Source organism: Paenarthrobacter sp. C1 (assembly GCF_049315185.1).
In the GTDB taxonomy this organism is placed as follows: Bacteria; Actinomycetota; Actinomycetes; order Actinomycetales; family Micrococcaceae; genus Arthrobacter; species Arthrobacter nicotinovorans.
The window spans coordinates 56449-112151 of record NZ_CP186052.1 but is presented as its reverse complement, the minus strand read 5'-3'; the positions used below and the strand labels follow the sequence as shown (position 1 = coordinate 112151).

Genomic DNA, 55703 nt, shown 5'->3' with positions numbered 1-55703 from the left:
ACTTCGTGAACAAGCAAGCAAACCGACGGGTCCTGGACCTGGGGTGCGGGACGGGGAGAATCACCTTGGCGTTGGCCGCCCAGGGGCATGACATGGTGGGCGTCGACCCGAACCCCGACTCCCTCGCGGCCGCCCGCGGCAAGCCTGGCGCTGATGGTGTCAGGTGGATCGCAGGCACATCGGCCCAGATCCCGGAGGGGGAAGTTTTCGACGTCGCAATCATGACGGCGCACGTCGCCCAGGCCATCCACGACGACGGCGAATGGTCCCGTACGCTTGCCGACGTTCACCGCGCGTTGATACCCGGGGGGCGGTTGGCCTTCGATTCCCGGAACCCTGATGCCAGGGCGTGGGAAGGCTGGACGCCGACGGCGACGCGGCGCCGGCACACGCTTCCCGACGGCACCGCGGTGGAAACGTGGATGGAGAGTGATCAGCTCCGCGAAGGACTCGTAACCCTCACCGAATACCGAGTCCTCGACGAAAGCAGCAGTGAGACAGGGACCTCGATGCTTGCGTTCCGCCCAGAGGAACAACTGCGCCGGGATCTGGGCACAGCGGGATTCACCGTGGAACGGATCCTCGGCGGCTGGGCCGGCGAGAGCGTGGGCAGCGGCCAGGGCGAGTTGATCGTCCTGGCGCGCAAGCCCAGCTGACTAAAGAACCGGAAGGACCTCAAGGCCACCAAGGTACTTCTGCAGCGCCTTGGGAACATTGACCGAACCATCAGGGTTCTGGTGGTGCTCAAGGATGGCCACGATCCAGCGCGTAGTGGCCAGGGTGCCGTTCAGCGTTGCAACGGCACGTGTTCCCTTGGCTACGCCTTCGTCGTTGACCACGCGTTCGCGGATGTTCAGGCGGCGGGCCTGGAACGTGGTGCAGTTGGACGTGGACGTGAGCTCACGGTAGGCGTTCTGCGTGGGGACCCAGGCTTCACAGTCGAACTTCCGGGCCGCGGACATGCCGAGATCACCGGCAGCGGTGTCGATGACGCGGTAGGGAAGCTCGCACTTGGCCAGCATCTCCTCTTCCCAGGCCAGCAGGCGCTCGTGCTCGGCGGCTGCTTCTTCGACCGTGGTGTAGATGAACATCTCCACCTTGTTGAACTGGTGCACACGAATGATGCCGCGGGTGTCCTTGCCGTGCGAACCGGCCTCGCGGCGGTAGCAGGAGCTCTGGCCGGCGTAGCGGATGGGGCCTGCTGAGAGGTCCAGGATTTCGTCTGCGTGGTAGCCGGCGAGGGCCACTTCCGAGGTTCCCACCAGGTAAAGGTCGTCTTCAGCGAGACGGTAGATCTCGGCGTCGTGCTTTACGTCGAAACCGGTGCCCTGCATGGTCTCCGGACGCACCAAAGTGGGGGTGATCATGGGGACGAAGCCGGCGTCGATGGCCTGCTCCATGGCCATCTGCAGCAGTGCCATTTCCAGCCGGGCGCCCACGCCGCGGAGGAAGTAGAAGCGTGAGCCGGAAACCTTGGCGCCACGCTCCATGTCGATCGCGCCGATCAGTTCACCGATTTCCAAGTGGTCCTTCGGCTCAAAGTCGGTGAACTCACGCGGTGTGCCGACGGTCTTGACCACAACGTAGTCGTCCTCGCCGCCCTCGGGAACGCCGTCCACTACCAGGTTGGGGATGACGCGCAGCAGCTCATCCTGCTTGGCCTGGGCAGCGGCTGCCTCTGCGGACGCGGCCTTCACCGAGTTGGCAAGTTCCTTGACCTCGGCCAGCAGGGCCTGCTTCTCCTCGCCCTTGGCCTGGGCCACCTTTTTGCCGAAGGCGTTCTGCTCGGCGCGGAGGGTCTCGTGGCGGATCAGCGCAGCACGGCGGTCGGAGTCAGCGGAGATGATCGCGTCCACAACGGACTCGTCGGCGCCACGGGCGCGCTGGCTGGCACGGAACTTGTCCGGATTTTCGCTGAGGTCTTTTACGTCGATCACCACACAAGACTATCGAATCAGCCACGGATTTCCGGTCCGCAGGGCCAAAAGCGGGCAGCTCTGCGGACGCGGCAAAGTCAGGGGTGCCCATGAGGATAGTGTTGGAGCACGATGAACGACTGGATCCTGTACGTGATTCTCGCTGGGGGCGTGGCTTTTGCCGTCTCGAGCTGGTGGGGCGTGCGCAGGCTGAAAGCCAGGCACATCAGGAGCGCGGTACGGGAGGAAGCACACAAGCCCGGCCCGGGAGACCAAAAGGTCGCCGTGATCCTCAACCCCGTGAAGAACAACGCCGCAGTGGCCCGCCAGGCGATCATTGATGCTTGCGACCTCGCCGGTTGGGACGCTCCGAAATTCTTCGAAACCACGGTGGAGGATCCCGGTTACGGCCAGTCGCGCCAGGCCTTGGCGGACGGGGCTGACGTCGTTCTGGCGTGCGGCGGCGACGGTACCGTACGCGTTGTGGCCGAGTCGCTGGCGCATAAGGACGTTGCCATGGGCCTGGTCCCGTTGGGCACGGGAAATCTGCTGGCACGAAACGTGGACCTGGACGTCACGAACCTCGCAGAGTGCATCCAGACGGCCTTGTTCGGCCACCAGCGCTACATCGATACCGCAACCATGGGGATCGAGAACGACATCACGGGGACCAAAGGGGAACACACTTTCCTGGTCATCGCGGGCATGGGCCTGGACGCTGAGGTCGTCGGAGACACGAAGGAAGACCTCAAGAAAAGCGTCGGCTGGCTCGCCTACACGGAGGCGGGTGTCCGGCACCTGCCCGGCCGCCGAAAACGCGTCACCATCACCATGGATGACGAGCCCGAGCAGGCACGCAAAATCCGTAGTGTCCTGTTTGCCAACTGTGGTTTGATCCCCGGCGGCATCGACTTCATCCCGCAGGCCATGATCGACGACGGCATGCTGGACATCGTGGTGATGAGCCCCCGCAGCGCCTTTGGGTGGCTGGCCATGTACACAAAGGTCCTGTTCAAGCACAACCGGAACCTGCCCATGATGAGCTTCTACCGGTCCGGCAAAGTGGTGATCCGCAGCCAGGAACCCATGGCCACACAGCTCGACGGCGACCCGTCGGGTGAAGCGACGACCGTCACCGTTCAGGTGGCCCCGGGTTCCCTGCTGGTGCGGGTGCCGAAGGCAAAGTCCGTCTAGACCGAACCGGCGTCCGGCTGGGCGGCCTTCTCTTCAGCTTCCTCAGTGGCGGCTTTTGCGGCCGCGCGGGCCTCGGCCTGCTCCTTGATCATTGCTTGTTCTTCTTCAAAGCGGAGCCGGTCTGCCCGATCGGCTTCATCGCCATTCCAGTCGTCCTGGTTTTCGCCTGTGGGCTTCGGATTGACGATCATGCCCTGGCCGTCTTTGTCATCCCGGTGTACAGACATGACCGCTCCTTTCGTTGATGCATTCATCCATCGTTTGTGGATCAAGCAAGCATACGCACAGTTCTGCCAAGGGGAAAGGGCGTTGGCCGTGCCCTGTGGAGAAGGCTTACTGGCCCTTCAGGATCGAGTCGACCCAGGCGTGCGCGGACGCGAAGGCAGCGTCTGAAGTGTGTGGGGCAACCACAGCAGGCTGCTTGTCGGCCCGCGCGTAGGAGCCAAGGAAGCGCGTTGCCGGGCTGATCCGGTGAAGGCCGGCCAAGGCATCAGCCACCCGGGAATCGGAGGCGTGGCCGTCGGCGTCGATGCTGAAGAAATAGTGGCCAAGGTACTGACCCGTGGGCCGGGATTCGATGCGGCTGAGGTTCACGCCCCGGGAGGCGAACTGGTCCAGGATTTCCATGAGGGCGCCGGGGTGGTCTTCGGGCAGCGGAACAACGACGGTGGTCTTGTCGGCACCGGTCCGTTCCGGCAAAGCCCCCGGCCGGCTCACCAGGATGAACCGGGTCACGGCGTCCGGGTTGTCTCCGATGTCCCGTGCCAGGACGTTGAGGCCGGGTTGCTCGTCGGCAATCAGCGGGCCGCAGATGGCGGCTTCGTAGGGCGCATCCTCGTCCAGCAACCCCATGGCCGCTGCTGCCGTGGACGAACCCGGTACGTAATCGGCTTCCGGCAAATGCGTATCCACCCAGAGCCGGCATTGCGCCCAGGCGTGCCCGTGCGTGGAGATCCGCTTGATGTCGGAAAGCCCGACGCCGGGCCTCGCCACGAGCACGAAGGTGATGGGAACAAGGGCCTCGCGGATGATCCGCAGCTCCTGTCCCGTGGCAATCGCGTCCAGGGTGGCAGTAACCCCGCCCTCCACCGAGTTTTCGATGGGAACCATGGCCGCGTCCGCTTCGCCCTGGCGCACCCGTTCGAGTGCCGTATTGACGTTGGTGCAGGGAATCCGTGTGGCGTCAGCAGCACCCGGAACCTGCAGGAGGGCCGCTTCAGTGAACGTGCCTTCAGGTCCCAGGAAGGTGTACGTAGCTGCTGGCATTGAGTATTCCTTGCTGGTTATATACGAGGTTGGTGACGGCCGGACGGGGGCTACAGCACCACTGGCTTGAGGCCGTTGTCAGAGACCATCGGCTTGCCGGCTTCGAACCACATGTCCATTCCGCCGGCGACGTTCACGGCCGAGTAGCCCTGGCCCACCAGCCACTGGACCGCGCGGAAGGACCGCCCACCGGTCCTGCAGATGACGAAGAAGTCCTCGTCCGGATCAAGTTCGTCCAAGCGCGCGGGCAACTGGTCCATGGGGATATGGCGTGCACCTTCGGCGTGCCCGGCCACCCATTCGTAGTCTTCGCGGACGTCCAGGATGCTGGCACCGGCCGGAATATCGCCCACAGGCACGGTATCGAAGTCGCTCATGGTGGATCCTTCCCATCGATTAAGGTCAGCATCCAGCCTAGTCCCCGGAGCCTGACCCCGTAACGCGGCGGACGGCTTCGCTTGCGCGCAGTGGCCTGGGCGTTAAGACTGGTGACCAAGCACTCCCCCACAACCGGCTACTAGGAGCAACCCATGACTGCTGGGCAACCCACGATTCTGGCCACCTCCGGCGGGTACAAGCCGGGTGAGCGGACCAGGATCGAGTTCAACCACCTGATGCACTACGCCGTGGAACTGTCCGGCGTGACGGGCCGGGCGCCCCGGGTGACGCACATCGGCACGGCATCCGGTGATCAACGATGGTGGGCCGCTGAGATGGACCAGGCTGCGCGCATCGCCGGGTTCGACTTCAGCCACCTCAATCTCTTCACCATGCCCAACATCGACGATCCGGAAGCCCATCTGCTGGAGCAGGACGTGGTGTGGGTCAATGGCGGCTCCGTTGTAAACCTGCTGGCCGTTTGGCGTGCACACGGACTGGACCGGATCCTCCGCAAGGCGTGGGAGGGCGGGGTTGTCCTTGCCGGGGTTTCAGCGGGATCCATTTGTTGGTATCAGGGCGGTGTGACGGACTCCTTCGGGCCGGAGTTGCGCCCGGTCACCGACGCCCTGGGCTTCCTCCCTTACGGCAACGGTGTCCACTACGATTCCGAGCTGCGCCGGGCGCCCGCAATCCACAAGCTCGTGGCCGACGGCACGCTGGGCGAGACGCACTGCACGGACGACGGCGTGGGGCTGGTTTACCGGGGCACGGACCTTGTGGAGGTGGTGTCCGAAATCAAGAACAAGGCCGCGTTCCGCGTGACTGCGGGCGCCGGCGAGAGCGTGGATGCCGTGGCTGTGGAGGAACGGTTGGAGTCGCGTTTCCTTGGCTGATCCGTCGACGCAGGATCTTTCCGGACTAACCGCGGTCCAGCTCCGCGACGCCCTCGCCGCCGGGAAGCTCTCCGCCCGCGAGGCAACAGCGCACTTCGTGTCCATCATCGGGCAGCGCAACCCGCACCTTGGCGCCTTTGTCACTGTTACGGCCGAGCAGGCACTCCTCGATGCCAAGACGGCCGACACCCTCCATGCGCGGTTGGTCCGGGATGGCCGCCTGGAAGAGCTGCCGCTGCTGCACGGCATGCCGACGGCTTTCAAGGACCTCACCGATGTTGCCGGCGTCCCCACTACTCACGGCAGCGCCGCGCTGGACCACAAACCGGCGCCGGAGGATGGAGCCCTGGCGTCAACGCTGAAAGCCCAGTGTGTGGTTTCCCTGGGCAAGACCCAGGTGCCGGAATTCGGTTTGACGGCCTACAGCGAAAACCGCGTCGCACCGCCGTCGCGCAATCCGCATGCTCCGGGGCGAAGCTCCGGCGGCTCGTCGGGAGGCAGCGCTGCCGCGGTGGCCGCGGGACTTGTCCCGTTCGCACCAGGAACCGACGGCGGCGGCTCCATCCGGATTCCCGCCGCCGCCTGCGGGCTCGTGGGACTGAAACCGGGGCGGGGCCTGGTTCCTGCCGGGGCGGGCGCCGGGGATGCCGCCAAGTTGGTGGTTGCCGGGCCACTCGCACGGAATGCAGCGGACGCGGCGCTGCTCATGGACGCACTGGTTCCCCCGGAACAAGCGCCCGACGGCGGCTTCCTCGCCAATGTCGGCCGGGCGCCGGAATCCCTGAGAATCGGCGTCAGCCTGGACAGCCCGTGGGCCGGTGTGTACCCCTTCGAGATCGGGCAGGAAGCGCGGGATGCCCTGGAACTGGGCGTGAAGCTGCTGGAAGAAGCCGGACACAGCGTAGGCGAAGCGGAAATCCGATACGACAACCGCTACCCGGAGTCGTTCACCACCGCCTGGACTGCCGGCGTCGGGAGTGCCCGGATAGCACCCCCGCGCGAGCCACTACTGACCCCGCTGACCAGGACCTTCCGTCGTCGGGCACAACAGCGCAGCGCTTCCAAAGTCAGCGAGGCCTTGGCCTTTCTGCGGCAATTCGAACACGACACCATCGCGCAGTACGCAGAATGGGATCTCATTCTGATGCCTGCCTTGGCGCAAACGCCGCGCCCCATCGGGTGGTTCACGGGCGGTGGGCACAGCGGCGAGCCCTGGCCGAGCGAGTGGGCGGGCGACGCGGATGAGGATTACAAACGGCAGTGCCAGTATGCACCGTGGTCGTCAATGGTGAACGTGTGCGGACTGCCCGCTGTCAGCATTCCTGTTCACACCACGGCGGCCGGATTGCCCATGGGAATCCAGCTCATTGGCCCGGCAGGTTCAGAACTGAAACTCCTGCAGCTTGCGTGTTCCCTGGAGGCCGCAAAAATGCCTGTCTAGCATATGGAAGGTGGTTGCCTGGGGCATTCATCGATGTGACAATGCCCGCAGTCAGTGCCAGCATTAAGAAAATGAGCACACCCCAAACCACGGCTGAGTCCGCAAAGCCAGCGGGCGATACGTCGTTCTTCGGCCACCCAAAGATGTTGGCCAGCCTCTTCTCCGTGGAAATGTGGGAGCGTTTCTCCTTCTACGGCATGCAGGGAATCCTGCTCTACTACATGTACTTCACCGCCGAGCAGGGCGGTCTCTCCATCGACCAGGGCCTCGCCGCTGGTTTGGTGGGCGCGTACGGTGGCGGCGTTTACCTGTCGACGATCCTCGGCGCCTGGCTCGCCGACCGTCTCTTCGGTTCCGAGAAAGTCCTTTTCGGTTCGGCCATCATGATCATGGCCGGCCACATCGCACTGGCCCTCCTGCCCGGCATTCCGGGCCTCATCGCCGGCCTGGTGCTGGTAGGCATCGGTTCCGGCGGCCTGAAAGCCAACGCAACGGCGCTGGTAGGTACCCTTTACGGTGAGAAGGATGAGCGCCGCGACGCCGGCTTCTCCATCTTCTACATGGGCATCAACCTGGGCGGTCTTATTGGCCCGCTGGTCACAGGTTGGCTGCAGACGAGTTACGGCTTCCACATCGGCTTCGGCGCTGCAGCGGTGGGTATGGCGATCGGCCTGGTCATCTACTCCTTGGGCCGCAAGCGCCTCCCGGACGAAGCACACCGCGTTCCCAACCCGCTCCCGGCGAAGGACCGCACCAAGTACGGCCTGATCTTCCTGGGCATCCTGATTGTGGTGGCCGTCCTGCTCGGCACTGGATTGGTCAACGCCAACAACCTGGCCAGCAGCATGGCTTACGCCGCGATCGGCGCCGCAGTGATCTACCTCTTCCTGATCTTCCGTAGCCCGTTGGTGACCGGCCTGGAGCGCAAGCGCGTAGTGGCCTTCATCCCCTTGTTCATTGCATCGGCCGGGTTCTGGGCACTGTTCCAGCAGCAGTTCACGTTCATCGCCGTGTACTCGCAGGAGAAGCTGGACCGTAACCTGTTCGGCTGGGAAATGCCCGCCGCATGGGTCCAGTCCATCAACCCCGTCTTCATCATCATCTTCGCCGGTGTGATGGCTGCCCTGTGGACGAAGCTTGGCTCCAAGCAACCGAGTTCACCGTTGAAGTTCTCCGCGGGCCTGCTCATCATGGGCCTGGCGTTCCTGGCGTTCATCCCGCTGGCCGGAGAAGGCAAGACCCCGCTGCTGGCTCTGGTGGGGATCCTGTTCCTGTTCACCCTTGCCGAGTTGTTCCTGTCCCCCATCGGCCTGTCCGTGAGCACCAAGCTCGCACCGCAGGCATTCCACACCCAGATGGTGGCGCTGTTCTTCCTGTCGGTCTCGCTCGGAACCACCTTGGCAGGCATCCTCGCGGGGCTGTACAACCCCGACGACGAGCTCCCCTACTTCCTGGGCATCGGCGGCGTGGCAGTGGTCCTGGCCGTTGGACTTGCCGCGGCATCGCCGGCAATCAAGAAGTTGATGGGCGGCGTTCGCTAGGACTTTTGCCCAGCGACACGCAAACGGACCAGCGCCGCCCACATCCGGGCAGCGCTGGTCCGTTTCTCTGTCCCCGGCGAATTTGGGTGGCGTAGCCTGCGTTAACCAACGACGGCGCCCCTTGCGTCAGGCGGGATTCCCACCTGACGCAAGGGACGCCGTCGAACGTTTTTGTTTAGTAGTTGTACCTGTTGGTGGAGGCGCCGATGGCGGCGAAGAAGATGATGCCGAACACCACCGTCAGCGCGATTCCGAGGTAACCCATCACCAAACCGGCGATCGCCATGCCCTTGCCTGCAGGTTCACGCTTAAGTGCGAGGTGGCCCAGGATCACGGCAGCGATCTGCGGGAGGATGAAGAATCCGAAGCCGATGTAGACGGCGATACCGCACACCATGCTGGCGATGCTCAGGCCCTTGGGCTGGGTGGGCGTTGCGTAGTAGGCGGGCTGGCCATACGGAGACTGCGGCTGGCCGTAGGGCTGCTGGCCGAAAGCCTGCTGCTGGTACGGGCTCGGCGGCTGGCCGTACGGCGAGGCAGGCTGCTGGCTGTAGTCGCCCGGGGTGTAGGCGTCCTGGTTGCCCGGCTGGCCGTAGGTGTTCTGCTGGCCGTAAGCGTTCTGCTGGCCGTAAGCGTTCTGCTCATACGGCGGCAGCGGCTGGGTGGCGTTGCCCTGGTCGAACGACTGGGCCGGCGGCTCGAACGCCGGCGGGACGGGAGCGCCCGGGGCCGGCGGGTTCTGCTCGGGAGCGCTGAACTGCGCCGGAGGAACGTACTGCGGCGGCTCGTAGCCGGCCGGCTTATCCTCGTTACCCTTGGATGGCTGATCTGACATAGGAATCCCCCTGAATGTGGTCTTTGATCCCAACACTACCGCCGTCCGGGGCCGCATATAAGGTAGCGCGCATTGTGGCGGCCGGCTGTCTTGGCGGAAGGCCGGCACTAAGGTCACTTATGGTAAACGCGGAGTGAACCTTTGGGCGATACCGGGAGATATCGTCCGAAGAAGTCCGCCATTCGGCGTCACAGGGGCCGGATCACGGACATTTCGTGTCAGCGGGGCCTTCGGTCTGGCATGCTGGACCCCATGGCTAGCCGAGCGGGCACAGTTGCCCTTCCCCAGGACCTTGTTGACATCACAGCCCTGCTGGACGCGTATTTCGACGTAGCTCCGGACTTGGGCGATCCCGCGCAGCGCGTGGCGTTTGGAACGTCGGGGCACCGCGGTTCCAGCTTGAAGGCGTCGTTCAATGAGCCGCACATCCTTGCCATCACACAGGCAATCGTTGAGTACCGTGGCCGTCAGGGCATCACCGGGCCGCTGTTCATTGGCCGCGACACGCATGCCTTGAGCGAGCCGGCGCAGAACTCCGCGTTGGAGGTGCTGGCCGCCAATGGTGTGACCGTTCTGGTGGATGCCCGCCACGGATACACACCCACTCCGGCCCTGAGCCACGCGATTCTCAAGTACAACCGTGAAGCTGCGCCGGGCACACCCCAGGCCGATGGCATCGTGGTTACCCCCAGCCACAACCCGCCGGGCGACGGTGGCTTCAAGTACAACCCCCCGCACGGTGGCCCGGCCGACACCGACGCCACTGGCTGGATCGCCGACCGCGCCAACCAGTTGCTCGAGAACGGGCTCCGCGGCGTCAAGCGCATGCCGCTCAACGATGCCCTGGCTGCTGACACCACCGGCAAGTTCGACTTCCTCAGCAGCTACGTCGATGACCTCCCGTCGGTGCTGAACCTCGACGCCATCCGCGAGGCCGGCGTCCGCATCGGCGCCGACCCCATGGGTGGAGCTTCCGTGGACTACTGGGGCGAGATCGGCGAGCGCCACCAGCTCAACCTGACCGTGGTGAACCCCACCGTGGACCCGCAGTGGGCCTTCATGACCCTCGACTGGGACGAGAAGATCCGCATGGACTGCTCATCGCCGTCGGCCATGGCGTCGCTGATCAAGCGGATGTCCGACTCCACTGGCTCCTCGGGCGCGGGCTCAGCGTTCGACATTGCCACGGGTAACGACGCCGACGCCGACCGCCACGGGATCGTGACGCCCGACGGTGGGCTGATGAACCCGAACCACTACCTCGCCGTCGCCATCGACTACCTGTACCGCAACCGCAGCGGCTGGAACCCGGACTCAGTAGTCGGCAAGACGCTGGTGTCTTCCTCGATCATCGACCGCGTTGCCGCCGGACTCGGCCGCAAGCTGGTCGAAGTTCCGGTCGGCTTCAAGTGGTTCGTCCCGGGCCTCCTGTCCGGCGAAGGGGCTTTCGGCGGCGAGGAATCTGCCGGCGCCTCCTTCAACAAGCTTGATGGCAGCGTGTGGACCACGGACAAGGACGGAATCCTGCTGGCCTTGCTGGCGTCGGAGATCACCGCTGTGACGGGCAAGTCGCCGTCGCAGTTGTACAAGGGCCTCACCGACCAGTTCGGCGCGCCTGTCTACGCCCGCATAGACGCTGCCGCCACGCGTGAGCAGAAGGCCAAGCTGGGCAAGCTCTCCGCTGCCGACGTCACTGCCACCTCCCTTGCCGGCGAAGAGATCACTGCCAAGCTCACCGAGGCTCCCGGCAACGGCGCTTCGATCGGTGGTCTGAAGGTCGTCACCGAGAACGCCTGGTTCGCGGCCCGCCCCTCCGGCACCGAGGACGTCTACAAGATCTATGCCGAGTCGTTCAAGGGCGCAGACCACCTGAAGCAAGTCCAGGAAGAGGCCAAGGCGCTGGTGGACGGGGTCATCGCGTAGTGTCGGGGCCGCTGATCGAGGAGATGTCCCCAGCGGAGGAGGAGTGGATCCAGGATCTTCTCCGTTCATTCCAGCAAGTGGGGTCGGCGGTGGACGGCCCTGACAGGGATCAGCCCCGCACTGATGTCGAGTACATCGACGCGCTGTGGCAGATGACTGTCAACCATGTCGAGGATGAGCCCGATTTCGATCCCAACGCGATGATCAACATCATGGGCGCAGCTCTTGGAGATCACCTCATCAGGGAGGTCCCCGGGCTTCGGTGGGTGCTGGGCACCTACCCGGACGGCGTAACGGAAGCCACAGTGCACCACCAGATCGGCAACATTGTGGTGCATCCGATGAACTTCATCGGCAAACGCTGGCCCACCCGCTCGGAGGAACCGGGCACCTGGATATCGCAACAGGCAGCTGGCCTGGTCCAAGGGATTCAGGGGGCGCTTGCGGCGGCATCTGGTGGTACCAACGCCGCGCAAAACAGCTAGCGACACCCAAACGGATTGAGGACACCTGAATTTGGGTGTCCTCAATCCGTTTCTGCGTCATCAGGCGTTATGGGTGTCCTGGACGACGACCCGGGATGACTAGACGGTGCGGACGACGTCGTCGTAAGCGAACTTCGGCTTGGCTTCGCCCCAGGCGTCCGGGCCGGGCTGTCCGATGTTGACCACGAGGAAGCTCTTCTGGTCGCCGGCCGGGAAGAACTCGGCGTCGATGGCGGCGAAGTCAGCGCCGGTCATCGGGCCCGCGGCGAAACCGAGGGAGCGCACGGCCAGGATGAAGTAGCCGGCCTGGAGGTGGGCGTTGTTGTTGCCGGTGGAGGCAGCGAAGGCGGGATCGGCGTCGTACATTGCCTTGGGGGCGCCGTACTCGGGGAGGAACTTGTCCCACTGTCCCTGCCAGTCGGTGTCGTAAGACAGGATGGCGACCAGCGGAGCTGAGGCGGTCTTGGCCTGGTTGCCGCGGGACAGGTGGTCTACCAGCTTGGCCCGGGCTTCGTCGGAGCGGACGTACGTCACGCGGAGCGGCTGGGAGTTGAAGGCGGTGGGGCCGAACTTGGTGAGCTCGTAGATGGCGCGGGCCTGCTCCTCGGTGACCTCACCGGAGAAGCTGTTGGCGGTACGGGCTTCGGCAAAAATGGCGTCGACTGCTGCGGCGTCAATGACTGCTTCTTCGTGGGCAATCGTCATTTGTGAACCTTTCGCTGGGCCCTGACCCTGGGCTGGCCGGGCACTTCTGCTTTCCATGGTTGCAACTTCAACTTCCGCTGTCCTCTTCCCATGACGGCCCGTGACGTTGGGCACAGCGGGAAAATGGGTAGCATCGTTTTTACGAGCCGGCGCCCGTGTGGGTTGGCGTCTCAACTGTGGGAATGACGACACCAGAAGGGGCCTGATGCCTACCTTTCCCCTGGCGGCCCCTCGACGGGCCCTGGCAGTACTTGTCCTGCTGCTTCTGGCGTTCCTGCTCCCCTCCACGCAAGCTTGGGCCTTGGACCGGCAACCGGCCGACGGCGACGATCCCGGCCAGCGCTACTTCGGAACCTTGCTCGACTGGGACAAGGACTCAGCTGCGGACTACGCCCAGCGCCTCGGCGAGCCAGCTGCCCTGTACGGACAGAACGTATCCATGCCCATGGACGAAGGCGGCCTGGATTACCTCAAGGGTTACTTCTCCCAGGTAGCCGGCCAAGGCTCCCACGCGCTGCTCACCGTACGTCCCGGAATTTCCCTCCAGGATGTCAGCGACGACGCCGCGGCCACTTTTGCGCGTCAAATCACGACGGCGGCTGCCGGCTTCAGGGGCAAGGTCTTCGTCCGCTTCGCACCGGAAATGAACGCCCCATGGGTGGCTTGGGGCCAGGAACCCGAAGCATACCGGGCAGCATTTGGCCGGGTTGCTGCCGCGCTCAAGAGCAGCCTGCCAGACCCCGTGATGGTGTGGTCGCCGACAGCGGAGAAGGACTACCCGTTCCAGACGGCCACGTCCACGCCACCCAAAGGCGTCCCCTTGGCCTCGCTGGACACCAACGCTAACGGCGTCTGGGACCTCGACGACTCCGCGTTTGACCCCTATTACCCGGGCGATGACGTTGTGGACTGGATAGGCCTGTCCATTTATCACGACACCACCGGTGCAGGCTCCGCCCAGAACACCCTCCCTGCGGCCGACGAGTTCAACGACTCCCTGCACGCGTCCAGTGGTGGCACCGGAACGGACAATTTTTATGGCACCTATGTACAAGCCCGGAACAAGCCGCTGCTGATCGAAACCGGGGCTTTCTACTCACCAGGAGCCGGCGGCGCCGCAGAGATTGACGTCAAGCAGACGTGGTGGCACCAGGTCTTCGCGTCGGTGGCCCAGCCCGAGAATGGGTCCGTCCGGGCAGTGGTCTGGAACGAAACCACCGATGCTCGCGATCAGAGCAAGGTGTCCATTGACTGGCGCACCACCGCCCAACCGTTGCTGGCCGCTCCATTCCGAACCTCTTTGGACACCTCCGGCCTAAGGGTCGGTCCTGTCACCGAGAAGGGGCTGGAGGACGTTCCGGGTCTTGAGATCCCGCAAGCGAAGTCCGGCACTGTGATCCGTGGATGGGCTGCATGGGCCACCGCCGGAACGGTCCTCGTGGCCGTCGCGGCACTCTGGCTTCTGTCATCGCGGGCGGCCCCCAACAAGTGGTCGTACACGGGTTCCGGCAGGCGGGATGCCAGGATCGACATGCTCCGCGGACTGGCGATCGTCTTCGTGGTGGTCAACCACGTGGGCATCAACTCGGTTTTCCAACTGCTGAGCCAGGAGACCATCGGAGTGGTCTCCGGGGCGGAACTCTTTGTCATGCTCTCCGGGGTTGTGCTGGGCATGGTCTACGGGCCGCGCATCTCCACGGAGCTGGGGGACGTGGTGGACGGGACAACCAAGCGGGCGTGGAAGCTCTACTTCACCGCCCTGGCCGTGGTCCTGATTGTCTACGGTCTGAGCCTGCTCCCCTTCATTAACGCCGCTGCCGTCACCACCTTCACCGATCAAGGCACAGGCGCAGCCGGGCATTCAGCCGCCGGAACGACCTATGACCTCTACGCCGGGATGGAAGGTTTGCTGCAGTTTCCGGTGCCGCAAGGCCTGATTCCGGCCCTGCTGTTGTTGCAGGTCGGTCCGTGGCAGTTCAACATCATGGGCCTCTACGTCATCCTGTTGTTGATCAGCCCTTTGATCCTGGTGGCACTGTCCCGCGGACTCACCTGGCTGGTGCTTACGGTCAGTCTGGCGCTCTACATTGGTGGATCCGTGATCCGGTTCCGGTTGCTTCCCTCGCAGTTCGAGGACTCCTTTCCCCTGCTTGTGTGGCAGTTGCTGTTCGTCCTCGGCATGACTGCGGGGTTCCACCGCCAACGAATCATCGACTGGTTCGCCCATCCCCGTCAGCGGATTCTTCTGGGCGTGTGCGTTTTCCTGGCCGCAGCCTGCGCGCTTTTCTCGTGGAGCGGACCCTATCTGACAAACCAGTTGGATGTGCGCCTTGCCCTCATCCCGGAGACCACGTTCAGGTACCTCTACGACACCTTCTTCGGCCGCACTTATCTGGGCCCGGGCCGTGTTGTGAATGTCCTCGTCATAACCATCGCCCTTTATGCCCTCCTGAGTGCGTTCTGGAAGCCGCTCTCACGCGCTGTTGGCTGGTTCTTCATACCTCTTGGCCAAGCCACCCTGTACGTGTTCATCATGCACGTGTTCTTCATCGTGGCTATCGCCAACATCCCGGCGCTGCGGGACGGTAACCTCTGGCTGAACTCGGCCGTGTACGCAGCTTTACTCGCCATTCTGTGGGTCAAGGTGAAAACGAAGTTCCTCTTCAAGCTGGTTCCACGGTAAGCAGCTTTAGCGGGGCGGGGCGGGTACTTTGGCGGTAATGTTGCACCGAATCCCAATACTCTTCTGAGGAAGGCTCCGCCATGAGCATGCTCGGCACCAAATGGAAGCTCCACGGTAATGGCAAGTCCATCCGCCCCGGTCACGTGGTGGCACCCGATGAGCGGCTCGCCTGGCCCCTGACCATCGGCATCGGCATGCAGCATGTAGTTGCGATGTTCGGGGCGACTTTCCTGGTCCCGATCATCACGGGCATGCCACCGGCCACCACGCTGTTCTTCTCCGGTATCGGCACACTGCTGTTCCTCGTCATCACCAAGGGCCGAGTGCCCAGCTACCTGGGATCGAGCTTCGCGTTCATCGCCCCGATCATGGCGTCCCAGCAGCAGTACGGCGTTGGCGGCGCCTTGGGCGGCGTGGTGCTTGCCGGCGTCGTACTGGCGCTTATTGGTGCGGTGGTCCAGAAGTTCGGCGCCGAATGGATCAACCGGCTCATGCCGCCGATCGTCACCGGCGCCATTGTCGCGCTGATCGGCCTGAACCTGGCTCCGGCGGCGAAGGCGAACTTCGACCTCGCGCCCGTCACCGCGCTAATCACGCTGGTGACGATCATCCTGGTTTCTGTACTGTTCCGAGGCATCCTTGGGCGCCTGAGCATTCTGGTGGGCGTCGTTGTCGGTTACCTCGTGGCGATGATGCGCGGCGAGGTCAGCTACGAAAAGATGGATGCCGCAGCATGGGTTGGCTTGCCGTTTTTCCAGACGCCCGAATTCCACATCGGCGTGGTGGGTTTGTTTGTGCCGGTGGTGCTGGTGCTGGTGGCTGAGAACGTGGGGCACGTGAAGTCGGTGGCAGCGATGACGGGCCAGAACCTCGACGGCGTCTCCGGTCGCGCGCTGATGGCCGACGGCGCCGCGACGGTACTTGCCGGGTTCGGCGGCGGTTCCGGTACCACGACGTACGCGGAGAACATCGGTGTCATGGCGGCCACCAAGGTCTATTCGACGGCGGCCTACTGGGTGGCCGGCGTCTTCGCCATCCTGCTGAGCTTCTCCCCGAAATTCGGCGAACTGATCGCGACCGTCCCGCCGGGTGTCCTGGGCGGTGCTGCGACCATGCTCTACGGCATGATCGGCGTGCTTGGCGTGAAGATCTGGGTTCAGAACAAGGTCAACTTCTCCAACCCGATCAACCTCACCACCGCTGCTGTGGCCTTGATCATCGGCATCGCGGACTACACCTGGACCATCGGTGAGCTGAAGTTCACGGGCATTGCCCTTGGCTCCGCTGCTGCGCTGGTGATCTACCACGGCATGAAGGGACTGGCTCGCTGGCGCGGGACCGTCGCTGAGCCGGAAACCGAGACGGCGGGGCTGCCGCCAGCGGTGAAGTCGGCGATGAACGCTGCGGCCAAGCGGGGCGGGAAGAAAGGGAAGTAGGCGGTAGCAAGCGACGCGCCCGGGATTCGCCCCTGAACAAAATCGCCTCTGAACAAGGGAACGGCACCCGCTGGCAGAGTCGATGACTAGAGCCTTCATGCCGGCGCAGGACCGGGACAACGCCTGCTCGTAGGCCTTGTCCCGGCGCTTTCAGTACCCTGCCCGCGTAGCCCCGCCTAAGAGGCGACACCCGCTGGATAGCCGTACACAGTGACCGGCATAAACATCGACGCACCGTCATCAATTCATCAGCTCGCGTCGTTGTGCGAGCAGCTGGGGTACTGATACCGCCGATCCGCATCGGCTTACAGAGGACCACTCAGGGCTCTTGCTACCGTCGACGTGCTGACCCCCAAGGTATCCGCAATTTCACTGAGGGTCAGCTTCTTGCTTCTAAGGTTGCGCGCCGTCTCAAGCTTGTGTGGGGTCATCGCCGGAGGTCGGCCGCCAAGGCGCCCACGCGCACGTGCGGCTGCGAGCCCCACAGTTGTTCGCTCCGACAACCTGCTGCGTTCATAGTTCGCGATGGACTCGAATAGCTTGAGAATGACAGGGCCGTACTGGCCATCGGTATCCAACCAAGGTTCTCCCACTACACGGAAGCTCACGCTCCGCTGGGCCAGCAGCGCCATGATGCCCGCCAAGTCTGAGGTACTCCGCCCCAGCCTGGTCAGGTCACTCACAAGCAGCGAGTCCCCCGGCTGGAGCACCTTGAAACAGGCCCCCCATTGCTCCCTCAGCTCGGTAGCTCCGGTTGCACGCTCCTCATAGACATCCACAGCTCCGGCTGCCTTGAGCATTCGAACCTGATCCGCCAGCGACGGACCAAGCGTGCTTTCCCTGGCGTAACCAATAGAAATATTGCGCCTATCCAATTTCCCAAAAACCCCCATTTTTGAGTTGAAACTATTTGAATATCGAATTGAGTTTTGACAGATAGAGGCCGGCGAATGGGCCCGGCAGGCTTACTGCGTTCACAAGTGATCGATAATGACTTTCGGGAAGCGCGCCAGCGATCCTGACCTGGCCTGAAGAACAGCATCCGCATCGCCAGTATGGCATAAGGAAATTAGAAACTAAAACAACTTTAAGAAACCCCTTGATGGCTCTTGTCACGTTCTCAACCAGAAGTGATACTCGAGTTACAACCGGCAAAGTAGCCGTGTAATTATCACCTAGGGAGGAGGGATGATGATGAAAAGCAACTATTCTGCTCCGCGTGTAGCGCGGGTGGGTTCGTTCCGTGAAGTGACAAACGGTGTTTGGTTCGGACGCTGGCGCGACATCTTCGGCGGTCGGGCATTCGTTAAGGTCGACGTCGGCTGATAGCAGTACAGAGGTACGAGCGGGAGCCTCGTCATCGCGACGAGGCTCCCGTTCTGCATCAGGCTTTCCATTCGCTCCATTACACGTCAGGTGCCAGGACACAATGCCGCAACTCTTCTTAGCCAACAGGGGCAGCGCCTCGGGATTGATCGACGAATCCTCGGCGTCGCTGTCCAGCGCCGCTGTCACGATCCTCGATTCCAGGCTCAGTGAGCGGCAAGTGCGGGATTCTGTCGTCTCCCACCAACATTTACGTGCCGCCCCAGGCGCAATGCCGGGCTACGCTCGCGACATCACCGGATCAATCTCAACCGCGGAGACACTGTACTGGACCGACATCGACGGAACACCGGTTGCCTCGATGTCGCAGGGAGCACTGCGACGCATTGCCCACAGCAAGCTCGATGACAGCAGGGTCCGGCTTGCCCTGTGCACAAATTTGCCTGGCTTCCTACGCCATCTTCCGTTCTGGGAAGGAATCAATGCAGTTAAACCAGGTTCCACGCTCACCTACCACGATGGGCGTCCCAAGGTGCTGGATCAGGCGATTGCGACGGAGCACCCCAAGCTGGATCTTTCCGAGGCGGCTGAACTGCTGCTGGCTGAACTGACACGGTCCATGGAACGCCGCATCCTGTCCTACGGGAAATTGAGCGCTGATGTGTCCGGCGGCATGGATTCAACCAGCCTGGCCTACATTCTGGATTCACTTCAGGAAGAGAGCATTTACTACCATGCGGGTACGGACGATCCCCATAACCGGGATAGCCAGTACGCGCGTCGAGCAGCATCGGAACTACGCGGGCAATTCACTGAGCTGGAGTCACTGACCGCCACATCAGGCGCGTTCAGCGAATTCGACCAGAACATCCGGAGCCTCGATGACGGTCCGCTGGCATGGGCCGGGAATTCCAAGCACCTCGGTTTTTTGCTCACAGATGCCTCCCGGCGTGGCGTCAAGGCTCACCTGACGGGCGTTGGTGGCGACGAATTGTTTGATCCACTTCCCGCAACCGCCCTGGATCTCCTCACGACTTCATCGTGGAGGGCCGGTCTGCGGATCATTCGGCGGTTAGGCAAAATGCAGCGGTGGTCCACGCTGGCAGTAGCCCGCGCGGTGGGATCCAACGTCAGCTTTGAAACTGAGATGCTACGGCGTATTGAAGCCCGGGCGGGGAACATCGTGGGGCCGGCCGAGGCCTTCTCATGGGCGCCCGGCTTCGGCATTTCTAAATTCGCCACAGCAGAAACCCGGGAAGTAGTGGCGCAAAAAGTGAAGGATGCGCTCACACAGGGAGCCCGCCCGCACCATAAGGATCGCTTCAGGCATCAGATGACCGAGGCAGTCATGTTCCAAGGCGAAGTTGTGCGGCAAGTGGGCCATGCCTACGAACACCTCGGCGTCGCTTGGGAGGCGCCCTTCTTGGACGATGCGGTAGTCCGTCTCATTCTGAGCCTGCCTACTGACATCCTCGTTGGAACCCGCGATAGCAAACCGCTCCTGGCGCGGGCGACGGAGCCTGTTGCCCCCCGTTGGCTGTTCACCCGCGAAGACAAGGGTGAATACAGCTCCGACCTGTTCACCGAGTACAAGAAGCGCCGGCACGATCTGTCCCGCCTTTTCGACGAAAGCTATCTGGTGGACATGGGCCATATCAACGCTGACGCTGTACGCGATGCCTTGAGCATGCCGGTCGTCAGCACGGACGAGCTCTTTGAAATCGAACAACTCGCCGGCGTCGAGAGATGGGTTAGGGCCATTCAATGAGGAAGAAGACAACCCGCACCGTCGAGGCTGGAGACGTATTCCGGCCTTCACCGAAAATTACCTTCAACGTAGATGATGACGGGGTAACGGTGTTCGACGCCCGAGGCGGCACCTACTGGCGTGGAAATGCCACAGCAGCGGACGTCATGGCCGGAATCGAGCAAAATCTCAACGTCGGTGCCGTCGTTGACAGAATCTCTGAATCCTACGGAGTTGACCACCATCGCGTGCGTCAAGACGTACACGCTTTGATTGACGAGCTCCAGCAGTCAGGAATCATTCGGAGGGCCAGCTCATGAGTCTCCCCATCAGCCCGCAGCCGACCGTCATGCCACAGGGGCTGTTCCGGTTGCGGACTCACGCGGTAGTCGGCGTCGCCTGGGTCATGACCTTGCTGCCACCGGCGCTGCTCCAGTCAGTTCTCCATGGCCTTTCACATTCACACCGTTCCACCAACGCCCACCAAGCGCGCCTCATGCGGGCAGCTGTATGTGCCGTCAGCGCCCGCTGCGCCGGCGAGGGGTGCCTGCAGCGGTCGATCGCAGCCTTCATGCTGTGCCGGATGGAAGGTCACTCTCCGGGATGGAAAACGGGGTACCAACTTGAGCCCTTCGCCGCCCATGCATGGATTGAAGTGGATGGGTTGCCGATCGATGAGCCCCACCGCATCCGCAGCTACGTCCCCGTCCTCACCGTGGCCCAGCCCGGAGAAGCGAGTAACAAATGAAGACCGCAGCCAATGCTTCCCGACGCGCCGGGCTGACCGAACTGTTCCGCCACGTAGCCGTTCAACGCCGGCTCGTTGCCCTCATCGTGCTCCTCAGCCTTCTGGGATCCGCGCTTTCCTTGGCGCAACCTTTGCTGGTCCGTGAAGTGATCGACCGAGTCAGTGCTTCCAAGCCGTTGGACCTCTTGCCGTGGCTTGTGGGTGGGCTCATCCTTGTGGGAGGAGTTCTTGGTGGCATCCGGCAGTACCTGATCCAGCGCACTGCTGAGACGGCCATCAGGAGGTCGCGCCACAATCTCATCGACCACATCCTTCACCTGCCGGTACCAACATTGGACCAGCGCCGTGTAGGCGATCTCGTCGCCCGTGTCACCACCGACACCACAGTGATCCGGAACATGCTCAGCCAAGGCTTTGTGGAGTCCTTCGCTGGCGTTTTCACCATCATCGGCGCGCTCGTGGCAATGCTCTTTCTGGACCCGGTTCTGGTGATCATTGCCCTGGGAGCCGCCCTGGTCTCGGTCGCAGCGGTCGTTTGGGTCACCTCCTACATCGAACGCGCCAGCCTCGGGGTTCAAACTGCCCTGGGGAAACTCTCGTCCTCCATGGACCGCGCCATCCGGGCGACACGAACTGTGCGCGCAGCCAACGCAAGTACACGTGAATCCCAACGCGTTAAGGAAGACGCGAACGGCGTCTGGACCATTGGACTGCGTGTTGCGGCCACCACAGCCTTGGTATCCCCGATTTCCTCCATCGCCATGCAAGTGACTTTCCTCGCCGTTATCGGGGTTGGCGGGCTCAGAGTGGCATCGGGCGAATTGACGGTGGCGGACCTCGTTTCCTTCATACTCTTCCTGTTCCTCCTCATCATGCCCCTCGGCCAGCTCTTCGGAACCGTGAGTGCCATCGGGGAGGCCCTTGGAGGCGTGGCGCGCATTAACGAGATCCTGCAGCTCCCCACCGAACAGGACGCGCCCGTCGTTGTGGGCAACGTGGTCCCCACCATCAGGGATTCCAGCTTGGTTTTCCGTGGGGTGAGCTTTGAGTACGACCATCCTTGCGGGGAGACGGAAGGGCCGAGCCGGCGTTCAACGTTGAACGATGTCTCATTCCAGATCGAATCCCGTCAGCGGGTTGCAATCGTCGGCCCATCCGGGGCCGGCAAGAGCACCATCCTGAACCTTATAGCCCGCTTCTACGATGCTTCCGATGGGCAAATCCTGTTCGGCGGAACCGACGTTGACCAAGTAGCAAGGTCGGCGGTCCGGGCCAACATTGCCTATGTGGAGCAGGACGCTCCCGCTGTTGCCGGAACCCTCCGGGACAACCTGAACATAGGGAATCCGGATGCCTCCGACGAGGACATGATGGCCATTCTGGAACGGCTGAATCTCACGGCTGTCCTTCAGAGGTCAGAACTTGGCCTCGACGCGGAAGTCGGCGAGGGAGCCGTGCTCCTCTCCGGGGGAGAACGGCAGCGAATTGCTGTGGCCCGAGCCTTGCTCGCAAACCCTTCAATGCTTCTTCTGGACGAATCAACTTCCAACCTGGACGGGGTGAGCGAGGAAAAGGTGCGGGAGCTCATCGCCGACGTAACTTCGGGCTGCACCTTGGTCATCGTTGCCCACCGCCTCGCCACCGTGCAAAGCTCTGACTTGATCCTGGTGCTCGATGAAGGCAAGGTCGTGGCAAGCGGTACCCACACCGAATTGATGCAGACGTCGCCTCTTTATCGGGAACTCGCTCAGAACCAATTCCTGACAAATGAGATGGCCTATGAACCAACGACACCCGAGCACGACGCAAAGCGCTGATCCAGAAAACGTTCACGTCTCCGTAGTCCGGGAAACGATCATTCCCGTTCTACTGAACGGTTTGGTCGGCATCATCATGGTGGCAGGGCTTTGGATCACCGTGGTTCCGCCGGAATCACCGGGCAGGCTGGTCCAACTGGCTTTGGGGGGCCTTGTTGTCCTGGGACTCTGCCTTCGGTCAAGGTTTCCTTGGCTAGCTGCCGCTTGGACCGGCGTTGTGACGGCCGTTGGCTGGAGCTTGGGAATGACCGAGGATCCTTTCCTGGTGACAGGGCTCTGCCTGTACGTTGCCGCGGAACGATTCGGGACACGCCTCTTTCCTGCATGGCTGATCGTGCTGGAAATTCTTCTGTTTGCGTCCTTGCTTCTGGTCTCTGCGGAGGGCGCCGAAGCGAGCATCCGGGGCATCATCCTGGGCGCCGTCATCATCGGGGCCGCATGGGTTTTGGGAATCCGTACCCAACGCATGCGTTGCGAAACCGAGCGCAATGCCCGGGCGCAGGAGCGGCTTCGCCTCGCACGGGATATCCACGACGTACTGTCCCACACCCTGGGAGGGATCGGGGTGCGGGCGGGCGTCGTGGCCCATGTAAAGTCGTCCACCCCCGACGATCTGCGATCTGCACTGCAGGGCATCGAGTCCGACGCCCGTGATGCGTTGGGCCAACTTCAGGTGTTGATGCGACAGGAACGTAGCGAAACGGCTGATGACGCTCCGCCGGGAAGCCTTCCGGAACTGGTGCGGGAGCTGTCGCAGCCGGCCATACGGGCCGGTATATCTGTCGTGATCGACGCCGACGAAAGTGCCCACGATCTTCCGGCCGCGCAGCGAACGACCGCGTATCGAATCATTCAGGAAGCCCTGACGAACGTGATCCGGCATTCCGGAGCAGGAACCTGCCGGATCACCATCAGGACTGAAGGCGACGACCTGCGGATCAGCGTCCTCGACGACGGCCCGGGGGCGGCTTTGGCTTCCAAGAACGGTCACGGACTCACAGGCATGCGTGAACGGGCTCAGTTATTGGGCGGGACCTTCGAAGCAGGACGGGAGACCAAAGGATACCGTGTGGCTGTTTCACTGCCGGGAACTGCAGGGAGGGTGCACACCCGATGAATGAAATCAGTGTCCTCATCGCAGACGACGATGCTCACATCAGGACGTCACTGCGCCTCTTGATCGACGACGAGCCGGACATGACGGTGTCCGCAGTGGCTGTGGACGGCGCGGAGGCCGTGGAGTCCATCTTGGAGCATCAACCGGATGTGGCGCTCATGGATGTTCGAATGCCACGGATGACAGGCCTTGAAGCTGCAGGCATTCTGGCCTCCCGGAAATCCAGCACCCGGTTGGTCATGCTGACCACCTTCGATATGGACGATTACGTGTACCAAGCTCTCCGACAGGGCGCCTCCGGCTTTCTCCTCAAGAATGCGCCGCTGCCGGACATCCTCAAGGCAATCCGGACCGCGCATGAAGGTAACGCCCTCCTCGCCCCGGAGATCACCCGCCGCCTCATAGACCGCTTCACCCAGAGCCCGGCCGCACACGACCGGATCAGCGAACTGACAGTCCGCGAACGCGAAACCTTGACCCTCATCGGACAAGGCGCCTCCAACAACGAAATAGCGGCTGCCCTGTTTCTCACGCGAACCACGGTGCGGACCTATGTGAGTAGAATCCTGACAAAACTGGACGCGCGGGACAGAGCCCAACTTGTTGTCATCGCCTACGAAGGCGGCCTGGTGCGTCCTACGCCCATCTAAAGTCTTCCCCCCGCGCAAGAACGTGCCACGACTGTCAACACCTGCAGACAGACAAGCGATGCCGGTCCGGATTGACTTGAGTCATGCCAGCATCTTCCACAGCGACCCTCGACGTGCGGCCGGGGCCACGAACAACCATGGCCCGCGCCGTCAGGGCCGAGACCACCAAACTCCTGACTCTGCGTCTTTGCTTCAACACCATGGCAGGAACGGTGCTGCTCACGGTGTTTCTTTCCTGGATACTGACAAACCTGATCGACGCTGCCCATAAGGCAGGGAGGCCGGAGGAGGCAGCTGGCCTTGAGGGAGGTACGGCCTTTCTGGTCATCCTTCACTATGGACAAATAGGGGTCATCCTTCTTGCGGCGTGGTCGATGCACCAGGAATCGGACAGCGGCTCTCTTCGGAGCACCTTGATCAGCCTCCCGCAGCGCAGTGCCGTGTTGGCGGCCAAAGCGATCGTGATTGTCGCTGCCGTATTCCTCACGGCCGTCCTGAGCGTGTTCGGGTCGGCAGGGATTCGTTGCGTGGTCATCGACTGCACCACCGAAACAAGCCAGATAGCAGCAACTCCACAAGCGGCATCAGGAATCCTATGGGGCGTGGTCCTTTACTGGATACTCATCGCCCTGTTCACCTACGCCTTGTCGGTGGTCCTTCGCAGCGGATTGGCGGCCATGGGCACGGTCTTGGCGATGGCCCTCATTGTCTCCACCTACATGGTGAACATCACCCCCCTGGCCAAGTTCCTGCCGGATCAGGCGGGCGCCCAGCTCTACCAACTGCCACCTTCCGCGCCGGGCGATTTGGGACCTGCGACGGGCGGATTGGTCCTCGTGGTGTGGGTGGTCGCAGCGTTGGTCGCTGCTCTTGTTCTGTTCCGCCGCCAACCAGTTCGCCGCTAAGTGACATCGACTACCGAGGAGATCAGACAGTGATCGAGATTAAGAATTTGAGCAAGAAATACGGGCAGTCGGACGGAATTATCGACGTCTCACTGACGGCCGAGCCCGGGAAAGTCACCGCTTTTCTCGGCCCGAACGGGGCCGGAAAGTCGACCACTTTCCGTCTGCTTCTCGGCCTCGACCGGGCGGACAGCGGGTCCGCGCTCATCGAAGGAAAGCCTTACCGGGACCTCATCGCCCCCCTCTGGACCGTTGGAGCTCAGTTCGATGGCTCAGGAGCCCACAAGGGTCGCACAGCCAAGGCCCATCTCACTTGGCTGGCTCAGTCCAATGGCATCCCGCATTCGAGGATCGGTGAAGTCCTCGAGGTCGTCGGACTTTCGGACGCCGCCCGGAAACGCGTGGGAGCGTACTCACTGGGGATGGGTCAACGGCTGGGGATCGCCGCGGCCCTCCTCGGCGATCCACGCATTATTGTTCTCGATGAGCCGACCAACGGCTTGGATCCCGAAGGTATCCGCTGGATCCGGGGGCTTCTGAGAACCCTCGCGGCCAACGGCAAGACTGTCCTTATCTCCAGCCATCTCATTAACGAGGTCCAGCACGTAGCTGACCATATCGTCGTCATTTCCGGTGGCCGCATCGTCCAGTCCGGAAACGTCGTTGATCTGGTAGCCGGTCACCATGACCTGGAAGCTGCCTACTTTGACTGGACCGGCAACGCAGCTAAGGGAAGCGCCGCATGACTACACTCGTCGACACTGCCCGAACGCCCAGTCTGTTCCGCGCCGAACTCACCAAGCTCGTCACGTTAAGGTCCGTGTGGATCACTGCCGCCCTGACGTGGCTCATCGTCGTCCTCGTCGGGTGGTCCCAGGCGGGTCCGGTGGGGGAAGCGCTCCGAACGAATGACCCCGGCCTGGCCCCAGGGGCGAGTCCGGAGACGGTGGGCTTTGACTGGGTTGCGCTGGGACTGATTGGAATCATCGTTATCGGCGTCATTTCCGCATCGAGTGAGTACGTGTCGGGCCAACTGCGGACAAGCCTGGTGGCCGCGCCGAACCGCGAGCGCCTGTACTTGGCGAAATGCACTGCGTTGACAGCGTTCGTCACGCTGCTGGGCCTGGTGACCATCCCGCTGCTGAGCCTGCTGTCCCAATCCGGTCTCGGCGAACTTTCCGTCGTCAACGGAACCGTTCCGGCAAGCCTTATTCTCCGCTGGGTTGGTGCCATCGCTTTCTGGGATGCCATAGCCCTCATTGGGTTCGCGCTGGGCATCTTGCTCAAGCAGACGCTAATACCGCTGTTTGCGCTGATTGTAGTGTCGCAACTGTCATTGATGTTGCTCTTGCTGACTCCGGCTTTTGCCTACCTACCCACAGTGGCCGGGGTCCTGCTGTTTGATCCCGGCTTGGTGACGGGGTCATACCCGGCCGCGGACCTGGGTGCTCTCACCGCTGCGATAGTAACCTTCACCTGGACAGCCGGCCTCGTGGGTTTTGCAGGGTTCAAGTTCAGCACGCGGGACGCCCGCGGATAGCTGAACCACGACGGCGGTCCTCACCTCAGACTGAGGCGGGGACCGCCGTCGGGCTTGGCTTAGCGACGTACGAGTCCGGTTTTCGCTGCGACTGAATATGTCCGGTTAGGCGTATGTTCACCAACCCCATCGAAATAGTCAGCTTGCTTACTAAAGCATCCTTCCCTAGGCTGGTTCAGGTCAGACAAACAACTCTCGCAGCACCGGCACATGCCCAAAAAGCAGCCGAACAAGAGGAGGAACAATGTCAGAACACAACATCGCAGGCAAGAAGGTCGCATTCCTTTTGACGGACGGCGTGGAGCAGGTGGAACTCACCAGCCCGTGGCAGGCCATCAAGGACGCCGGAGGCGAGCCCACCCTGGTAGCCCTCGACAAAGGCAAGCTCCAGGGTTTCAACGGAGTGGACAAGGGCGACACGTTCGACGTCGATCTCGCAGTTGCGGACGCCAACGCCTCGGACTTCGACGCCCTGGTTCTCCCGGGCGGCGTCGTCAACGCGGACAACCTCCGCGTGGACAAGGACGCCCAGAACTTCACGCGCTCCTTCTTCGAGCAGCACAAGCCCGTGGCTTCGATCTGCCACGGACCGTGGATCCTCATCGAAGCCGGAGTGATCAAGGGCCGCAACGTCACCTCGTACCACACGCTCCAGACGGACCTGAAGAACGCTGGCGCCAACTGGAGCGATGAAGAAGTGGTGTGCGACCAGGGACTGGTCACCAGCCGCAACCCGGACGACCTCCCCGCCTTCAACGCCAAGGTTGTTGAAGAGATCTCGGAAGGCCAGCACGCCGGCCAGACGGCTTAGCGGCCACCAGCGTCCTTAAGGCGCGTGCCGCCGTCGTACTTTCACAAGAAGTACGACGGCGGCACTTGCCTTTAACTGCCAGGCAGGCTCGTTCGCCCGGGCACTTGAGTGATTTGCAAAATATATAGACTGGTCTATTATTTCTTCATGCCATCCAAAGGAACCCTGACAAGAGAACGGCTCTCAGAGCCCCTGCTCCAGCCCGTCCAGACCAGCGGTGTTGACGCCGAAGACGCGCGGCCGCCGGTGGCCGTTATTGTGCCGTCGGCGGAGACTGCGACCATAGCCTCTCGCACCAGGCAGAGCACCCAACCCCTTGCTGCGGCTGCTGGTGCGGTAGCGGAGCTTGCCAACCAGCGTTGCCAGACCGCCGGGAGGACGCGATGACACCCCGCGCAGACTCCCGCAACGCCCTGGTCTTCGGGGCCTCGGGAATGGTCGGCCGGCACCTCGTCCTGACCCTTGCAAAGGCTGGCGCGAACGTGACGGCGGCAGTCCGGACCGCCGAGTCCGGAGCGCGTGTGGAGCGATGGGTCAGGGAGCATGGCCTGGAACGCAGCATCAGGACGACGATCGTCGACTTCGATGCTCCCGGGATCGTCGCGGGTGGACCATCGACATTGCCGTTCATCACCGAGATCCACAACTGCGCCGGGACCTACCGATTCGGGATGACCGCCCAGGAGGCACGCAGCGCAAATGTTGGCATCGTCGAGAAACTGATCGACTTCGCAAAGGACCTCCCCAATCTGCAGCGCGTCGTCCACGTGTCGGGCTACCGGGTGGGCGGACAGGACCCCGCCACTGTCCCATGGTCAGATGACCACCGCATCGCGGTTTACAAGGAACTTGGCGCCTACGAGGCGTCGAAAGTGGAATCCGACGCCATCTTCCAAGCACGTGCCTTGGAGCACGGAGTCCCCTGGACGATCGTCAATCCGTCCAGCCTGATCGGCGACAGCGTGACCGGGGAGTCCGACCAGCTCATCGGCCTGGCTACCACCATCGCGCAAATCTGGGAGGGAGCCGTAGCCGCACTGCCCGGAAACGGATCGACGTTCCTCCCGGTCGTCACGGTCGACTACTTGGCTGCCTTCATGACCGCAGCAGCGGTCGATCCCACTGCTGCGGGCAAGGCTTATTGGGTTCTCGACGACGCTACCCCGCCGCTGGCTGACCTGCTCACCCACGTCGGGCGGCACCTCGGAGTCAAGGTTCCGCGGGTACGGATGCCGGTCGGCGTCATCAAGCGACTCCCGCAGCGGATCACCAGGGCGGATCCCGAGACACTTTCCTTCATGTCCGCCGACCGCTATCCGACAGAGTCAGCCATCGAGTTCGCAGACAGACACGGGATACAGATGCCGGACGTACTGGTGTCCCTGGAACGGTGGGCCGACTACTTGGCCGCACACCGGTTTGGCGACGCCTTGGCTGACGGCCGCCGATTCGTCGATGCCGGCGGTGTAAGGACATTCGAACTCGGAGTAGCCGGATCCACCCGGATGGTCCTTCCCGGCTTGCCGGTCAACGCAGACACATGGGCCGGCGTCGCTTCGGGTGTCGGCGCGCGCGTCGTCGACCTTCCCGGACTCGGCCTCAGCGGAGGAACAGGCATTCAGGACTGGGAGCAGTGGCTTCCCGATGTGCTGGGCGGTGAACCTGCTGACCTCATCGGCCATTCCATCGGCGCGGCTGCGGCAGTGGTCGCGGCGGACCGGTTCCCGGAGCGGGTCAAGTCCCTGACACTGGTCGCACCGTTCTTCCTCCAAACCCCAACGGGCGTCCCAGCAGGGCTTCGGCCGCTCGTATCCGCCTACCTGCGACACACCAATCCGGCGCGGCTGTCACGCCAACTGACCGGATCAGAAGCGAACGCAGCTGCTCTCCAGTCCAGCCTCAGTGACATCAAACGAAGCAGCGCCAAGAAGGTGGCCAGGCAACTCGCCCTTGCAGGATCGAAACAGTGGCGTAGCGAACTCCAGGAGGCCCTGGGGCGATTCACCGGCCCGGTCCGCATCATTACGGGAAGCGAGGACCCAATCGCCCCGGGCATGGTTGGGCAGCTCGAATCACTTCCAAACGTTGAGCTCGTCTCGATGCCGGGCGCAGGGCACCATCCGCAGCTGACCCATATAGATCCACTCGTCACACTCATCAAGCAATCCGTCGGGTGAACAGGGCGCCCGGGTCCAGCTGTTGAGAAATACACATGCCGATTGAGATCCACCAACGAGCTCTGACCTGGAAGGTAGCCAGAGGTTCAAACTGGCTACATATTTCAAAGCCAGTTCAGGGGATGCTGGAGTGATGTTGTCTTGCGTGAACTGGCCATCAACGGACGAGTGTGGGCCTCCGGACTGGACCCGCAACCGAACAGCCACTAACTCTCAAACGGGCGAGTAAACGAACACCGCAACCCAAACGCCGGATGTCAACCGCCAAAGCCACAACAAAATGGAGCACCGTCGGTCCACAGGCTGGTGGCACTTAGGAACCTAAGGACGCTGTCCCACTTCCTTGGAAGTGGAACAGCCAAGAGTGGGACGCTGCCCAGCAGCTGATGGGGTCAGTTAGTGCAGAGAAGTTTGGAGCCGATCTTCGCATCCTTGGCCCAGGACGGGACCAGGCCGCACTTTGCGATCAACAGCCGCCGGTAAAGGGCTCCCTCGTCCAGTCGTTCGGCCACGATTGGCACAATCTGGGTCGGGGCGACGTTCCAGCTCGGCCCAGGAGGGTTGCCTTCAACCTCCTTGGCCTCGAAATGGCTCAGAAGATCGCTCGTTGCTTTGGACATCACGTATCTGCCGCAAATGAGCCCATTCTGCCCACAAAACCTTCAAAGCGTGGCCAGCCGCGGGCCGGCGCCCGGGTACTTCTTGAGGACCTCGCGCAGCTCCCCCTCCCATGACGGAGCTCGCGGTCGCTGTCCTGAGGTGTGGTGTCCCGCGTTGGTACCCATACTCAATCATTACCTCGCTGATTCTTCTCTTGCCGTGGCGCTCATTCGAGCGGCTTTTCCCAATCCGCGAGGTCACGCAGGGATCCAATCACTTGGTAGAGCGCTAGTCTGGCAGCCTCCGTTTTCAGGAATGGGGTCAAGGGAGGTGGCCAATTGAGAGGCTTGTTGTCCGCTGGCCAGATCAGCTTTGCGGGAGTGGCATCGACTCCTCGTTGTGCGTCAAGCCAGATATAGCGGTTATCGGCATTCCAGGGAAGATCTGGTTTGAAGTACTGCTGGATGAAATAGATGCCCTCTATTCCAAGGAAAGAACTCGCTGTGTTGTTTGGTTGGGCCAGTGCCGCTTGGGGGTCCGTGCCTGCGTCCAAGACCAAACGATGGGGTTGGTGCCAGATTGAAACGGTGGACCATGGGGAGTTTGTAATCCCCATATAGATGCGTGCGGACGAAGGTGGCCGGCGGGTCTTCATGAAGGAAGTGAAATCTTCGTCCACGAAGACCCTGTCCTCGACAGGAAGGTACTGGTCATACATAAGAAGGCACTTATATACCCACGCCGCCAGATAAAGCTTTCCTTCAGGGGACACCAAGTGCGGCATGGGAGGTGTCTTCTTGGCCATCTTTCTTAGGATCGGTTTGACTGAAGTCTCCAGTCTCGACATCCAGCCGTTGTTGCAAGCAGCGCAGACGCTCTTTACTTTTACCTCGTGGACGTTCGGCGTCCTCGTACCCCGAGCTTCATCGACCTTGACATAGGTTCCTTGAGAGTTCTTCCTCACGACCGTCTGACGGAAAGGAGCCTGGTAGGAGCCCTTGCGTTGGATGAAGGCCTGAGGAGCGGCAAATTGCCGTAACCACTGGGGAAAGACGTGTTCCACCGTCAAAGGAAACCCACCGCAGAAGACACATGTTCTCATGAGCGCAAAGGCTATCCCGTTTTGTCTGGCTTGGGAGCCACCCTCGTTGAGCGGCACTCATTGATGCGTGCAAAGGACGCTTGTGCGCACTTTGGGACGTTCGTCGGCAACGACCTCACCGTTACTAAGTTGGCAAGCATCGGTCCGGCGGTTCCATCGGCGTTCAGGTGCCATGGTTTTATTTGCACATGAGCAATTCGGACCTGATCGCACTAGTCGCTGGTGTCGTGACACTCGTTGGGGCAGTAATTACGGCACTGCAGTACAGGCGCAGCAACCCCAAATCACGGATATCCGCAGACGTCAGGGCCGCCCCAATAGTAAACAAGCTCGGGCAAGGCAGCGGTTGGGACAAGCTCGTGGTCCAACACTCCGGCAACGTTGTGCAGAACCCCTACGTGCTGATTGTCACTCTTGAATCAACTGGACGAGCGGATATCCAGAGCAGCAGATTTGATGCCGGAAAACCACTCATCCTCGAATGTGGCGCGCCTATTATCGCTCTGCTGAGTGACGATCCTGAAGCCGATCTGGGTAGAGTAAACCCGGCTGGGTTGTTCCGGGCCGAAGGCGATAACGTCCTTTTCGGTCCTGCTCTGTTAAAGAAAGGCCGCCCCGCCCAAACAACGGTGCTGCTCGACGGACGACCTAAGTGGGCGTGGAATGACCGGAACCTCATTGACGTCAAGATCCAGCCTGGCCGAGGTCGAGACGCCGTGGGCTTTCTCCGAGGACATTTCTCATTAGGCACCATTGCAGCAATAGCCACCGTAGGTGCCCTACTTGTGGCTGTGGCGACATTTGCCCTGCAGTTCTTCGGACCTCAGCTTGGGATCGGGAGTCGTTCGGTTCCCCCACCCGTACAAACCCGTTTGGACGGCACCTACCCACAAGCTGGTTGCTCCGTAGATGCCATAACGCTGAAGAGTATCCCCATTGCCAGGGCCTCAGAGCCTTCCCCGTTCGCGTTAGTGACCGTACTGCACTCTCCTGGATGCGAAACGAGCTGGGTCCACGTCAGCAACCAACTCAGCGGAACAACGGTCACGAAGTACATCGAACGAGGCCCTGCTGAGGGCCTCCCTTCAGTTAGCTTCACATCGCCGGATATCACTGGAGATGTGCAAGCAACACCCGAGGCAAAGAACTCCTTCACACGCCAGGTGTACGCACCCGGCTGCGTCCTTGTACGAGTGGAGTTCACGGACGCAACCGGTATTCGTCTGGGTGAGGTGCCTCTGCAGCCTGTGTGTTGATGCTGGAGTAGGCGACAAGAGCAACGTGTCCCACTTCCTTGGATACGGAACGCGGCAGCTGGGACTCCGTTGACGTAAAAGAGAGACGCTGTCGGGTTCACCGACCTGGTAGGCCGCTTAGGCGGGAGCTGGAGCCACTCGGTCGTCCTGCATGGGATCAGGAGGAAGCGGAGCTGGCAGCACCGGGGCGTTGATGAGGGAACGGTCGTAAACGACCAAGGCGTTGTTCTCGATGATCTGTTGCTTCGAGGTCACAAGACCTGTCCGTTTGTCCCGGGTCAGCCTCATCACCCGGTTATGGCGGTAAACCTTATTCCCGGACTCGTAGAAGTAGGCGTCCTCTTCACGGATGTGGAATTTCACATCCGGGACGTGCTCGGCGCGAAGTTCACCACACAGGTATTCGTCGTTGGTACTTACCAGGAATTGGAAAGCCTGGTCCGTGTCATTGCGAACCCGGTAGTCCAAGTAGTTGTAGATGATCGAAGTGCCCGAACCAAACGGGATCTGACGATTGAAGTCCGGAAACAAGTCCAGGTCCCCGTGGTGGTGATGCTCCACCACAGTCAGCTCGCTGTGCAAGACCATCCAATGCAGAAGGTTCGTGAATTGACACAGGCCGCCACCAATTCCGGAATCGGCTCGGCCATGGTTGATGACCAGGCCCTCGCGGTATCCCTTGGCTTCAGTGCAACTCCCTACCAGCTTCCAGAACGAAAAGGTCTCGCCGGGACGAATGACGACAGAGTTCACCAGAGGCGCGGCGATCCCCAGACTTACCGCCTTATTTTCCTGGAGGTGCAAGTCCACGTTGCCCAGCTTGCGGCGGATCAGTGAGTTGTGACGGTAGACAACCGCAGGAAGGACCTCTTCCGGCTGGCGCCGCGCAAAGACTGTGGGAGAGAACAGGTCGCGCAATTTGCGGTTCAGGATCATGCGCTGCACAGAAATGCGGTATGTGATCGGCGAAAGTTCGCAGAAGAGTTTTCGTGCCATGGTTCCCCCGGTAAAAACGCCCACCCAGGGCAAGCCAAACCGGAACGCCCGGCGTCAAGGCTATCTTTCCAGACGCTTGAAGAAATCGAGTAATCGGTGAAACGGTCCGTCCTGAGCCAGTGGAACATGGGCCATCCAACCAACGCCTGAGGTTCATGCGATACCAGATGCCGGCGCAGGTGCCTTAGGTGCCGACCGGGATCGTCCCAGTTCCTTAGAAGTGGGACACCAGCAATGGAACACTCCCCCACCCATCCGAATCTGTCGTTTTCAGAAGCCGACTGCACAAAATCCCGCTGAATTTTGGGGTTTGTGCAGACGGGTTGCGATCAGTGACTGGCCGGTACTCCTGTGCACAAGTGCCCGTTTGTTCAGCACTCCTGTTCACAATCCGCGCCATTGATTTGTCTCGGAACGTTAGGGATTCGAGGCACCTCGGTTATAAGACATGGAGGGGGTTCAGAGAAGGAGCCGGCGCCCGCGGGCGGGATCGCTTATCGGATCAGCTGGTCACTTGTAGGACTAGAACACGATCGAGTCGAAGACGGCGCGTGCCTCTCTCATCAGCTCCGGATTGATTGATTCGTCGATACGGCCCACCGCGACGACAGCCCGCTTGCCGTTCAGGTCGACCACCCGGTAGGTTTCGCGTTCGCCCCGGGTGGAGTACCAGCGTGAGCAGGCTTGTGTATGTCTTGAGTAAATGCATAATTCACCGCCGTCGCAGGCGTTCATGTCCACGTTGGCCTCGACGAAGTGGTCGAACTCGAAGCTTGAGTAGTTGCCCACCGTGACCTTGACGGGAGGGGTGCTTGCCGTTGACGACTGCGCCGCCATCGCGTCAACGAAGGCCTCGGCCGACGAACCGTCATCGGAAAGGGCGCCCCTCCACTTGCATGCGTCCATCGCCACATAGTTGACAGGCAAAAGAGTTATGTGGACGGCCCATTCAGCTGGGTGATCCGGGTCGTCCTTGCCCACACTTCCGCCGTCGAGAGCAAACCAGCCGTCTGGGACGGTGATCTCGAAAGGTTCAGTATGGCCGGCGACGGGGACGAGGTATGTGCCGGCGTCAATGTCTCCACTCTCCGGCAGCGGCGGGAACGGGCGGGGGTCGTTTCCGTCCGGCAGTGGCGGGGCCGTGCGGGCCTCCAAAGTTGGAGAATTGGTGGACGGGAGGGCGACGTTATCGGGCTCATACTCGCACCCGCAAAGACATCCAATCAGGGCGACAATCACCAAGGCCAAGAGATGGCGCAACCGCTGACCGGCCTTTTCGAGGGGTGTCATGGAGCTCATTGATCCACCAGCCACTACAGGGTGCTGTGAGGCCCCGCAGCCGGGTGGCCCCGCGGGCGGCCCGAGATGGAAGGCCGTCGCCTCAAGTCTCCTCCGGCAGAGAACCCGTGACAAGGAAGAACTGCCCGGAGATCAGTTTCGACTCATGCAATCCCCCGAAATGACGAAAGCGCGTCGCTGAAGCAGCGGCGAGGAAACGCCAAATGATTGTGTCAACTTAGATTGGCCCCGGTAGGACGTATATTTTTGGCCCCAGCAGTCTGATGGCGTCGGTTCGCTGCTGCCGGACGTGCAATTGAATCAGTTCTGTTGGGGAACACCTCCACTGTGAGGAGCCCTCTTTAGGTTTGGGTTCCTTCCATGGCGCTGGCTCTACCGGCCATGTGGCCCTACGCATTAGTGGTCGTGGCGTAAACCCTCGTGGAGCTGATCGGGGAACCGGGGGGCGCCTGCCGCAGCCAGCGCGAACCGGGATCTGGCTCCGTCAACTTCCGCGTCGGACGTCGTCAAGAATGACTTTAATGGGGACCGCAAGGCTGACATTCTGGCCCGTGATGGCGCCGGCGACCTGTGGCTTTACCCCGGAAATGGCTCGGCGGGATGGATGCCACGTGTGCAGGTATCCGCCGGCTGGAATAACCAGACTAATAGCCTAGGGATCGGCGACTTCCAAGGCGACGGATTCGTTGACGTAGCCGTCTCCAACCGTGGCGGGATGTGGATAGAGCGCGGTGATGGAAAGGGCGGTTGGCTGAACTCAGCGTGGGCGGGATATGGCTGGTTCTTCGGGTCGGAGGCCATCGGTGTCGGTGATTTCAATAGTGATGGCACAGCTGATGTCGTGGGCCGCGACAGTTCCGGTGTCCTGTGGCTCTACCCCGGCAACGGAACCGGCGGCTGGTTGCCACAGAGCGTGACCGGCGCCGGCTGGAACGCCATGAACTCCCTTGTTGGACCCGGCGACTTCAATGGGGACGGAAAAAACGACATCATAGCCCGGGACTCCATCGGCGACTTGTACCTTTACGAGGGCAGCGGTGGATCCGCATGGCCCACATCGAGGAAAGTGGGCAGCGGCTGGAACATCATGACGGAGATCCTATAACTGTCCTAGCCGGACGTGGTGCCCATTTCCGGATCCGAGGCCATGGGATGTAGACGTCCGGTGGAGGATCCATCACCGTACATGTTCTGGCTAACTCGTTGTATGTCGCTGCGTCCAGGCATCGATCCAGTCCGCGATCAAAGTGTTGCCCATGCGACGCGCGTAGTCAGATGCGGTCATGTAAGACTCGCCCGCAAAAATGCCCGGTGAAGCTGCCGAAACGCTACACAGTTTCCTGTCCCATTTTCTTGGAAGTGGGACACACTCGGTGGGACACTTCCGAGCCGCGGATTCAGTCGGGGCAGCATGCCGGATGTCGCGTGATGCCGCGCCGACCCCTTGGAGGCATCCTCTAACGTGCATGTTGTGCAGACGGCTTTGGGCACTCATTCAGACACAGTCCAGCAATGATGAAATCCCAGTCCAGCGTCCCCGACACACTGTCGTCCCGCATGTTGTCCCAAAACATCCCCTTCCAACAGCTGTCCCAAAGACAACTTCCGGGACAGCTGGGTCGCCGACTCACGAGCGAACCCGCACCCATTCCGGGTACGCAGGGACCCGGCCAAGCGGCTTGGCTGGGGATCAAACCCGTGCCAGCTCCCGCCGTCGTAATGTTGCGCAGGTCACACCTGGCACATACGCTGGGGTGCGCTGCAGCGTGGCAGCAAGGATGAAAGGCAGAAAATTGGCCAGCGACAAGCTCTCCGTAGTTGTTCGCGTCGACGTAGACGGCGAACAGATCCAGATCGCAGCAACGGGCCGCGTCACCACCTCGAGCCTTCAGGGGCTTTACCCCGTGGTTCAGCGGACAAAGGGCCTGGGCGGCGGGCTCGGCGTGGAAATGGACCTTTCGGAAGCGACCATCGACGCAGATGCGCTGGACCAACTGAGGATCTACGCTGAACTCCATGAGGTGCCTGTCCGCCTCAACACTGCGCCCGGCAACGTCGGCAATGTGACCGCCCTGCCCTCCCGGAAACTCCAGACAGCAAGCCGGGCAGCCTAAAAGGAGAACGCATGCGAAAAGTAACCGCCGGACTGTTCCATTCCGTGGATGGCGTGGTCCAGGATCCGTTCAAGTTCCAGTTCGACAGCTTCGACGAGGACCTCGGCAAGGGCCTGACCAAGATGATCAACACCGTGGATACCGTGGTGCTGGGCCGGGTCAGCTACCAGGAGTGGGCCGGATACTGGCCAAACGCCACCCAGGACGATGATTTCGCCGCCTTCATCAATCCCGTCGAAAAATTCGTGGCGTCCCGGACCCTGACCGAACCGCTGGAGTGGCAGAACTCGCACCTCATCAACGGTCCGTTGGAGGACTTCATCACCGATCTCAAGAACCGCGACGGCGGAGAGATCGCCGTATGCGGCAGCATCTCGGTGGTCCGCCAACTCCTGTTTGCGGGCCTGCTGGACGAGCTGACCCTGATGACGCACCCGGTGGTGGCGGGCAGCGGCCGCCGCCTCTTCGAGGACGGCGATCCCCAAAACCGGCTCGTCCTGGAGGACCAGTACGGCACCAGTAAAGGCAACGTTGTGAGCACCTACAGCCTGCGCAAGGACTAGAGAACGCTCGACGGCGGCAGCCGGCTGCCGTCGTCGACCCGCCTCAGCGCTCACCCCAGCAGCAACGCCGCGCCCAGCTCGCTCCGGAAGTAGAGCACACTGTGGCCGTAGCGCGTGGAAGTCACGAGCCCGGCATTCCGGAGCGCCCTGAGATGCTGATTGACTGCGGACGTGGTCACGCCAAAGCGCACTCCAAGCTCGGTGGATGAGGCAGGCGCAGCGAGCGCCGTCAACAGGCTGGTTCGGGCCTCGCCGAGCACCGCCACCACAGCGGCAGGGCTTCTCACTTGCTCCGCTTCCCACATGGCTCCTTGACCGCGGGCCGGGTACATCAGCATCGGCGGGTCACCGTGGTTCACGGGAGCAGAGGCCCTGCGGGTGAACATGGTGGGTACGAGAGTCAGCCCCAGGCCATCAGTCTTCTCGGTCCGTGACGCAGGGTTCTTCAACCGCACGGAGATGACCCGGCCGTCGAATTCCACGGCACCGGACAAGTCGTTGAGCATTGTGAACAGCCCGCCCTGGGCGAGTTGCCTGCCGCGGTAGACGATGTCTGCTTCCAGGATGGTGCGCATGCGCAGCCAGTGCGGTGCGAAGCACGTTTCCCAAAAGTCCTTGAGGATTTGCACGAGGCGCCGGATCGCCGGGCCAACGGGTCCGGCAAAGACTGCGGGCACTTCGCCATGCACCCGGATCAGGTCGCCGTGGAACTGCTCGGCTGAAATTCCCTCCAATGCCGCGAACTCGTCGTCGATCCTGGTCAGAGGGGAATCAGGCCTGGGATTCAGGAAGTCCGGCGTCCAGAGCCGGTGGTCAACCAGCGCCAGCAGACCATCCAGATCCAGGCGGGAACGGGCTTCCTCCGTGCGGCGCAACCACGGCAGCTGAAGAGGGTACTGGCTGGGATCACGGATGGCCCTCAGAGAGAGCCCCAGTTCACACATGGGCGAGATGCCGAAGCGCACCCCGCCCAGGTCGGCGCCGGACAGTACGTACTTCAACATGAAGCATAACGCTACATCACTACCGGCCATCCTCGGCGGGTGACAGAACTAGGGGGTGACCAAAACTCCGGCAGACACCATTACCCCTCCCCGGCACGGCCTCCGCGCCGCCCTTTCCGAACCCAGCCTTAAGATCCTCGCTTCGGCCATTCTGGTCTCCACGGTGGGTCGCGGCATCTTCCTTACCCTGACGGTTCTGTACTTCAGCCGCTTCGTCGGACTCAGCGCCGTGGAAATCGCCGTCATCCTCTCTGTTTCCAGCGGGGTAGGCGTCGCGACGTCGTACATTGGCGGCCGCCTTGCGGACCACTTATCCGCGCGCCGGCTGCTGGTGGTGATGGTCGCCGTCGAAGGTCTCGCTATCGCAAGCTACACGTTCGCCGGGAACTTCGGCACCGCCGTCGTGATTGCCTGCATTACGGTGGGCGTGGACCGCGCCGCGAACGCCACGCGCTCAGCGATCATCGCGCGTGCCTTCGATGGCCCGAACCGCGTCAACGCCCGCGCTGTCCTCCGCACCATCACAAACCTGGGCATCGCGACGGGTGGCATGATCGCCGGATTGGCGTTGCTGGCCGGGACGGCCGACGCGTTCCGGGTGATGATGATCAGTGCCGGCGTCGCCTATGTCCTCAGCGCGCTGCACCTCCGCCGCCTTCCCAGCCGCGTCGACGCGCCGCGACACGACCCCGCCAACCCTGCGCCGAAGCGTGGCATCTCCCCCTTCAAGGATCGCCGCTACGTTCTGTTGACGGTGCTGTCCGGTATTTTCGGCATGCAGTTCGGACTCGCCGAGATGGGTGTTCCGCTGTGGATTTCCCAGGACACCAGCGCGCCGGATGTGCTGATATCGGTGGTCCTGGTCATCAACACTGTTTGCGTCGTCCTGCTGCAGGTGCCGCTCTCCCGCGGCACGGACCATCCTGCCCGTGCCGGGAAGATCGTGCTGACCGGCGGGGTGCTCATGGCCGCGGCTTGCGCGCTCTACGCACTGGCGGGCGGAGTGCCGGTGGTCGCCGCCATCACTCTCCTGTGCGGTGCCGCACTCCTGCACTCGTTGGCGGAAATCCTTTCGCAAGCGGGGGCGTGGGGACTCAGCTTCGAGCTCGCCAATCCACTCCAGGCCGGCGCTTACCAGGGAATGTTCGGCATGGGATCCTCCCTGGGGGCCATGCTCGCACCTCTCGTGGTGACCGCTACCGTCGTCGAACACGGCACGCTGGGTTGGGCCATCCTGGGAGCGGTCTTTGTTGCCTCGGCGGCGGGCGTAGCGCTGATAGCGCGGAAAGCCACGACGACGGCGGTACTCGCCTAACGGGGCGGGCGCAGGGTCCGCCGCCGCCCACCGGCGGGCTGCGCACTGGGTTCCGGCGGGGTTTCCTCGTCCGAGCATTCCGGACACTGCCCATCAGGAAACTCGCCCACTTGCGGCCAGATCCACCCCTCCAAGCACAGGTCATTCCTGCACGACTTTTGCGCCATTGACTGTCCCCCTAAGCCACGTTCCTTTCTACTAAGGTGCACAAAAGCACTGATTCGTTACGCGAAAATCTGCCCCCAGGGCGAGACCGCCGCGAGCAACATCACCACGGAGACGGAGGGATTGAGCCGCCCACCCTGAAACCATGGAAGGAACGAGTGAAGGGGAATCATGGGGGAATGGGTCTGGCCGGCGTACGTGGGCGTGTTGGGAGGAGTGGCCCTCTTTGCGGTGTTCATGGTGCCGATCGTGGCCGTCCAGTACAGGATGTACGGCCGGTTCACGTGGCGCCGGTTTCTGGGTGCCGCGGGGCTCAGCATCTACGGCGTTGCTCTGGTGGCTTACACGCTGCTACCCCTGCCGGACCCCACCCTGTTGAAATGCGGCCCGGGCGGCAGCACCTTCCAGGCGGTCCCCTTCCAATTCCTGGACGATATCCATCGTGAGACCTCGGGCTTGGGGATCACGGGGACACTGACCAGCCGTGCCATGTTGCAGGTTGTGTTCAACGTGGTGCTTTTCGTTCCTTGGGGTGTGATCGCGCGCCGCTACTTGTCGTGGAACATTGCCGTCTCTACGCTGACGGGCGCCCTCGCCTCGGGCCTCATCGAAGCGACTCAATTCACTGGTTTGTGGGGCATTTACGACTGTGCCTACCGCCTTGCCGATGTCGACGATCTCATCACCAACACCCTGGGTGCCCTGATCGGTGCCATGATTGCGCCTTTGGTCCTCTGGTTCATGCCGCAACGACGCGACCTCCGCGCAGCCCGTGGCCAGAGCCGCCCCGTCACTGTCCGGCGGCGCTGGCTCGGGATGATCATCGACTACGTGGCGCTAACGTTCCTTGGCTTCGGCTTCGTTGTGATTTACAGGGTGGGGTTGCTCGCGATCGGTGCGGACCTTCCCGGAGCCGACGACGCCGTCTCCCTCGTCCTCATGCATCTCGTTCCCGGGTTCCTGGTGTTCTACCTGCCGGCGCTTGTGGGTTCCGGCGCATCACTCGGCCAGCGCGCCGTGTGGCTGCAACCGCATTGGCCGGCCACCCGCCGTCGGGCGTTGCTCCGGGCCAGCACCACCGGCGGACTCTATGTTGTGTTGTCGTTCCTGACTGCCCTGATACCGGCAACGGCGTTCGGTCCGCTCTCCGGCCTGCTGCTCCTGGCCGCCTTCGTGGCGGTTCCCCTGACAAAATCGCGGGGACTTTCGGGCGTCCTGACGGGTGCGGAGATGGTTGACTCGCGTGAAATCGAACGACGCCGGGTGGCTGGCCCAGCTCCTCGACCCGCCTAGGGGCCGCACGCCACCTCGGCAGCCGGCTGGTGCGCGAGGTGCGTGTGGCCGGCTCGAGGGGGGGTCTGCTTTCGGGCCGGCCACACTGTCCACTTGGGCAAGCGGACGAGCGCACCTCCAGCTCGCCGACAAAAAGGCGGCATGGATCGTTGCGCCGTGACCGGCCGAGGAGGGGGTCTCAACACCTCATAGGCCGTGGCTGCTGTTCTACATCCGGAATGCGCTCTGCAACCTGTCACTACTTAGTAGTGGCGCCACCTGATGGAACGTGTCATGGTCCAGGTCACTTTCTTTTTATCTTTTTTCGGGAGCGTCTTTCGGGACCGTCCGGCTACTTTTTCCCGGCCTTCAGATCGGAGACAACTTTGGCGATACGTCGCGCGCGGGTCTCAGCAGTCCTGGCGTCTCCGATCGGTTCCACATAACGCCGCTGGGCACTGTAGTTGAGCGTCCCGTAGAAGGCTTTGGCTTCGGGTTCAGCATCCAGGGCTGCAGCGAGATCGTCCGGGACTTCCATTACACGCGGCTGGGTGTCGACTTCCAGGCCGACCTCCACCGTGTCACCGGCAGCAGCGCCGGTAAGCGCGCGGTTCGCCGCGCTCACGCCCACCATGTACTTTCCACCCATCACCGCGATGCTGCTGCGATAGCTTTGGCCGTTGATGGTCACCACCACGGGCGGCTTCTTTCCAGCCCCCAGCGCATCAACGACATCGGCGGGAACCTCTATGCCGGCCTTGTTTCCATCGCCCACGATGGTGGTTGTGAATTGCATGACCCAAGTATGCCGTCAGACGCCAGTAGACGCACCCGGTCAGTAGTACTAGGTTTCACATAACGCCCGGAACAGCCAACCCAAGGAGCAGGACCATGGACGAGCAGGATCTTCTGGAACGAATCCAGGCATTGGTGGAAGAAGAGCATCATCTGCGCGACTCGGCGGGATCGGAGACCGACGGTGACGACAGCCGCGCGCGTCTCTCCCAGCTGGAAGCCCAGCTGGACCAGTGCTGGGACTTGCTGCGGCAGCGCCGGGCCAAGAAGCATGCCGGGGAGAACCCGGACGACGCCGAGGCCCGCCCGATCAGCGAAGTCGAGGGCTACAGGCAGTAGTTCTGCCGGGCGAACCTAGGCGCCCTCGAGAACCTGGCTCGTCGCCCACGCCAAGTACTTGGCGGCGTTGGCGACTGCATCGGCAACATCCGGAACGCCGTCCTTGCGCTGCGCGACGTCCAGCAACTGCGCCGCAGCCACGATCCCGTGCTTCGCGAGATCCTCGGGGGTCACAGTGATACGGCCTGCCACCGCGATCACCGGAATGCCGTGCACGCTGGCCGCGTCAGCCAGTGCGATGGGCGCCTTTCCGGTGAGGGACTGTTCATCCATGGACCCCTCCCCGGTAATCACAAGATCGGCTTCGCTCAAGTGCGAGGCCAGCCCGGTGAGACCGGCCACCAGCGCGAAACCACCTTCCAGCGCAGCATCCGTAAACGCCAGGAACGACGCCGGGAACCCGCCCGCCGCTCCAGCTCCCGGAACGTTCACGTCGCGGCCGGTGGTTTCCCGAAGGAGCGATGCCCAGTTGCGGAGCCCGGCGTCGAGCTTTTCGACCGCGTCCTCATCCGCACCCTTTTGCGGACCGAAAACGTGCGCGGCACCATCCGGCCCGTACAGCGGGTTCCGGACGTCGACGGCGATGCGGAACTTCACGGCCGACAGCCGGGGATCCAGCTCCGAGACGTCCAGGGCAACTGCGTCTGCGAGTGAGCCACCGCCCAGCGGGACCACATTTCCTGCCGTATCGAGCGGTTTGAGCCCCAGCGCACGCAAGGCTCCGCTGCCGCCGTCGGACATTGCCGAGCCGCCCACACCGAGCACGATCTCAGTGGCCCCGGCATCCAGCGCGGCGGCGATCAGTTGCCCGCAACCGTAGCTGTGGGCGCGCAGGGAGTTCTCCGGAGTCGGCTCCATATGCGCCAGGCCTGAGGCCATGGCCGTTTCGATCACAGCAGTCACCCCGCCGAAGGAGTCCTTCCGGATCCCCCACGAGGCACCGACCGGCTTGAGGATGGGACCAACTACGGCGTTGTTCCGTTCCTCATAGCCCGCGGCAATGGCGGCATCCAGCGTGCCTTCGCCGCCATCGGCTACCGGGAACTGCGTGGTCACGGCATCCGGGTAAACGCGGAGCGCGCCCTCGGCCATGGCTGACGCGGCTTCGGCGGCGGTCAGGGATCCCTTGAACTTGTCCGGGGCAATGAGGATACGCATGGGACCATCTTGCCAGCTTTGCCGGGAAAGCGCTTGCCCGAACGTAACGTTGCGTTGACGGCGTCGCAGTAGTTCCCGCCGCACGTCTCCCCTCGCACCAGGGGGCTACCCGCCCAGCACCCGCACAGGGTCACCCGCCAACCAGGCCTTGACGTCCTCAAACGCCTCCCCGTAGAACTTCCGGTAGCTCTCGTGCGTCACGTACCCGACGTGCGGCGTGAGGACAGTCCGCCGGGAATGCAGGAGCGCGTGCCCTGCGGGAAGGGGCTCCTCCTCGAAGACATCAAGGGCTGCGCCCCGGATCCAGCCCTCCTCCAGGGCGCGGATCAGGGCAACCTCGTCAACCAAGGGGCCTCGGGCGGTATTGACCAAGACCCCGTCGGGACCCAGCAGGCGCAATTCCTCCGAGCCCACAATGCCCTCGGTTCGCTCGGAGAGCCGCAGGTGCAGCGTCACGATGTCCGACTCGCTGAACAACTCCTCTTTACTGACCAAGCGGGCACCTGCCGCCTCAGCGGTCTCCGCGGTGAGGTTCTGGCTCCAGGCGAGGACGTCCATGCCGAACGCCTTGGCGTACCCGGCCATGCGCTTGCCGATCTTCCCCAGGCCAACAATGCCAAGCGTCTTGCCTTCAAGTTCAAATCCGACGCCGGTCTGCCACTCCCCCGCCCGCAGTGAGTTCTCCTCCATAGGCAGGTTCCGTGCGAAAGCGAGCAGAAGGGCCCAGGTGAGCTCCGGCGCCGCGGCAGGGGATCCACCGGTTCCGCACACCACGATCCCCCGCTCGGATGCGGCCTCCATGTCAATCGCGGCATTGGCCATGCCGGTGGTCACCAGCAGCTTCAGATTGGGCAAGGAATCCAGGACACTTTGCGGAAAGCGGGTCCGCTCACGCATCGCGACAACGATGTCGAACGGCGTCAAGGCGGCCACAGCCTGCTCCTCCGAGACGAACGGTGCGCTGAAAACGCTGACCTTCACGCCGTCGTCGGGCAGTGAATCCCAAGGAGCGTAGTCCCCGGAAACCTGCTGGTAGTCGTCAAGAATGGCTAAACGGAACTTCGTCACGGCTGTCTCCTCCCGCAGCGGCTGGTGGTACTGACCACCATCTCACGTTAGGTTTTTGAGTGTGACGCAAAATGTGACCTCCGCCATCCCCAAGCCCGAGCATCCCCGCCCGCAACTGGTCCGCGACAAGTGGATGAACCTCAACGGCACCTGGGGTTTTGAGATCGACGCCGGGGACTCCGGCGTGGAGCGCGGGCTCGCCACCCGCGAACTCAATAGCTCGATTCTGGTCCCGTTCGCCCCGGAATCGGCCCTTTCCGGGATCGAGCACATCGATTTCATGGAAGCCGTCTGGTACCGCAGGACCGTGAGCATTCCCCCGGAGTGGTCCGGACACAACGTGCTCCTCCACTTCGGCGCTGTGGACCACGACGCGACAGTCTGGGTGAATGGCGTCGAGGTTGCGCGGCACAGGGGTGGTTTCACTCCGTTCACGGCCGATCTGGGTGGCATCGCGGAGCCTGGGACGGATGCCGTTATCGTTGTCCGCGCCAGGGACTCGCGGCACGGGATGCAGGCACGCGGCAAGCAGGCCACCTGGTACAACAACACGCATTGCCAGTACACGCGCACCACCGGAATCTGGCAGACGGTGTGGATGGAGGCCGTGCCCGAGGTTTACATCAAGCGCCTCCGGATGACCCCCAGCCTGGCCGATTCAAGCATCACGGTGGAGGTCCCGCTCAGCCGGAACCGGAGCGGGCACACAGTCACTGCCGTCCTCAGCGATAAGGAAGACCTGCGGATTGAGGCGGAGGTCAAGGCAGACCTGGACCTCACGCCGTCGCTCCGGCTCACCGTCCCAGCCGAAGCGATGCGCCCCTGGTCGCCGGAGGACCCGTTCCTTTACGACATTGACGTGAGCGTGCGGGACGGCGCCGGCGAGGTGGTGGATCGAGTGAGCAGTTATGCCGCCATCCGCTCGATTGCCTTGGACGGCAAGGTTGTCCGCATCAATGGCAATGCGGTTTTCCAGCGGCTGGTCCTGGACCAGGGCTACTGGCCGGACTCGTTGATGACCGCCCCCGATGAGGCCGCCTTGGTCAAGGACATCGAGCTGTCCATGGCTGCGGGATTCAACGGCGCCAGGTTGCACCAGAAGGTTTTCGAAGAGCGTTTCCTGTACCACGCGGACCGTTTGGGCTATCTGGTGTGGGGCGAATTCGGTGACTGGGGCGTGTCGGGCGGCGGCACCATCGGCCACAACCAACAACCGACTGCCAGCTTTGTGGCGCAGTGGCTGGAAGTCCTGCAGCGCGACTTTAACCACCCGTCCATCGTCGGCTGGTGTCCCCTCAACGAGACCCACCAAGTGCTGCATGACCGCCTCACTGTTCTGGACGACGTCACCCAGGCCATGTTCCTGGCCACCAAGCTCGCGGACCCCACACGGCCCGTGATCGACGCATCAGGCTACTCCCACCGGATCCGGGACACGGACATCTACGATTCCCACTCCTACGAACAAGATCCCGACCGCTTCCGCATCGAACAACAGGGCCTTGCTGACGGGAAGCCATACATTAACCGGAAGGACGACGGCGAGGAGTACTCGGTACCGTACGCCGGGCAGCCATACTTCGTCTCCGAATTCGGCGGTATCTGGTGGAACGAGGCCGAAGCGCGCCAAGCAGCAGAGGCGGCAGGCACCGACGTCGAAAGTTCCTGGGGCTACGGCCAGCGCGTCAGCAGCAAAGAGGAGTTCTATGCCCGCTTCGAGGGACTCTGTGGCGTCCTGCTGGATAATCCGGACATGTTTGGGTACTGCTACACGCAGCTGACGGATGTCTTCCAGGAGAAGAACGGCATCTTCACGTTCGATCGCAGCCCCAAGTTCGACCTCGAGAGGATCCGGGCGGCGCAAGTCCGGCCGGCAGCCATCGAAACCCGGAACTAACCCCGCCGAGTTTGGCTAGACCCACTGGCCTCGACGGACCAGGACTTCCTTGAGCAGATCCAGGCGGTCGGACACGATCCCGTCCACGCCAAGATCCAGGAGCCGCTCCATCTCGGCGGGTTCGTTGATGGTCCACACATGCACGTGGCGGCCCAAGCGGTGCGCGCGGCGCAGGAACCCGGCCGTCACCACCTGCACCGGCCCGTAGCGGACAGGAACCTGGAAAACGTCGACGCCGGCAAGCAGCCTGCGTGCCAAAGGTGCCGGCAGCACGGGGCCCAGGAGGACAAACAGAGCGGTGAGGGAGCTGCCCGCCGACGAAGCAACGCGATTCGACAGCTTGGCCAGGACTGCCCTGCGGCGCCTGTCGGAAAAGCTGGTGACCAGTACGCGATCATGGATCCCGTGCCGCTCAATGGCCTCGGCCATCGGGCGCACCGAATTCCAGTCCTTGATATCCAGGTTCAACCGGGCATCCGGCAACGCGGCCACCAGCTCATCAAAGGTCGGAACAGGTTCCACACCACCGATTCGTGCCCCGGCTACCTCTGCTGCCGTCAACTCCGCGATCTTGCCGACAGAATCGGTCACGCGGTCCAAGGAAGAGTCGTGGAAGACCAGCAGCACGCCGTCCGATGTGGTGTGGACGTCCGTTTCCAGGTGCACGGTGCCGAGTTCCGCCGCGGCTTTGAAAGCCGCCATGGAGTTCTCCAGGCCATCCAGTGAGAAACCGCGGTGCGCGAAGGCCAAAGGGCCCAGCGAACCGTCCTTGCGGAGGAAATAGGGCAGCGTCACACCCGTAGCGTAGCCGAACGGCTCTCCCGACGGCGCGTGTGCCAGGCGCGTGCGTCACGCGCCACATGTCAGGCCTGGCGCGTCAGGCTTCGTGCGGAACTATCGCCACGCCGTCGCTGACGTGAACCAGCGTCCTGCCGCGGCCGCCGTCGAGCTCCACCCACACGGCGGTGGCATCGCCGGTGACGGCGTCAATCACTCCCGCCGACTCATACCCGGGCGTGAGCGTGACGCTGACCCGGTCGCCCTGGCGCAAGGAACGCCAGTGGTGATCCGGTTCGACGCGCCGCACCGGCGCCGTGTTGAAATCGTTGATCCTGCGCTTGGCCATGATTCCCCCTGCATTTCGACTGGTAGACACGATGCGAACGGGTCCGTGGCTGGAAGCCTACGGGCGCAAGGTGAACGCCGGTTGTATGGAGGCTGGGAAGTCGGTGACAGCCTGAAACTGCAAGACTAGGGACATGACTGTGTTGATTGCCGGATGCGGCGACCTTGGAACCGAAGCCGGACTTCGCTTCGCTGCGGCGGGCCACGAGGTTGTGGGCTTGCGGCGTTCCCCCGGCAAGCTGCCTCCGCAGATCCGTGGCGTCTACGCGGACCTTTCCGTGGAGCTCCCGGAGTTGCCGGCCGATGTGGACATTGTGGTGGTGGCCGTCGCAGCCGACGCCTCCACAGAAGAGGCCTATCGCGCGGCCTACCTGAACGGCGTGAAGAACGTCCTGGATGCGCTGGAACGGCAATCCATCGAACCGCGGCGGATCCTCTTCGTCTCCTCCACCGCTGTGTACAAGGATTCCGGTGGAGCTGTTGTGGACGAGTCCACACCCACGGAACCCACGCGGTTCAGCGGCAAGGTCCTGCTGGAAGCGGAGGAACTGCTGTTCGCCCGGACACACGGAACGGGCACCCGGCCAACCTCCCTCCGGCTCGGCGGGATCTACGGCCCGGGACGCACCCGGCTGATCGACCAGGTCCGGAGCGGCAAGGCCGTCATCCCCACCCAACCCCGGCACACCAACCGCGTCCACAGGGACGACGCCGCCGCCATGATCGTCCACCTGACCACAATGGGAGCTGCCCCGGACGAGGTTTACGTGGGCGTTGACGATCACGCCGCCGAAATGGGCGACGTCATGCGGTTCCTCGCGTCCGAGCTGCAGTGCCCTGAACCCCCGACGGCGGCACCTGAGGGCCCGTCCGACGCCGGCCCCGGCGATAAGCGCTGCTCCAACAAACGGCTCCGCGCGACGGGTTTCGAGTTCACTTTCCCGAGCTACAAAGAGGGCTACCGCGCGTTGCTTTCCGGCGAGGGCGTACGCCACCCGTGAAGCCCGTGCTGCGTGCCACAGGAAAGCAGGGATGGGGGCGGGCCTACTTCGCAATGCAGGCGGTTGCCGGGCTGGCTTGGTGGACCCTGGTTTTCCTGGCACCCCCGGTGCGTGCAGCCACCCTGGGCGCCCTTGACCCCGTCGCTGTGGCCGCCCTCGACATTCCGCTGTTCGTGCTCTGTTCGGCCCTCGCAGCTTGTGGCATCCGGTGGGCGGCCGTGGTGGCCACGGGCTGGACTGCTTTGGTGGCAGCCGCGCTGGCTGTCTACGCCACATTCACCACGGAAGCGGGCCTGGGCGTCCTGATGATGATTGCCGCTACCGCCTGCTCAGGCCTGGCGCTCTGCTTCGTCCTGCTGGGGCGGGTTCCCACGGACTGGATCATCCGCGGCCCGTTCGCGTTCCGCTCCGCCGCTTCGAACCGGCCTGCAACGGCCCACGTGAGCGCGACCATCGCGCAAATGATCCTCTTCTGGGGCTTCTTCCTTGTCGCAGTCCCGCTGGTCATCTCATGGTTGGAAGGTCGATGGCTGGTGTCCCTGCCTGTCCCGCAGTTTGCCGTCATCGCAGGCGCCGTGGTCCTGGTGCTGGCGAGCATTCTCGGCGTCTCGTCCGCTGTAACCATGTCATCCAAGGGCCGCGGCACCCCGCTGCCGTCGGCCATGCCCAACCACCTCGTCATCGCCGGGCCGTATCGCTGGGTCCGCAATCCGATGGCCGTTGCCGGCATCGCCCAGGGCATCGGGGTGGGACTCATCCTGGGGTCCTGGCTCGTGGTCGCCTACGCGATGATCGGCTCGTTGGTCTGGAACTACGCCGTTCGGCCGCTGGAGGAAGCAGACCTCGAAAACCGCTTTGGAGCCGAATTCCGCCGCTACCGTTCGTCAGTGAGCTGTTGGCTTCCCCGCGTCGGGCGGAACTTCGGGCGGAGCTAGACCCGCTGCTCCGTCAGTTTCGCCTCCAGAACCTGGGCCACGCCGTCGTCGTCGAAATGCGGCGCCTGCCGGCCGGCAGCGAGGATCGCTTCGGGGTGCCCGCTGGCCATGGCGTAACCGTGGCCAGCCCAGCGGAGCATCTCGATGTCATTGGGCATGTCCCCGAACGCAACAACATCGGCGGCTTCGATCCCCAGGGACTCTGCGTACTTGGCCAGCGTGACTGCCTTGTTGATCCCCGGCACGGACATTTCCAGCATCGCAGTCCGGGGAGCTGAGTGCGTGGTGGACACGAGGTGCGCGACAGCCGGCTGCACCTCGGCCAGGAACTCGTCCGGCGTCCCCTTGCGGGTAATGGCAAGGAACTTTACGACGGCGTCATCCGCCGTGAGCGTCTGGTCCAGCGGTTTTGGGGTGAACTCGGCAAGCAGTTCGCTGGTTTCGTTTTCGATGAACCCCGGCTCCAGCTGGAAGCCGGTGAGCGTCTCCACAGCGAACAGGGCGTCAGGCCGGATGGACTTGATGATCCGGCGGGCCTCAAAAACGGACTCCGCATCGAGGACGCACGAGGAGAGTGCCTTCTCCGTTTCCAAGTCCCACACCACGGCACCGTTGGAACAGATCACGATTCCGCTGTGCCCGAGCTGCTCCTGGAGCGGGTACAGCCAGCGCGGCGGACGGCCCGTGACGAAGACGAGTTCCACTCCGGCATCGCGGCATGCCTGGAATGCCTTGATGGTCCGGTCACTGATTTTTCCGTCGTGACCGAGGATGGTGCCGTCTATATCGCTTGCTACGAGCCGCATCATGCCAGTCTACGTTGGAGCGAAACAGGCGGCTGCGCACCGGAAAGCCTCCACATTTCCAAAACCGGGAGCATAGGCTGAGTTGATGAGTGACAAGACCATGAGCGAAGAACACAGCACACGCGGCGCGTACGTCACCGGCGGTGAGTTCACCCGCGACACCAACTACATCGAGGACCGCATCACCCGCGACGGCGCTGCCGGCCCAAACGGAGAACCCGGCTGGCCCGTAGAGCCCGGGCGCTACAGGTTGATCGCGGCCCGCGCTTGTCCGTGGGCCAACCGCTCCGTAATTGTGCGGCGGCTCCTGGGACTTGAGGATGTCATCAGCCTCGGCCAGCCTGGCCCCACCCACGATGCCCGCTCCTGGACTTTCGACCTTGATCCCGGCGGCAAGGACCCCGTACTGGGGATCGAGCGTCTGCAGGAGGCGTTCTTCCGCCGCTTCCCGGACTACCCGCGAGGCATCACCGTCCCGGCCATTGTCGATATCCCCAGCGGCGAAGTAGTGACCAACAACTACCCGCAGATCACGCTCGACTTTTCCACGGAGTGGACGGAGTTCCACCGCCCCGGGGCGCCCCAGCTGTATCCGGAGCACCTCCGCGAGGAAATCGACCAGGTCAACAAGCGCGTATTTACCGAGGTCAACAACGGCGTCTACCGATGCGGCTTCGCAGGATCACAGGAAGCCTACGATGCCGCCTACGCGCGCCTGTGGACTGCTTTGGACTGGCTGGAAGAACGGCTCAGCAGCCAGCGGTATCTTGTGGGCGACTCCATCACTGAGGCTGACGTCCGGCTCTTCACCACCTTGGCACGCTTCGACGCCGTCTATCACGGGCACTTCAAGTGCAACCGGAACAAGCTCAGCGAAATGCCTGCGTTGTGGGGCTACGCAAGGGACCTCTTCCAGACACCGGGCTTTGGGGACACCATCGACTTCGTCCAGATCAAGCAGCACTACTACATCGTCCACGAAGACATTAATCCCACGCAGATTGTCCCCGCCGGTCCGGATCTGTCCGGCTGGCTGACGCCCCATGGACGGGAATCCCTGGGCGGCAGTCCGTTCGGAGACGGCACTCCCCCGGGTCCGGTGAAGGCCGGGGAAGAAGTAGCTCCGGGGCACGGCGCCGGCTAACCGCTGGTGCGTGTCAGGCCGGCCCGTGGTTCAGCTCGGCACGCGTCGGCGGGTTGGCGCCGGCGCGTGAAACGGTCACGGCGGCGGCGCGGCTGGCATGCTCCATGATCGCCGCGAGCATTTCTGCGGGCATGGCCCTCAGTTCCCCGCGGTTCTGCGCGCCGTCCAACCCATGATCCACAATCGCGGACAGCAGCCCTGCCATGAACGAGTCGCCGGCACCCACGGTGTCCACGACATTCACGGATGGGGCCGGAACTTGGGTTTCGCCTGCCCGGGTGATACCCCATGGGCCGCGTGAACCGCGCGTCACCACTACCAGGGCCGGTCCTTCTTCGCCGCCCAGGGACAGCCAGCGACGCGCGGATTCCGTAGGATCGACGCCGGGATACAGCCACTCGAGGTCCTCGTCGGAAGCCTTCACGACGTCGGCCAGCGCTACGAAGCGCTCGGCTTGCGTCCGCGCGTACTCAACGTCCGTGATGATGCTTGGCCGGCAGTTGGGGTCGAAGCTGATGGTGCTGTTCGGGTGGGCATGCTCGACGGCGGCAAGAACCTCCGCGGCACCAGGCTCCAGGAAGGTGGCAATGGAGCCCGTGTGCAGCAACGTGGCACCCTGCAGCATCAGGGGCAACCTACCGGCGAGGCCGGGGAGTTCCCAGGTGAGGTCGAAGGCGTAGGTGGCGGCGCCGTCGTCGTCGATCCGGGCGGTGGCCACGCTGGTTGGCTTCTCATCCGGCGGAAGCGGCACCATCACGGAGCTTGAGCGCAGGTGCGCTGCGACGGAGTCTCCGTAGGCGTCCTTGCCGTAGCGGCCGATGAACTGCACCGGGTGGTCCAGCCTGGCCAAGCCGACGGCAACGTTGAGCGGACTGCCGCCAACGTGCGCCTCAATTCCAGAGGAGCGTTGGACGACGTCTACCAGGGCCTCACCAATGACTGTCAGCATGGGTCAACTCTGCCAGAGGTGAAGCGCAGCGGCCCAACAATTACGACAGCAGTCGCTGCACCAACTCGCGGCACTTCTTGTAGGCAACGGCCTTGGGGTCGATGAGGTCGAAATGGTCGCCCGGGACCCGCAACAGCTGGGCGGAGCCCCCGGCCGCCGTGGCTGCGGCAACGTAGGCCTCGGACTGGCTTGCAGGAACGTCCTCGTCTTCCGTGGCGTGAACGGCGTAGACGGGGACGTTGATCGGCAGCGAGCTCATGGGGTCGGCGTATTTATGCCGTTTGGGGAATCTGGCCGAATCCCCGCCCATCAGGTTGCAGACGGCGCCGTTGCTGAGGTTGAGCTTCTCGGCTGCCGCAAGGTTCAGGAGGCCGGACTGGCTCACCACGCCCGTCAGGTGCACGGCGTTGTCCTCCGGTGCCCGCTGGAGCTGGCGGTCGGCGTCGGGGGCTCCGATCGCAGAGAGGCGGTGCCTGCCCGCAGCCCATACCGCGAGGTGTCCTCCGGCGGAGTGGCCCAGTGCCACCACTTTGCCGAGCTGGAGGTCGTGGTCCCCGGCTATCTGCGACAGGTGGTCGATCCCGGCCAGGATGTCCTCGAACGTATGGGGCCATCCACCGCCGTTCCCGGCCCGCCGGTATTCAAGGTTCCAGGCGGTAATTCCGTGCGCTGCGAGGTCCCGCGCCAGCGGTTCGCCGAGCTCCGCGCCGTATTGCGAGCGCCAGTAGCCGCCATGGATCACAACGGCTACTCCACCGGCCACAGCTGATGCGCCGCGATGGTTTCCGTTGTTCGGTTCAGGTATGAAGAGTTCGCCCCACTGACTGGGGTGTTCGCCGTAGCTGTACTTGTGCCGCAACATTGCGCCCTCCTTTGTACTGAGCCTATCGTGACGGTTCCGAAGTTTGGCTAGAGGCACCCCGACGGCGGGTGGCCCGGTTCAGTGTCGCAGCCGCCACGTAAGCTGGGGGCATGGCAAGCAATTGGGACAGCCTGGACCAGGCCCAGCGGGATGCAGTGGATGCGAATGTGGCCCTCTACGAGCGTGTCCGCCCTGCTTTGAAGCGGGTCACGCGGGACGTACTGCTGACCCTGCGGGACATGTTGAACGACGCTGAAGTCACCCCGTTGTTCGTCACCGGCCGGACCAAGACCGTGGAGTCGTTCCGGGAAAAAATCTCCCGCACGGATGATCCCCTGGAACCGGGTGGTCCGCGCGTCCTGAAATTCCCGGACCCTTTCCGCACGTTGAACGACATGGTGGGCATCCGTGTCATCACCAAGCTCCCTGCGGAGAACGCAGCGGTGGCCAACATCATCAAGCGTCAGCGCCAGCTCTTCGATTGCCGGGGCGACCGCGAGAAGGACATCGGTTCCATCGAGTCCGGCACTTATGGCTACTCCAGCCGCCACCTCATCCTGCGCACCATCCAGAATGAAACGGTCAAGGAGTACCAGCACGTCTTCAATCCGGACATGCCAGCCAACGGCAGCTACTTCTTTGAATGCCAGATCCGTACTGTTTTCGCGCACGCCTGGAGCGAGATTGAGCACGACATCCGCTTCAAGGCGGAGGACCCGCGCGCATGGACCCCGCATTTCGACCGGCAGTTCACGGCCACGGCGGCCATGTTGGAGACGGTTGAGAGCGCTTTCGCGGACCTTCACGAGCGGTACGAGGAAGTCCGCGGCTACTGGGATCTGGAGGGTGAAGGCGGCTCGCCCCTGACCCCCAACCGGGTTCGTGACGTCTGGCGTACGCTCCTGCCGCACGTTGACCGTAAAGTTGATGACGACTGGGGATGGGCCGCCGAGCTGCTCGCCGCCCACGGACTCACCAAGACCGTGGAACTGGCCGGGCTTCTCAGCGCCAACCGGATCACAGAGGTCCGCAAGGCCCTGGACCATCGCTACTCACCCGGTCCCGACCGCCTCCTGGATGACCTCCTCTTGTGGCAGTACGGAACCGAACACATTGATCTCACTGCTGAGGCGCCCGACGCCGTTCCGCACCCGCGGCGCGACAGCCTCCAGCGTCGTCTTAAGCAGATTGAGCGCTACCGCCAGACTGCACTGTAAGGACCCATGACTCCGGAGCAACTCATGTCATTGCGGGCGACTTTTCGCTCGCCCCGCCGGCTGCTGACGGAGTCCCTCGCGGGACTCGTGGTGGCTTTGGCCTTGATCCCGGAAGCCATCGCATTCTCGGTGATTGCCGGCGTGGATCCGCGTATTGGCTTGTTCGCATCGTTCACCATGGGCGTGGTGACGGCTCTGGTGGGTGGCCGCCCGGCCATGATCTCCGCTGCGACGGGAGCCGTGGCGTTGGTGATCGCCCCCGTCATGAAGGAGCACGGACTCGACTACCTGATCGCTACGATCATCCTGGCCGGCGTCTTCCAGGTCATGCTGGCGGTCCTCGGTGTGACGCGGCTGATGCGGTTCATTCCCCGTTCGGTGATGATCGGCTTCGTCAATGCCCTGGCCATCCTGGTGTTCATGTCCCAGATGCCGGAACTCTTCAACGTGCCCTGGATGGTCTACCCGATTGTCATTGTTGGTTTGGTGATCGTGTTCGGGCTGCCTCGGCTCACCACTGCCATTCCCGCACCGCTGGTGGCGATCGTGGCCATCACCCTGGTGACAGCCCTCGGCAACATCGATGTTCCCACCGTCAGCGACAAGGGCGAACTCCCGGACAGCCTGCCAGGATTCTTCCTGCCCAACGTTCCACTGAACCTGGAGACGTTCCGGATCATCGCTCCCTTCGCCCTTTCCATGGCGCTGGTGGGCCTGCTGGAATCACTCATGACTGCCAAACTGGTGGACGACATCACGGACACCCGCTCCGATAAGACCCGGGTGTCTTGGGGGCAGGGTGTGGCCAACATCGTCACCGGTTTCCTTGGTGGCCTGGGCGGCTGCGCGGTGATCGGGCAGACCATGATCAACGTGAAGGGCTCCGGTGCAAGGAGCCGGCTCTCGACCTTCCTGGCCGGGGTGTCCCTGCTGCTCCTGGTAGTGGTGCTCGGTGACGTGGTGGGCATGATCCCGATGGCTGCCCTGGTGTCCGTGATGATCTTCGTTTCACTGATCACGTTCGATTGGCACTCCGTACGGCCATCGACGTTGAAGCGGCTGCCCAAGTCCGAGACCGCCGTCATGATCCTGACTGTTGCCGCTGTGGTGGCGACGCACAACCTGGCGGTGGGGGTCGGCGTCGGCGTCCTGGCCGCCATGGTGCTGTTCGCCCGGCGCGTGGC

54 protein-coding genes (2 of these 54 only partly in view) are annotated in these 55703 nt (G+C 62.8%); 34 read left to right on the top strand and 20 right to left on the bottom strand.

All coding sequences use genetic code 11. The annotated features are described in order from the left end of the window. On the top strand, positions 1-656 hold the 3' portion of the coding sequence (locus ACNAOU_RS00550; RefSeq protein WP_422757796.1) for a class I SAM-dependent methyltransferase. Its footprint begins 85 nt before the window's first position; only the last 656 of its 741 coding nucleotides appear in the window; the start codon falls outside the window, past its left edge; its stop codon occupies positions 654-656. Here the strand turns inward: ACNAOU_RS00550 and serS are convergent, their stop codons facing one another. Beyond that, positions 657-1937: a serine--tRNA ligase gene (gene serS, locus ACNAOU_RS00545; protein ID WP_026267258.1), complete on the bottom strand. Its 1281-nt coding sequence runs from the start codon at positions 1935-1937 to the stop codon at positions 657-659. Positions 1938-2048: 111 nt separating this feature from the next. Between serS and ACNAOU_RS00540 the strand changes: the two genes are divergently transcribed. Beyond that, on the top strand, positions 2049-3110 hold the full coding sequence (locus ACNAOU_RS00540; protein ID WP_018778375.1) for a diacylglycerol/lipid kinase family protein: 1062 nt from the start codon (positions 2049-2051) through the stop codon (positions 3108-3110). Here the strand turns inward: ACNAOU_RS00540 and ACNAOU_RS00535 are convergent. From ACNAOU_RS00535 to ACNAOU_RS00525, 3 genes are all read right to left on the bottom strand, one after another. After that, positions 3107-3337 (bottom strand): hypothetical protein, encoded by a 231-nt coding sequence (locus ACNAOU_RS00535; RefSeq protein ID WP_018778376.1) that lies wholly within the window; start codon positions 3335-3337, stop codon positions 3107-3109. The genes ACNAOU_RS00540 and ACNAOU_RS00535 overlap by 4 nt on opposite strands. 106 nt (positions 3338-3443) lie before the next feature. Then, positions 3444-4376, bottom strand: a complete 933-nt coding sequence (pheA, locus tag ACNAOU_RS00530; protein WP_039239118.1) for a prephenate dehydratase — start codon at positions 4374-4376, stop codon at positions 3444-3446. Between the two features lie 50 nt (positions 4377-4426). Next, on the bottom strand, positions 4427-4753 hold the full coding sequence (locus ACNAOU_RS00525) for a rhodanese-like domain-containing protein (protein WP_018778378.1): 327 nt from the start codon (positions 4751-4753) through the stop codon (positions 4427-4429). A gap of 153 nt (positions 4754-4906) precedes the next feature. On the opposite strand from ACNAOU_RS00525, the gene ACNAOU_RS00520 reads away from it, so the two are divergent. The 3 genes from ACNAOU_RS00520 to ACNAOU_RS00510 are packed head-to-tail and all read left to right on the top strand — an operon-like array spanning position 4907 to position 8632. Further along, positions 4907-5650 (top strand): Type 1 glutamine amidotransferase-like domain-containing protein, encoded by a 744-nt coding sequence (locus ACNAOU_RS00520; RefSeq protein ID WP_422757795.1) that lies wholly within the window; start codon positions 4907-4909, stop codon positions 5648-5650. Continuing rightward, positions 5643-7091 carry an amidase gene (locus ACNAOU_RS00515; RefSeq protein WP_422757794.1) on the top strand — a complete coding sequence of 483 codons (1449 nt, stop codon included), beginning with the start codon at positions 5643-5645 and terminating at the stop codon, positions 7089-7091. Before ACNAOU_RS00520 ends, ACNAOU_RS00515 begins: the two co-directional genes overlap by 8 nt. A gap of 41 nt (positions 7092-7132) precedes the next feature. After that, the gene (locus tag ACNAOU_RS00510) at positions 7133-8632 is read left to right on the top strand and encodes a peptide MFS transporter (RefSeq protein WP_039239111.1); all 1500 of its coding nucleotides are present in this window, start codon (positions 7133-7135) and stop codon (positions 8630-8632) included. Positions 8633-8807: 175 nt separating this feature from the next. Here ACNAOU_RS00510 and ACNAOU_RS00505 read toward each other — a convergent pair whose 3' ends face one another. Next, positions 8808-9467, bottom strand: coding sequence for a DUF4190 domain-containing protein (locus tag ACNAOU_RS00505; protein WP_422757793.1), 660 nt, complete (start codon positions 9465-9467; stop codon positions 8808-8810). 252 nt (positions 9468-9719) lie between these two features. On the opposite strand from ACNAOU_RS00505, the gene pgm reads away from it, so the two are divergent. Together pgm and ACNAOU_RS00495 are read left to right on the top strand one after the other, a co-directional pair. Beyond that, positions 9720-11390 (top strand): phosphoglucomutase (alpha-D-glucose-1,6-bisphosphate-dependent), encoded by a 1671-nt coding sequence (pgm, locus tag ACNAOU_RS00500; RefSeq protein ID WP_026267259.1) that lies wholly within the window; start codon positions 9720-9722, stop codon positions 11388-11390. A 23-nt stretch (positions 11391-11413) separates the two neighbouring features. After that, a complete protein-coding gene (locus ACNAOU_RS00495; protein ID WP_156369826.1) occupies positions 11414-11875 on the top strand; it encodes a DUF3806 domain-containing protein in 462 nt (153 codons plus the stop codon). A gap of 99 nt (positions 11876-11974) precedes the next feature. On the opposite strand, the gene ACNAOU_RS00490 is transcribed toward ACNAOU_RS00495, so the two are convergent. Continuing rightward, on the bottom strand, positions 11975-12580 hold the full coding sequence (locus ACNAOU_RS00490) for a malonic semialdehyde reductase (protein WP_018778385.1): 606 nt from the start codon (positions 12578-12580) through the stop codon (positions 11975-11977). Positions 12581-12785: 205 nt separating this feature from the next. Between ACNAOU_RS00490 and opgC the strand changes: the two genes are divergently transcribed. Both opgC and ACNAOU_RS00480 read left to right on the top strand, forming a co-directional pair. Further along, positions 12786-15263, top strand: coding sequence for an OpgC domain-containing protein (gene opgC, locus ACNAOU_RS00485; RefSeq protein ID WP_422757792.1), 2478 nt, complete (start codon positions 12786-12788; stop codon positions 15261-15263). An 80-nt stretch (positions 15264-15343) separates the two neighbouring features. Beyond that, positions 15344-16699, top strand: a complete 1356-nt coding sequence (locus ACNAOU_RS00480) for a uracil-xanthine permease family protein (RefSeq protein ID WP_018778387.1) — start codon at positions 15344-15346, stop codon at positions 16697-16699. A 305-nt stretch (positions 16700-17004) separates the two neighbouring features. Here the strand turns inward: ACNAOU_RS00480 and ACNAOU_RS00475 are convergent, their stop codons facing one another. Then, positions 17005-17499, bottom strand: coding sequence for a recombinase family protein (locus ACNAOU_RS00475; RefSeq protein ID WP_018778388.1), 495 nt, complete (start codon positions 17497-17499; stop codon positions 17005-17007). 388 nt (positions 17500-17887) lie between these two features. Here ACNAOU_RS00475 and ACNAOU_RS00470 point away from each other — a divergent pair, with 388 nt between their 5' ends. From ACNAOU_RS00470 to ACNAOU_RS00415, 12 genes are all read left to right on the top strand, one after another. Then, on the top strand, positions 17888-18025 hold the full coding sequence (locus tag ACNAOU_RS00470) for a lasso RiPP family leader peptide-containing protein (RefSeq protein ID WP_018778389.1): 138 nt from the start codon (positions 17888-17890) through the stop codon (positions 18023-18025). Between the two features lie 103 nt (positions 18026-18128). After that, positions 18129-19793 (top strand): asparagine synthase-related protein, encoded by a 1665-nt coding sequence (locus ACNAOU_RS00465; protein WP_422757791.1) that lies wholly within the window; start codon positions 18129-18131, stop codon positions 19791-19793. Then, positions 19790-20092 carry a PqqD family protein gene (locus ACNAOU_RS00460; RefSeq protein ID WP_081623356.1) on the top strand — a complete coding sequence of 101 codons (303 nt, stop codon included), beginning with the start codon at positions 19790-19792 and terminating at the stop codon, positions 20090-20092. The genes ACNAOU_RS00465 and ACNAOU_RS00460 overlap by 4 nt, the downstream gene beginning before the upstream one ends. Then, positions 20089-20520, top strand: coding sequence for a lasso peptide biosynthesis B2 protein (locus ACNAOU_RS00455; RefSeq protein WP_110504859.1), 432 nt, complete (start codon positions 20089-20091; stop codon positions 20518-20520). The genes ACNAOU_RS00460 and ACNAOU_RS00455 overlap by 4 nt, the downstream gene beginning before the upstream one ends. Further along, positions 20517-22337 carry an ABC transporter ATP-binding protein gene (locus tag ACNAOU_RS00450; RefSeq protein WP_422757789.1) on the top strand — a complete coding sequence of 607 codons (1821 nt, stop codon included), beginning with the start codon at positions 20517-20519 and terminating at the stop codon, positions 22335-22337. Before ACNAOU_RS00455 ends, ACNAOU_RS00450 begins: the two co-directional genes overlap by 4 nt. 244 nt (positions 22338-22581) lie before the next feature. Further along, positions 22582-23454 carry a sensor histidine kinase gene (locus tag ACNAOU_RS00445; protein WP_189076505.1) on the top strand — a complete coding sequence of 291 codons (873 nt, stop codon included), beginning with the start codon at positions 22582-22584 and terminating at the stop codon, positions 23452-23454. Beyond that, positions 23451-24104 (top strand): response regulator transcription factor, encoded by a 654-nt coding sequence (locus tag ACNAOU_RS00440; RefSeq protein WP_110504856.1) that lies wholly within the window; start codon positions 23451-23453, stop codon positions 24102-24104. The genes ACNAOU_RS00445 and ACNAOU_RS00440 overlap by 4 nt, the downstream gene beginning before the upstream one ends. Before the next feature lie 83 nt (positions 24105-24187). Then, a complete protein-coding gene (locus ACNAOU_RS00435; RefSeq protein WP_422757788.1) occupies positions 24188-25009 on the top strand; it encodes a hypothetical protein in 822 nt (273 codons plus the stop codon). A gap of 47 nt (positions 25010-25056) precedes the next feature. After that, positions 25057-25755, top strand: a complete 699-nt coding sequence (locus tag ACNAOU_RS00430; RefSeq protein WP_235338856.1) for an ATP-binding cassette domain-containing protein — start codon at positions 25057-25059, stop codon at positions 25753-25755. Then, positions 25752-26549: a hypothetical protein gene (locus ACNAOU_RS00425; RefSeq protein WP_422757787.1), complete on the top strand. Its 798-nt coding sequence runs from the start codon at positions 25752-25754 to the stop codon at positions 26547-26549. The genes ACNAOU_RS00430 and ACNAOU_RS00425 overlap by 4 nt, the downstream gene beginning before the upstream one ends. 244 nt (positions 26550-26793) lie before the next feature. Then, a complete protein-coding gene (locus ACNAOU_RS00420; RefSeq protein ID WP_018778399.1) occupies positions 26794-27360 on the top strand; it encodes a type 1 glutamine amidotransferase domain-containing protein in 567 nt (188 codons plus the stop codon). A gap of 383 nt (positions 27361-27743) precedes the next feature. Beyond that, positions 27744-29537, top strand: coding sequence for an alpha/beta fold hydrolase (locus ACNAOU_RS00415; protein ID WP_422757786.1), 1794 nt, complete (start codon positions 27744-27746; stop codon positions 29535-29537). Positions 29538-29929: 392 nt separating this feature from the next. Here the strand turns inward: ACNAOU_RS00415 and ACNAOU_RS00410 are convergent, their stop codons facing one another. Continuing rightward, positions 29930-30157 (bottom strand): SOS response-associated peptidase family protein, encoded by a 228-nt coding sequence (locus ACNAOU_RS00410; RefSeq protein WP_055976606.1) that lies wholly within the window; start codon positions 30155-30157, stop codon positions 29930-29932. Between the two features lie 206 nt (positions 30158-30363). After that, positions 30364-31296: a hypothetical protein gene (locus ACNAOU_RS00405; RefSeq protein ID WP_156369828.1), complete on the bottom strand. Its 933-nt coding sequence runs from the start codon at positions 31294-31296 to the stop codon at positions 30364-30366. A gap of 131 nt (positions 31297-31427) precedes the next feature. On the opposite strand from ACNAOU_RS00405, the gene ACNAOU_RS00400 reads away from it, so the two are divergent. After that, entirely contained in the window at positions 31428-32495 is a 1068-nt protein-coding gene (locus ACNAOU_RS00400; RefSeq protein WP_189076499.1) for a hypothetical protein, read from the top strand. A gap of 117 nt (positions 32496-32612) precedes the next feature. On the opposite strand, the gene ACNAOU_RS00395 is transcribed toward ACNAOU_RS00400, so the two are convergent. Together ACNAOU_RS00395 and ACNAOU_RS00390 are read right to left on the bottom strand one after the other, a co-directional pair. Next, positions 32613-33491: a VanW family protein gene (locus ACNAOU_RS00395; protein WP_055976812.1), complete on the bottom strand. Its 879-nt coding sequence runs from the start codon at positions 33489-33491 to the stop codon at positions 32613-32615. A gap of 522 nt (positions 33492-34013) precedes the next feature. Beyond that, entirely contained in the window at positions 34014-34781 is a 768-nt protein-coding gene (locus ACNAOU_RS00390) for a hypothetical protein (RefSeq protein WP_422757785.1), read from the bottom strand. A gap of 484 nt (positions 34782-35265) precedes the next feature. On the opposite strand from ACNAOU_RS00390, the gene ACNAOU_RS00385 reads away from it, so the two are divergent. The 3 genes from ACNAOU_RS00385 to ACNAOU_RS00375 all read left to right on the top strand — a co-directional run bounded on the left by ACNAOU_RS00385 (position 35266) and on the right by ACNAOU_RS00375 (position 37467). Further along, complete coding sequence (locus tag ACNAOU_RS00385) at positions 35266-35895, top strand: FG-GAP repeat domain-containing protein (protein ID WP_156369829.1); 630 nt, start codon at positions 35266-35268, stop codon at positions 35893-35895. A 673-nt stretch (positions 35896-36568) separates the two neighbouring features. Then, positions 36569-36904, top strand: coding sequence for a hypothetical protein (locus ACNAOU_RS00380; RefSeq protein WP_079582011.1), 336 nt, complete (start codon positions 36569-36571; stop codon positions 36902-36904). A gap of 11 nt (positions 36905-36915) precedes the next feature. Next, on the top strand, positions 36916-37467 hold the full coding sequence (locus tag ACNAOU_RS00375) for a dihydrofolate reductase family protein (RefSeq protein ID WP_064722292.1): 552 nt from the start codon (positions 36916-36918) through the stop codon (positions 37465-37467). A gap of 50 nt (positions 37468-37517) precedes the next feature. Here the strand turns inward: ACNAOU_RS00375 and ACNAOU_RS00370 are convergent, their stop codons facing one another. Beyond that, entirely contained in the window at positions 37518-38471 is a 954-nt protein-coding gene (locus tag ACNAOU_RS00370) for a DUF5937 family protein (RefSeq protein ID WP_422757784.1), read from the bottom strand. Positions 38472-38526: 55 nt separating this feature from the next. Here ACNAOU_RS00370 and ACNAOU_RS00365 point away from each other — a divergent pair, with 55 nt between their 5' ends. Both ACNAOU_RS00365 and ACNAOU_RS00360 read left to right on the top strand, forming a co-directional pair. Further along, positions 38527-39786: an MFS transporter gene (locus ACNAOU_RS00365; protein ID WP_422757782.1), complete on the top strand. Its 1260-nt coding sequence runs from the start codon at positions 38527-38529 to the stop codon at positions 39784-39786. 336 nt (positions 39787-40122) lie between these two features. Continuing rightward, on the top strand, positions 40123-41244 hold the full coding sequence (locus tag ACNAOU_RS00360; protein WP_189076493.1) for a VanZ family protein: 1122 nt from the start codon (positions 40123-40125) through the stop codon (positions 41242-41244). Between the two features lie 331 nt (positions 41245-41575). Here ACNAOU_RS00360 and ACNAOU_RS00355 read toward each other — a convergent pair whose 3' ends face one another. Further along, positions 41576-42019, bottom strand: a complete 444-nt coding sequence (locus ACNAOU_RS00355) for a YdeI/OmpD-associated family protein (protein WP_189076492.1) — start codon at positions 42017-42019, stop codon at positions 41576-41578. Between the two features lie 95 nt (positions 42020-42114). Here ACNAOU_RS00355 and ACNAOU_RS00350 point away from each other — a divergent pair, with 95 nt between their 5' ends. Continuing rightward, the gene (locus ACNAOU_RS00350; RefSeq protein ID WP_018778415.1) at positions 42115-42357 is read left to right on the top strand and encodes a DUF2630 family protein; all 243 of its coding nucleotides are present in this window, start codon (positions 42115-42117) and stop codon (positions 42355-42357) included. A 15-nt stretch (positions 42358-42372) separates the two neighbouring features. On the opposite strand, the gene ACNAOU_RS00345 is transcribed toward ACNAOU_RS00350, so the two are convergent. Together ACNAOU_RS00345 and ACNAOU_RS00340 are read right to left on the bottom strand one after the other, a co-directional pair. After that, positions 42373-43515, bottom strand: coding sequence for a glycerate kinase (locus ACNAOU_RS00345; protein WP_422757781.1), 1143 nt, complete (start codon positions 43513-43515; stop codon positions 42373-42375). Between the two features lie 105 nt (positions 43516-43620). Beyond that, the gene (locus ACNAOU_RS00340; RefSeq protein ID WP_422757780.1) at positions 43621-44583 is read right to left on the bottom strand and encodes a D-2-hydroxyacid dehydrogenase family protein; all 963 of its coding nucleotides are present in this window, start codon (positions 44581-44583) and stop codon (positions 43621-43623) included. A 73-nt stretch (positions 44584-44656) separates the two neighbouring features. Here ACNAOU_RS00340 and ACNAOU_RS00335 point away from each other — a divergent pair, with 73 nt between their 5' ends. Beyond that, positions 44657-46480 carry a glycoside hydrolase family 2 protein gene (locus tag ACNAOU_RS00335; protein ID WP_422758705.1) on the top strand — a complete coding sequence of 608 codons (1824 nt, stop codon included), beginning with the start codon at positions 44657-44659 and terminating at the stop codon, positions 46478-46480. Between the two features lie 15 nt (positions 46481-46495). On the opposite strand, the gene ACNAOU_RS00330 is transcribed toward ACNAOU_RS00335, so the two are convergent. Then, entirely contained in the window at positions 46496-47275 is a 780-nt protein-coding gene (locus ACNAOU_RS00330) for a glycerophosphodiester phosphodiesterase (RefSeq protein ID WP_210078025.1), read from the bottom strand. Positions 47276-47357: 82 nt separating this feature from the next. Then, on the bottom strand, positions 47358-47606 hold the full coding sequence (locus ACNAOU_RS00325; RefSeq protein ID WP_055976641.1) for a hypothetical protein: 249 nt from the start codon (positions 47604-47606) through the stop codon (positions 47358-47360). Between the two features lie 133 nt (positions 47607-47739). On the opposite strand from ACNAOU_RS00325, the gene ACNAOU_RS00320 reads away from it, so the two are divergent. Then, the gene (locus tag ACNAOU_RS00320) at positions 47740-48606 is read left to right on the top strand and encodes an NAD-dependent epimerase/dehydratase family protein (RefSeq protein WP_422757778.1); all 867 of its coding nucleotides are present in this window, start codon (positions 47740-47742) and stop codon (positions 48604-48606) included. 53 nt (positions 48607-48659) lie between these two features. Next, positions 48660-49541 carry a methyltransferase family protein gene (locus ACNAOU_RS00315; protein WP_422758704.1) on the top strand — a complete coding sequence of 294 codons (882 nt, stop codon included), beginning with the start codon at positions 48660-48662 and terminating at the stop codon, positions 49539-49541. Here the strand turns inward: ACNAOU_RS00315 and ACNAOU_RS00310 are convergent. After that, a complete protein-coding gene (locus tag ACNAOU_RS00310; protein ID WP_200942166.1) occupies positions 49538-50347 on the bottom strand; it encodes an HAD family hydrolase in 810 nt (269 codons plus the stop codon). The genes ACNAOU_RS00315 and ACNAOU_RS00310 overlap by 4 nt on opposite strands. Before the next feature lie 85 nt (positions 50348-50432). On the opposite strand from ACNAOU_RS00310, the gene ACNAOU_RS00305 reads away from it, so the two are divergent. Further along, entirely contained in the window at positions 50433-51491 is a 1059-nt protein-coding gene (locus tag ACNAOU_RS00305; RefSeq protein ID WP_018778424.1) for a glutathione S-transferase family protein, read from the top strand. 13 nt (positions 51492-51504) lie between these two features. Here ACNAOU_RS00305 and ACNAOU_RS00300 read toward each other — a convergent pair whose 3' ends face one another. Further along, complete coding sequence (locus ACNAOU_RS00300) at positions 51505-52440, bottom strand: carbohydrate kinase family protein (protein WP_110504841.1); 936 nt, start codon at positions 52438-52440, stop codon at positions 51505-51507. Between the two features lie 40 nt (positions 52441-52480). Beyond that, positions 52481-53302, bottom strand: a complete 822-nt coding sequence (locus ACNAOU_RS00295) for an alpha/beta fold hydrolase (protein WP_018778426.1) — start codon at positions 53300-53302, stop codon at positions 52481-52483. Between the two features lie 110 nt (positions 53303-53412). Between ACNAOU_RS00295 and ACNAOU_RS00290 the strand changes: the two genes are divergently transcribed. Together ACNAOU_RS00290 and ACNAOU_RS00285 are read left to right on the top strand one after the other, a co-directional pair. Then, positions 53413-54519 (top strand): GTP pyrophosphokinase, encoded by a 1107-nt coding sequence (locus tag ACNAOU_RS00290; RefSeq protein WP_018778427.1) that lies wholly within the window; start codon positions 53413-53415, stop codon positions 54517-54519. A gap of 6 nt (positions 54520-54525) precedes the next feature. Next, positions 54526-55703, top strand: partial view of a SulP family inorganic anion transporter gene (locus tag ACNAOU_RS00285; RefSeq protein WP_422757777.1) — the 5' portion only. Its footprint extends 319 nt past the window's final position; only the first 1178 of its 1497 coding nucleotides appear in the window; it begins with the start codon at positions 54526-54528; its stop codon lies beyond the right edge, outside the window.

Bases quoted from the DNA above. Each gene is read 5' to 3' on its own strand.
- ACNAOU_RS00540 (WP_018778375.1), top strand. From the start codon at position 2,049: ATGAACGACTGGATCCTGTACGTGATTCTCGCTGGGGGCGTGGCTTTT.
- ACNAOU_RS00535 (WP_018778376.1), bottom strand. From the start codon at position 3,337: ATGTCTGTACACCGGGATGACAAAGACGGCCAGGGCATGATCGTCAAT.
- pheA (WP_039239118.1), bottom strand. From the start codon at position 4,376: ATGCCAGCAGCTACGTACACCTTCCTGGGACCTGAAGGCACGTTCACT.
- ACNAOU_RS00525 (WP_018778378.1), bottom strand. From the start codon at position 4,753: ATGAGCGACTTCGATACCGTGCCTGTGGGCGATATTCCGGCCGGTGCC.
- ACNAOU_RS00520 (WP_422757795.1), top strand. From the start codon at position 4,907: ATGACTGCTGGGCAACCCACGATTCTGGCCACCTCCGGCGGGTACAAG.
- ACNAOU_RS00510 (WP_039239111.1), top strand. From the start codon at position 7,133: ATGCCCGCAGTCAGTGCCAGCATTAAGAAAATGAGCACACCCCAAACC.
- ACNAOU_RS00505 (WP_422757793.1), bottom strand. From the start codon at position 9,467: ATGTCAGATCAGCCATCCAAGGGTAACGAGGATAAGCCGGCCGGCTAC.
- pgm (WP_026267259.1), top strand. From the start codon at position 9,720: ATGGCTAGCCGAGCGGGCACAGTTGCCCTTCCCCAGGACCTTGTTGAC.
- ACNAOU_RS00495 (WP_156369826.1), top strand. From the start codon at position 11,414: ATGTCCCCAGCGGAGGAGGAGTGGATCCAGGATCTTCTCCGTTCATTC.
- ACNAOU_RS00490 (WP_018778385.1), bottom strand. From the start codon at position 12,580: ATGACGATTGCCCACGAAGAAGCAGTCATTGACGCCGCAGCAGTCGAC.
- opgC (WP_422757792.1), top strand. From the start codon at position 12,786: ATGCCTACCTTTCCCCTGGCGGCCCCTCGACGGGCCCTGGCAGTACTT.
- ACNAOU_RS00480 (WP_018778387.1), top strand. From the start codon at position 15,344: ATGAGCATGCTCGGCACCAAATGGAAGCTCCACGGTAATGGCAAGTCC.
- ACNAOU_RS00475 (WP_018778388.1), bottom strand. From the start codon at position 17,499: ATGCTCAAGGCAGCCGGAGCTGTGGATGTCTATGAGGAGCGTGCAACC.
- ACNAOU_RS00470 (WP_018778389.1), top strand. From the start codon at position 17,888: ATGATGATGAAAAGCAACTATTCTGCTCCGCGTGTAGCGCGGGTGGGT.
- ACNAOU_RS00465 (WP_422757791.1), top strand. From the start codon at position 18,129: ATGCCGCAACTCTTCTTAGCCAACAGGGGCAGCGCCTCGGGATTGATC.
- ACNAOU_RS00460 (WP_081623356.1), top strand. From the start codon at position 19,790: ATGAGGAAGAAGACAACCCGCACCGTCGAGGCTGGAGACGTATTCCGG.
- ACNAOU_RS00455 (WP_110504859.1), top strand. From the start codon at position 20,089: ATGAGTCTCCCCATCAGCCCGCAGCCGACCGTCATGCCACAGGGGCTG.
- ACNAOU_RS00450 (WP_422757789.1), top strand. From the start codon at position 20,517: ATGAAGACCGCAGCCAATGCTTCCCGACGCGCCGGGCTGACCGAACTG.
- ACNAOU_RS00445 (WP_189076505.1), top strand. From the start codon at position 22,582: ATGACCGAGGATCCTTTCCTGGTGACAGGGCTCTGCCTGTACGTTGCC.
- ACNAOU_RS00440 (WP_110504856.1), top strand. From the start codon at position 23,451: ATGAATGAAATCAGTGTCCTCATCGCAGACGACGATGCTCACATCAGG.
- ACNAOU_RS00435 (WP_422757788.1), top strand. From the start codon at position 24,188: ATGCCAGCATCTTCCACAGCGACCCTCGACGTGCGGCCGGGGCCACGA.
- ACNAOU_RS00425 (WP_422757787.1), top strand. From the start codon at position 25,752: ATGACTACACTCGTCGACACTGCCCGAACGCCCAGTCTGTTCCGCGCC.
- ACNAOU_RS00420 (WP_018778399.1), top strand. From the start codon at position 26,794: ATGTCAGAACACAACATCGCAGGCAAGAAGGTCGCATTCCTTTTGACG.
- ACNAOU_RS00415 (WP_422757786.1), top strand. From the start codon at position 27,744: ATGACACCCCGCGCAGACTCCCGCAACGCCCTGGTCTTCGGGGCCTCG.
- ACNAOU_RS00410 (WP_055976606.1), bottom strand. From the start codon at position 30,157: ATGTCCAAAGCAACGAGCGATCTTCTGAGCCATTTCGAGGCCAAGGAG.
- ACNAOU_RS00400 (WP_189076499.1), top strand. From the start codon at position 31,428: ATGAGCAATTCGGACCTGATCGCACTAGTCGCTGGTGTCGTGACACTC.
- ACNAOU_RS00395 (WP_055976812.1), bottom strand. From the start codon at position 33,491: ATGGCACGAAAACTCTTCTGCGAACTTTCGCCGATCACATACCGCATT.
- ACNAOU_RS00390 (WP_422757785.1), bottom strand. From the start codon at position 34,781: ATGACACCCCTCGAAAAGGCCGGTCAGCGGTTGCGCCATCTCTTGGCC.
- ACNAOU_RS00380 (WP_079582011.1), top strand. From the start codon at position 36,569: ATGAAAGGCAGAAAATTGGCCAGCGACAAGCTCTCCGTAGTTGTTCGC.
- ACNAOU_RS00375 (WP_064722292.1), top strand. From the start codon at position 36,916: ATGCGAAAAGTAACCGCCGGACTGTTCCATTCCGTGGATGGCGTGGTC.
- ACNAOU_RS00370 (WP_422757784.1), bottom strand. From the start codon at position 38,471: ATGTTGAAGTACGTACTGTCCGGCGCCGACCTGGGCGGGGTGCGCTTC.
- ACNAOU_RS00360 (WP_189076493.1), top strand. From the start codon at position 40,123: ATGGGGGAATGGGTCTGGCCGGCGTACGTGGGCGTGTTGGGAGGAGTG.
- ACNAOU_RS00355 (WP_189076492.1), bottom strand. From the start codon at position 42,019: ATGCAATTCACAACCACCATCGTGGGCGATGGAAACAAGGCCGGCATA.
- ACNAOU_RS00350 (WP_018778415.1), top strand. From the start codon at position 42,115: ATGGACGAGCAGGATCTTCTGGAACGAATCCAGGCATTGGTGGAAGAA.
- ACNAOU_RS00345 (WP_422757781.1), bottom strand. From the start codon at position 43,515: ATGCGTATCCTCATTGCCCCGGACAAGTTCAAGGGATCCCTGACCGCC.
- ACNAOU_RS00325 (WP_055976641.1), bottom strand. From the start codon at position 47,606: ATGGCCAAGCGCAGGATCAACGATTTCAACACGGCGCCGGTGCGGCGC.
- ACNAOU_RS00320 (WP_422757778.1), top strand. From the start codon at position 47,740: ATGACTGTGTTGATTGCCGGATGCGGCGACCTTGGAACCGAAGCCGGA.
- ACNAOU_RS00315 (WP_422758704.1), top strand. From the start codon at position 48,660: ATGCAGGCGGTTGCCGGGCTGGCTTGGTGGACCCTGGTTTTCCTGGCA.
- ACNAOU_RS00310 (WP_200942166.1), bottom strand. From the start codon at position 50,347: ATGCGGCTCGTAGCAAGCGATATAGACGGCACCATCCTCGGTCACGAC.
- ACNAOU_RS00305 (WP_018778424.1), top strand. From the start codon at position 50,433: ATGAGTGACAAGACCATGAGCGAAGAACACAGCACACGCGGCGCGTAC.
- ACNAOU_RS00300 (WP_110504841.1), bottom strand. From the start codon at position 52,440: ATGCTGACAGTCATTGGTGAGGCCCTGGTAGACGTCGTCCAACGCTCC.
- ACNAOU_RS00295 (WP_018778426.1), bottom strand. From the start codon at position 53,302: ATGTTGCGGCACAAGTACAGCTACGGCGAACACCCCAGTCAGTGGGGC.
- ACNAOU_RS00290 (WP_018778427.1), top strand. From the start codon at position 53,413: ATGGCAAGCAATTGGGACAGCCTGGACCAGGCCCAGCGGGATGCAGTG.